General features: G+C 71.4%; 40 protein-coding genes and 1 tRNA gene. 33 read left to right on the plus strand and 8 right to left on the minus strand.

Annotation, left to right across the window (positions count from 1 at the left end):
- Window positions 1-87 precede the first annotated feature (87 nt).
- From QM641_RS06525 to QM641_RS06625, 21 genes are all read left to right on the plus strand, one after another.
- Window positions 88-288 (plus strand): hypothetical protein, encoded by a 201-nt coding sequence (locus tag QM641_RS06525; protein WP_415114670.1) that lies wholly within the window; start codon window positions 88-90, stop codon window positions 286-288.
- A gap of 1 nt (window position 289) precedes the next feature.
- Window positions 290-1,102 carry a TlyA family RNA methyltransferase gene (locus QM641_RS06530; protein WP_415114672.1) on the plus strand — a complete coding sequence of 271 codons (813 nt, stop codon included), beginning with the start codon at window positions 290-292 and terminating at the stop codon, window positions 1,100-1,102.
- Window positions 1,099-2,019: an NAD kinase gene (locus tag QM641_RS06535; protein WP_415114674.1), complete on the plus strand. Its 921-nt coding sequence runs from the start codon at window positions 1,099-1,101 to the stop codon at window positions 2,017-2,019. Before QM641_RS06530 ends, QM641_RS06535 begins: the two co-directional genes overlap by 4 nt.
- Window positions 2,016-3,725 (plus strand): DNA repair protein RecN, encoded by a 1,710-nt coding sequence (gene recN / locus QM641_RS06540; RefSeq protein ID WP_415114676.1) that lies wholly within the window; start codon window positions 2,016-2,018, stop codon window positions 3,723-3,725. Before QM641_RS06535 ends, recN begins: the two co-directional genes overlap by 4 nt.
- 164 nt (window positions 3,726-3,889) lie before the next feature.
- On the plus strand, window positions 3,890-4,780 hold the full coding sequence (gene ppk2, locus QM641_RS06545) for a polyphosphate kinase 2 (RefSeq protein ID WP_415114678.1): 891 nt from the start codon (window positions 3,890-3,892) through the stop codon (window positions 4,778-4,780).
- A gap of 52 nt (window positions 4,781-4,832) precedes the next feature.
- Window positions 4,833-6,524, plus strand: a complete 1,692-nt coding sequence (locus QM641_RS06550) for a CTP synthase (RefSeq protein ID WP_415114680.1) — start codon at window positions 4,833-4,835, stop codon at window positions 6,522-6,524.
- On the plus strand, window positions 6,508-7,173 hold the full coding sequence (locus tag QM641_RS06555) for an NUDIX domain-containing protein (RefSeq protein ID WP_415114682.1): 666 nt from the start codon (window positions 6,508-6,510) through the stop codon (window positions 7,171-7,173). Before QM641_RS06550 ends, QM641_RS06555 begins: the two co-directional genes overlap by 17 nt.
- Window positions 7,170-8,093, plus strand: a complete 924-nt coding sequence (xerD, locus tag QM641_RS06560) for a site-specific tyrosine recombinase XerD (RefSeq protein ID WP_415114745.1) — start codon at window positions 7,170-7,172, stop codon at window positions 8,091-8,093. Before QM641_RS06555 ends, xerD begins: the two co-directional genes overlap by 4 nt.
- 127 nt (window positions 8,094-8,220) lie before the next feature.
- The gene (locus tag QM641_RS06565) at window positions 8,221-9,249 is read left to right on the plus strand and encodes a hypothetical protein (RefSeq protein WP_415114684.1); all 1,029 of its coding nucleotides are present in this window, start codon (window positions 8,221-8,223) and stop codon (window positions 9,247-9,249) included.
- 1 nt (window position 9,250) lies between these two features.
- Complete coding sequence (locus tag QM641_RS06570) at window positions 9,251-10,831, plus strand: hypothetical protein (protein WP_415114686.1); 1,581 nt, start codon at window positions 9,251-9,253, stop codon at window positions 10,829-10,831.
- The gene (locus QM641_RS06575; RefSeq protein ID WP_415114688.1) at window positions 10,828-11,505 is read left to right on the plus strand and encodes an ABC transporter ATP-binding protein; all 678 of its coding nucleotides are present in this window, start codon (window positions 10,828-10,830) and stop codon (window positions 11,503-11,505) included. The genes QM641_RS06570 and QM641_RS06575 overlap by 4 nt, the downstream gene beginning before the upstream one ends.
- Window positions 11,505-12,839 carry an ABC transporter permease gene (locus QM641_RS06580; RefSeq protein WP_415114690.1) on the plus strand — a complete coding sequence of 445 codons (1,335 nt, stop codon included), beginning with the start codon at window positions 11,505-11,507 and terminating at the stop codon, window positions 12,837-12,839. The genes QM641_RS06575 and QM641_RS06580 overlap by 1 nt, the downstream gene beginning before the upstream one ends.
- Before the next feature lie 63 nt (window positions 12,840-12,902).
- Window positions 12,903-13,787 carry a ParA family protein gene (locus tag QM641_RS06585; protein WP_415114692.1) on the plus strand — a complete coding sequence of 295 codons (885 nt, stop codon included), beginning with the start codon at window positions 12,903-12,905 and terminating at the stop codon, window positions 13,785-13,787.
- Complete coding sequence (locus tag QM641_RS06590; RefSeq protein WP_415114694.1) at window positions 13,771-14,625, plus strand: segregation and condensation protein A; 855 nt, start codon at window positions 13,771-13,773, stop codon at window positions 14,623-14,625. Before QM641_RS06585 ends, QM641_RS06590 begins: the two co-directional genes overlap by 17 nt.
- Window positions 14,615-15,232, plus strand: a complete 618-nt coding sequence (gene scpB / locus QM641_RS06595; protein ID WP_415114696.1) for an SMC-Scp complex subunit ScpB — start codon at window positions 14,615-14,617, stop codon at window positions 15,230-15,232. Before QM641_RS06590 ends, scpB begins: the two co-directional genes overlap by 11 nt.
- Window positions 15,229-16,011 (plus strand): pseudouridine synthase, encoded by a 783-nt coding sequence (locus QM641_RS06600; protein WP_415114698.1) that lies wholly within the window; start codon window positions 15,229-15,231, stop codon window positions 16,009-16,011. Before scpB ends, QM641_RS06600 begins: the two co-directional genes overlap by 4 nt.
- Window positions 16,012-16,062: 51 nt before the next feature.
- Entirely contained in the window at window positions 16,063-17,142 is a 1,080-nt protein-coding gene (locus QM641_RS06605; RefSeq protein ID WP_415114747.1) for a prephenate dehydrogenase, read from the plus strand.
- Entirely contained in the window at window positions 17,135-17,833 is a 699-nt protein-coding gene (gene cmk / locus QM641_RS06610) for a (d)CMP kinase (protein ID WP_415114700.1), read from the plus strand. The genes QM641_RS06605 and cmk overlap by 8 nt, the downstream gene beginning before the upstream one ends.
- A complete protein-coding gene (der, locus tag QM641_RS06615) occupies window positions 17,823-19,349 on the plus strand; it encodes a ribosome biogenesis GTPase Der (protein WP_415114702.1) in 1,527 nt (508 codons plus the stop codon). Before cmk ends, der begins: the two co-directional genes overlap by 11 nt.
- Window positions 19,350-19,517: 168 nt before the next feature.
- The gene (locus tag QM641_RS06620) at window positions 19,518-20,414 is read left to right on the plus strand and encodes an NUDIX domain-containing protein (protein ID WP_415114704.1); all 897 of its coding nucleotides are present in this window, start codon (window positions 19,518-19,520) and stop codon (window positions 20,412-20,414) included.
- 166 nt (window positions 20,415-20,580) lie between these two features.
- On the plus strand, window positions 20,581-20,817 hold the full coding sequence (locus tag QM641_RS06625; protein WP_415114706.1) for a DUF2809 domain-containing protein: 237 nt from the start codon (window positions 20,581-20,583) through the stop codon (window positions 20,815-20,817).
- A gap of 20 nt (window positions 20,818-20,837) precedes the next feature.
- On the opposite strand, the gene QM641_RS06630 is transcribed toward QM641_RS06625, so the two are convergent.
- Both QM641_RS06630 and QM641_RS06635 read right to left on the minus strand, forming a co-directional pair.
- Window positions 20,838-21,203, minus strand: a complete 366-nt coding sequence (locus QM641_RS06630; RefSeq protein WP_415114708.1) for an RNA-binding S4 domain-containing protein — start codon at window positions 21,201-21,203, stop codon at window positions 20,838-20,840.
- Window positions 21,204-21,210: 7 nt separating this feature from the next.
- Window positions 21,211-21,789, minus strand: coding sequence for a GNAT family N-acetyltransferase (locus QM641_RS06635; RefSeq protein WP_415114710.1), 579 nt, complete (start codon window positions 21,787-21,789; stop codon window positions 21,211-21,213).
- Between the two features lie 180 nt (window positions 21,790-21,969).
- On the opposite strand from QM641_RS06635, the gene QM641_RS06640 reads away from it, so the two are divergent.
- Both QM641_RS06640 and QM641_RS06645 read left to right on the plus strand, forming a co-directional pair.
- Window positions 21,970-22,043: transfer RNA gene (locus QM641_RS06640), tRNA-Pro, on the plus strand.
- 267 nt (window positions 22,044-22,310) lie between these two features.
- Window positions 22,311-22,865, plus strand: a complete 555-nt coding sequence (locus QM641_RS06645) for a hypothetical protein (RefSeq protein ID WP_415114712.1) — start codon at window positions 22,311-22,313, stop codon at window positions 22,863-22,865.
- Window positions 22,866-22,996: 131 nt separating this feature from the next.
- Here QM641_RS06645 and QM641_RS06650 read toward each other — a convergent pair whose 3' ends face one another.
- Entirely contained in the window at window positions 22,997-24,589 is a 1,593-nt protein-coding gene (locus QM641_RS06650) for an APC family permease (protein ID WP_415114714.1), read from the minus strand.
- A gap of 20 nt (window positions 24,590-24,609) precedes the next feature.
- On the opposite strand from QM641_RS06650, the gene QM641_RS06655 reads away from it, so the two are divergent.
- The 4 genes from QM641_RS06655 to QM641_RS06670 are packed head-to-tail and all read left to right on the plus strand — an operon-like array spanning window position 24,610 to window position 30,730.
- Complete coding sequence (locus tag QM641_RS06655) at window positions 24,610-26,628, plus strand: primary-amine oxidase (protein ID WP_415114716.1); 2,019 nt, start codon at window positions 24,610-24,612, stop codon at window positions 26,626-26,628.
- 27 nt (window positions 26,629-26,655) lie between these two features.
- On the plus strand, window positions 26,656-28,014 hold the full coding sequence (locus QM641_RS06660) for an NAD-dependent succinate-semialdehyde dehydrogenase (protein WP_415114718.1): 1,359 nt from the start codon (window positions 26,656-26,658) through the stop codon (window positions 28,012-28,014).
- Between the two features lie 3 nt (window positions 28,015-28,017).
- Window positions 28,018-29,061: an agmatine deiminase family protein gene (locus QM641_RS06665; RefSeq protein WP_415114720.1), complete on the plus strand. Its 1,044-nt coding sequence runs from the start codon at window positions 28,018-28,020 to the stop codon at window positions 29,059-29,061.
- 7 nt (window positions 29,062-29,068) lie between these two features.
- Window positions 29,069-30,730 carry an amidase gene (locus QM641_RS06670; RefSeq protein WP_415114722.1) on the plus strand — a complete coding sequence of 554 codons (1,662 nt, stop codon included), beginning with the start codon at window positions 29,069-29,071 and terminating at the stop codon, window positions 30,728-30,730.
- Here the strand turns inward: QM641_RS06670 and QM641_RS06675 are convergent.
- The 4 genes from QM641_RS06675 to QM641_RS06690 all read right to left on the minus strand — a co-directional run bounded on the left by QM641_RS06675 (window position 30,720) and on the right by QM641_RS06690 (window position 34,080).
- The gene (locus tag QM641_RS06675; RefSeq protein ID WP_415114724.1) at window positions 30,720-31,394 is read right to left on the minus strand and encodes a response regulator; all 675 of its coding nucleotides are present in this window, start codon (window positions 31,392-31,394) and stop codon (window positions 30,720-30,722) included. The genes QM641_RS06670 and QM641_RS06675 overlap by 11 nt on opposite strands.
- Window positions 31,391-32,629, minus strand: coding sequence for a sensor histidine kinase (locus QM641_RS06680; protein WP_415114726.1), 1,239 nt, complete (start codon window positions 32,627-32,629; stop codon window positions 31,391-31,393). Before QM641_RS06680 ends, QM641_RS06675 begins: the two co-directional genes overlap by 4 nt.
- A gap of 24 nt (window positions 32,630-32,653) precedes the next feature.
- The gene (locus QM641_RS06685; protein ID WP_415114728.1) at window positions 32,654-33,205 is read right to left on the minus strand and encodes a hypothetical protein; all 552 of its coding nucleotides are present in this window, start codon (window positions 33,203-33,205) and stop codon (window positions 32,654-32,656) included.
- 113 nt (window positions 33,206-33,318) lie between these two features.
- Window positions 33,319-34,080: a GAP family protein gene (locus tag QM641_RS06690; RefSeq protein WP_415114730.1), complete on the minus strand. Its 762-nt coding sequence runs from the start codon at window positions 34,078-34,080 to the stop codon at window positions 33,319-33,321.
- Between the two features lie 109 nt (window positions 34,081-34,189).
- Between QM641_RS06690 and QM641_RS06695 the strand changes: the two genes are divergently transcribed.
- The 5 genes from QM641_RS06695 to QM641_RS06715 all read left to right on the plus strand — a co-directional run bounded on the left by QM641_RS06695 (window position 34,190) and on the right by QM641_RS06715 (window position 40,503).
- On the plus strand, window positions 34,190-35,437 hold the full coding sequence (locus QM641_RS06695; RefSeq protein WP_415114732.1) for a sensor histidine kinase: 1,248 nt from the start codon (window positions 34,190-34,192) through the stop codon (window positions 35,435-35,437).
- Window positions 35,434-36,093, plus strand: a complete 660-nt coding sequence (locus tag QM641_RS06700; RefSeq protein ID WP_415114733.1) for a response regulator — start codon at window positions 35,434-35,436, stop codon at window positions 36,091-36,093. The genes QM641_RS06695 and QM641_RS06700 overlap by 4 nt, the downstream gene beginning before the upstream one ends.
- Before the next feature lie 327 nt (window positions 36,094-36,420).
- The gene (locus QM641_RS06705; protein ID WP_415114735.1) at window positions 36,421-36,900 is read left to right on the plus strand and encodes a prepilin peptidase; all 480 of its coding nucleotides are present in this window, start codon (window positions 36,421-36,423) and stop codon (window positions 36,898-36,900) included.
- 25 nt (window positions 36,901-36,925) lie between these two features.
- On the plus strand, window positions 36,926-37,933 hold the full coding sequence (locus QM641_RS06710; protein ID WP_415114737.1) for a YhjD/YihY/BrkB family envelope integrity protein: 1,008 nt from the start codon (window positions 36,926-36,928) through the stop codon (window positions 37,931-37,933).
- A 47-nt stretch (window positions 37,934-37,980) separates the two neighbouring features.
- Window positions 37,981-40,503: a glycogen/starch/alpha-glucan phosphorylase gene (locus tag QM641_RS06715; protein WP_415114739.1), complete on the plus strand. Its 2,523-nt coding sequence runs from the start codon at window positions 37,981-37,983 to the stop codon at window positions 40,501-40,503.
- 21 nt (window positions 40,504-40,524) lie between these two features.
- On the opposite strand, the gene QM641_RS06720 is transcribed toward QM641_RS06715, so the two are convergent.
- Window positions 40,525-41,256, minus strand: a complete 732-nt coding sequence (locus QM641_RS06720) for a glutamine amidotransferase (RefSeq protein WP_415114741.1) — start codon at window positions 41,254-41,256, stop codon at window positions 40,525-40,527.
- Between the two features lie 55 nt (window positions 41,257-41,311).
- Here QM641_RS06720 and QM641_RS06725 point away from each other — a divergent pair.
- Window positions 41,312-41,493, plus strand: a 182-nt coding sequence (locus QM641_RS06725; RefSeq protein WP_415114743.1) for a hypothetical protein, incomplete at its 3' end; no start/stop codon positions are given.

The following is a 41,493-nucleotide window of genomic DNA, read 5'->3' on the forward strand; positions in this document are numbered from 1 at the left end:
GGCACCCTCGCGTGTGGAAGTGGCACCCTCGCGTGTGGAAGTGGCACCCTCGCGTGTGGAAGTGGCACCCTCGCGTATCGTGGGGGGATGTCTATGGATGCCGCGGAGAGTGCGGATGAGCCGGGCGGCTCGAAGACTGCGGATGCCGCCGATCCGGACGCGCACCTGCTGTCGGCGCTCGAGGTGATCGAGCAGCAGCCGCTTGCCGAGCGCGCCGCCGCCTACGCCGCACTGCACGACGAGCTGGCGCGACGGCTGGAGTCCGGGCCGACGACCAGCCGGGAGTGAGATGCGCCTGGATGCCGCCGTCGCCGCCCGCGGACTGGCCCGGTCACGCACGCATGCGGCGCGGCTGATCTCGGCGGGGCTGGTCGAGGTCGACGGCGTCGCAGTCGTCAAGCCCGCGGCCCCCGTCGCCGACGACGCCGCGGTCGTGGTCGCGGCCACGGATCACTACGTGAGCCGCGCGGCGCACAAGCTCATCGCCGGGCTCGACGCGTTCGGGGTCGACGTCGCCGGGCGAGGCGCCCTCGACATCGGCGCGTCCACCGGCGGCTTCACGCAGGTGCTGCGCGAGCGCGGCGCCGAGCCGGTCGTCGCCCTCGACGTCGGCCACGGGCAGTTCGCCGCTGAACTCGCCGCCGACCGCGGGATCGTCGTGGTCGAAGGGTTCAACGCCCGCGACCTGACGCCCGGCGCGCTGGCGGCGGCCAGCGGCACCCGCCAATCTCCCACGGTGATCACCGGCGATCTCTCGTTCATCTCGCTCACCCGGGTGCTCGATCCGATCGCCGCGGTCGCAGCTCCCGATGCTGACATCGTGCTGCTGATCAAGCCGCAGTTCGAGGTGGGGCGCACCGGCGTGCGTGAGGGGCTCGTGACCGATCCGCGCCGGCGCGCCGATGCCGTGGCCACCGTGCTGTGGGCGGCGTGGGATGCCGGGCTCGGCACGTTCGGGCTCATCCGCTCACCCGTCGTGGGCACGCACGGGAACGTCGAGTTCGTGGTCCACCTGCGCACGCAGGCTCGCGCAGGCGACCGGCCGGACGGCAATCCGACAGAATGGATGAGCACCGTGGACCGATGGGCGGGGGAACGATGACGACACGCAACATCCTCGTCGTCGCGCACGCCCATCGCACCGAGACCGTCGCAGCGGCCCGCCGCGTGCTCGACGCGCTCGCCGAGGCCGGTGCCCAGCCGGTGCTCGCCGCCGACGATCGGATCGAGCTCGGCGCGGTGCTCGGGAGTCTCGATGAGGTCGTGACCCTCGGCGTCGACGTCGCCGTGCGCGAGCTGGAGCTGGCGATCGTGCTCGGCGGCGACGGCACGATCCTTCGGGCCGCAGAGCTCGTCCGCGACGGCGGCGCCCCCATCCTCGGCATCAACATGGGCCACGTCGGCTTCCTGGCCGAGATCGAGCCCGACGACATGGACGACGCCGTCCGCCGGGTCATCGCGCGCGACTACACCGTCGAGGAACGCATGGCGCTGTCGGTGCAGGTGCAGGACGTGGACGAGAACGTCGTCTACGACACCTGGGCGCTCAACGAGGCCACCGTGGAGAAGGCCTCGCGCGAGCGGATGCTGGAGGTCGTCATCGAGGTCGACGAACGGCCGCTGTCGAGCTTCGGCTGCGACGGCGTCGTGGTGTCGACGCCGACCGGCTCCACCGCCTACAACTTCTCGGCCGGCGGTCCGGTGATCTGGCCCACCGTCGAGGCGATCGCGGTCGTGCCCCTCTCCGCGCACGCGCTGTTCGCCCGCGCCCTCGTGCTCGCACCCGAGTCGACGGTCGCGATCGAGGTGCTGACTCGGACCACGACCGCCGGCATCCTGTGGTGCGACGGGCGCCGCTCGCACGACCTGCCGCCGGGCGCTCGCGTGGTCGTGCGCCGCTCGCCCGAGCCGGTGCGGCTTGCGCGGCTGCATCTGGCCGCGTTCACCGACCGCCTGGTGCGCAAGTTCCGGCTGCCCGTCACAGGGTGGCGCGGTCCCGCCGCGGGGCACCCGGCGTGATCGAGCAGGTGCAGCTGCGCGGGCTCGGCGTCATCGCGGAGGCGACGCTGCCCATCGGCCCCGGGTTCACGGCGATCACCGGCGAGACCGGCGCAGGCAAGACCATGGTCGTCACCGGTCTCGGGCTGCTGCTCGGTCAGCGCGCGGACTCGGGCGCGGTGCGCTCCGGCGCGGCCCAAGCGGTCGTGGAGGGCGTGTGGATCGTGCCCGAGGACGGGGCGGTCGCCGATCGCGTGGCCGAGGCGGGAGGCCAGGTCGAGCCGATCGGAGACGGCCGCGCAGAACTGTACCTGTCCAGAACATTGTCGACCGAGGGACGCAGCCGCGCGACCGTCGGCGGGCGCACGGCGCCGGCCGGCGTGCTGGCCGAGCTCGCCGACCAGCTCGTCGTCGTGCACGGGCAGTCCGATCAGCTGCGGCTGCGCTCGGCGGCCGCCCAGCGCGACGCGCTCGACCGCTTCGGCGGCGAGCCGGTGGCAGGCGCCCTGGCCGTGTACCGGGAGGCGCATGCGGCCTGGGCAGAGCTGTCCCGAGAGCACGACTTCCTCGTCGCCGCGCGCGATGCCCGCGCACGGGAGGCGGGGGAGCTGCGTCGCGACCTCGCCGAGATCGCCGCCGTCGATCCGCAACCGGGCGAGGACGTCGAGCTTGCGCGCCGCGTCGAGCGCCTCGCGAACGCCGAGGAGCTGCGGGTCGCGGCATCCGTCGCGCACGCGGCGCTGTCCGGCGACGGCGACGAGCCCGACGTGGCGGGGCTGCTGGCAAGCGCCCGCCGCACGCTCGAGCGCGCCGCGACCAGCGACGCCGCGCTCGGCGCGTTCGCCGACGAGCTGGCCGAGATCGGCTACCGCGCGGCCGACGTCGCGGCGGGGCTGAGCGCCTACCTCGCCGACCTCGACGAGACCGGGCCGCTCGAGCTCGACGCCGCGCAGGCGCGGCGGGCCGAGCTCGGCGCCCTCGTGCGGCTGCACGGCTCGCTCGACGCTGCGCTCGCCCTGCGGGAGTCCGGTGCCGCGCGGCTGGCCGAGCTCGCGGACGACGGCGAGCGCATCGAGAGGCTGGCCGTGCAGCGGGAGCAGGCGGCATCCGCCCTCGACGACGCGGCGGCGGCGTTGACCGCGCAGCGCGAGCGCGCCGCCGTGCGACTGGGCGAGGCGGTGACCGCCGAGCTGCGCGAGCTCGCCCTGCCCGATGCCCGCGTGCTCGTGACGGTCGAGCCGGGGGCCGAGTCGGCTGCCGGTCGCGACGAGGTCACGATCCTGCTCGCGCCGCATCCGGGCGCCGAACCCAGGCCGGTCGCCCGCGGGGCCTCCGGCGGGGAGCTCAGCCGCGTGATGCTCGCGATCGAGGTCGTTATCGCGGCGACCGACCCGGTGCCGACCTTCGTGTTCGACGAGGTCGACGCCGGCATCGGCGGTGCCGCCGCGATCGAGGTCGGCCGGCGCCTGGCCCGTCTGGCCGAGACGAGCCAGGTCATCGCGGTCACCCACCTCGCCCAGGTCGCCGCGTTCGCGGGCAACCACCTCAGCGTGCGCAAATCGAGCGACGGCTCGGTGACCGCGTCCAGCGTGCACGCCCTGACCGGTGCCGAACGCGAGGCTGAGATGGCGCGCCTGCTGTCGGGCATGCCCGACTCCGAGGCCGCGCTCCGGCACGCCCGGGAGCTCCTCGCGCTGGCCGGCCGCTCCGCCGCCGGCGCGGGCTGAGGCCGCGGCCGTCCCGCTTACAGGGCCGATTGCACGTGACGGGCCGTTCCGGCGGTACAACGGCCATCTGGCCCTGTAAGCGGGACACGATCGCGCCGATACGAGCCCCGCAGCGCCCGGAAAGTCACCACCACGAGGCCACGGGACTCCGCTAGATTCGCAGCATGCCCGAGGACTTCCGCGAGTACATCGACCGCATCTACCAGGAGGGCTTCACCATCGGTGAAGACCACGACGACGACCCCCAGCTGATCGATCGGGCCGGGCGCGCGGTCGACACCTGGCGCGAGAACTACCCCTACGACGAGCGGCTGACGCGCGAGGAGTACGACCGGCAGAAGTACGAGCTGCAGGTCGAGCTGGTGAAGTTCCAGAACTGGCAGCAGCGCAGCGGCCAGCGGCACCTCCTGATCTTCGAGGGCCGGGACGCGGCGGGCAAGGGCAGCACCATCAAGCGGTTCATGGAGCACCTCAACCCCCGCTACGCGCGCGTCGTGGCCCTCGTCAAGCCCAGCGACCGCGAGCAGACGCAGTGGTACTTCCAGCGCTACGTGGCGCACCTGCCGGCTCAGGGCGAGACGGTGCTGTTCGACCGCAGCTGGTACAACCGCGCCGGCGTGGAGCGGGTGATGGGCTTCTGCGACGAGGACGAGTACCAGGGCTTCATGGAGGACGTGCCCCGATTCGAGCGGATGCTGGTGGACTCCGGCATCCGGCTCACGAAGTTCTGGTTCTCGGTCACCAGGTCCGAGCAACGCACGCGCTTCATCATCCGTCAGATCGACCCGGTGCGGCAGTGGAAGCTCTCACCCATCGACATCCAGTCGCTGGATCGCTGGGACGACTACACCGCGGCGAAGGAGGAGATGCTCCGTCGCACCGACAAGAAGGGCGCCCCCTGGATCACGGTGAAGAGCAACGACAAGAAGCGCGCCCGGCTCAACACGATGCGCGCCTTCCTGTCGTCGGTCGACTACGAGGGCAAGGATGCCGACATCGTCGGCGAGCCCGACCCGCTCATCGTGCAGCGCGGCCGGAGCGCCATCGGCGACTGACGTGCGAGCCGAAAGACTCGGCATCCGATCCGCGCTGATAGGATGAAAGCCCGTGACGGACACTTCGGACGCGGGCCTTGAGAACGACACCACCAAGCACATCTTCGTGACGGGCGGTGTCGTTTCCTCGTTGGGGAAGGGACTGACCGCCGCGAGCCTCGGAAACCTCCTCACCGCGCGGGGGCTGCGGGTCGTGATGCAGAAGCTCGACCCGTATCTGAACGTCGACCCCGGGACGATGAACCCCTTCCAGCACGGCGAGGTCTTCGTCACCGACGACGGCGCCGAGACCGACCTCGACATCGGGCACTACGAGCGCTTCCTCGACATCGAGCTGAGCCAGGCGGCCAACGTCACGACCGGTCAGATCTACTCGCAGGTCATCGCGCGTGAGCGCCGCGGCGAGTACCTCGGCGACACTGTGCAGGTCATTCCGCACATCACCGACGAGATCAAGCGCCGTATGCGGCTGCAGGCGGATGAGACGCCCAAGCCCGACGTCATCATCACCGAGATCGGCGGCACCGTCGGCGACATCGAGTCGCAGCCGTTCATCGAGTCCGCCCGCCAGATCCGCCACGAGCTGGGTCGCGGCAACGTGTTCTTCGTGCACGTCTCTCTCGTGCCCTTCATGGGGGCGTCCGGGGAGCAGAAGACCAAGCCCACGCAGCACTCGGTCGCCACGCTCCGCTCGATCGGCATCCAGCCCGACGCGCTGGTCCTGCGCAGCGACCGTCCCGTCACCGACGCCAACAAGCGCAAGATCGCGCTGATGTGCGACGTCGACGAGGATGCCGTCGTCAACGCGGTCGACGTCCCCTCGATCTACGACATCCCGACCATGCTGCACGAGCAGCACCTCGACGAGTACATCGTGCGCACGCTCGGGCTCGCCAAGGCGCAGGAGGTCGACTGGTCGCGGTGGAGCAAGGTGCTCCAGGCCGTGCACAATCCGCGCCACGAGGTCACGATCGGCCTGGTCGGCAAGTACATCGACCTGCCCGACGCCTACCTGTCGGTGACCGAGGCGCTCAAGGCGGGCGGCTTCGCGCAGGAGACCAAGGTGCACGTGAAGTGGATCCCGTCGGACGAGTGCGAGACGCCCGAGGGCGCCGCCCGGGTGCTCGGCAGCGTCGACGGGATCGTCGTGCCCGGCGGGTTCGGCATCCGCGGCATCGAGGGCAAGCTCGGCGCGCTCCGCTTCGCGCGCGAGCAGGGCATCCCGACGCTCGGCATCTGCCTCGGTCTGCAGTGCATGGTCATCGAGTACGCGCGCAACGTCGTGGGGCTCACCGACGCGTCCTCCAGCGAGTTCGACCCCGACACCGCGCATCCGGTGATCGCGACGATGGCCGAGCAGGTCGACATCATCGAAAGCGGCGACCTGGGCGGCACGATGCGACTCGGGCTCTACGAGGCGGAGCTGACGGACGGGTCGCTCGCCGCCGAGCTGTACGGTGCGGGACGCGCGTCGGAGCGCCACCGGCACCGCTACGAGGTCAACAACCGGTATCGCGACCAGCTCGCCCAGGCGGGGCTCGTCTTCTCCGGCCTGTCACCCGATCGCAACCTCGTCGAATACGTCGAGCTGCCCCGCGACGTGCACCCCTTCTCCATCGCCACGCAGGCCCATCCGGAGCTGCGGTCGCGACCGACCGAGGCCAACCCGCTGTTCCGCGGCCTCATCGCGGCGGCGCTGGACCGCCACCGCGCGAGCGAGCTGTTCGATGTCGTCAGCGACTGAGCCTGCGGCATCCGACGAGCTGCTCGCCGACGACCCGGTGCGGGTCGAGGTCACCCGCAGCGACACCGTCTACGAGGGCCGGGTCTGGAACCTCCGGCGCGACGAGTTCCGCTACAACGGCGACACGATCGTGCGGGAGTACGTCGACCATTCCGGCGCCGTCGCCGTGCTCGCCCTCGACGACGACGATCGGATGCTGGTGATCAAGCAGTACCGCCATCCGGTGCAGGTGCGCGACTGGGAGATCCCCGCGGGCCTGCTCGACGTCACCGGCGAGGACGCGCTCGCCGCCGCCCGGCGCGAGCTCGCCGAGGAGGCCGACCTCGTCGCCGAGCGCTGGGACACGCTCGCCGAGTTCTACAACAGCGCGGGCGGCAGCGACGAGGCGATGCGCATCTACCTCGCCCGGGGACTGCGTCCGGCGGCGGAAGCGTTCGCGCGCACCGAGGAGGAGGCCGACATCGAGGTGCGCTGGGTGCCCCTGGACGAGGTGGTCGCGGCGGTGCTCGCCCGCCGGGTGCAGAACGCGGCGCTGGCCATCGGCGCGCTGACCGCGCACGTGTCGCGCGCGGGTGGCTGGACGAGCCTCGCCGCGGCCGATGCCCCGTGGCCGAGGCGCTCGCAGCCGATCGGAGCGCCGCGGCGGTGAGCCTGGACCGCGCGATCGACGCCTATCTCCGGCACATCTCGATCGAGCGCGGCCTGTCCGAGCACACGGTCGCCGCCTACCGGCGCGACCTCGCCCGCTACGCGGGCTGGCTCGCCGCGCACGGCGTCGACGATCCGGCCGCGGTGACCGCGGAGCTCGTCGCCGCTTTCGTCGCGGAGCAGGCCGGGGCAGAGCAGCGCCCGGCGGCCACCTCGCTCGCGCGCCTCCAGTCGTCAGTGCGGGGGCTGCACCGCTTCCTCGCGCGCGAGGGGCTCGCCGCCGACGATCCCGCGCGGCGGCTGCGTCCGCCCAAGACCCCCCAGCGCCTGCCGAAGGCGCTCACGATCGCGCAGGTCGAGGCGCTGCTGGATGCGGCGGGACCCGCGCCGGGGGATGCCGTCGACACCGACATCGTGCGCCTGCGCGACCGTGCCCTGCTCGAGCTGCTGTACGCCACAGGCGGAAGGGTCTCCGAGATCGTGGCGCTCGATGTCGACGACCTCGCGCACGGCGAGGTCTTGCGCGTGCGCGGCAAGGGCGACAAGGAGCGGATCGTGCCGGTCGGCTCCTATGCGCGGGCCGCGGTGGAGGCCTACCTCACCCGCGCCCGCCCGGAGCTCTCGAGCCGCGGGCGCCCGACCCCGCGCCTGTTCCTCGGCGCGCGCGGGGCGCCGCTGTCGCGCCAGTCGGCCTGGCTCGTCATCCGTCAGGCGGCCGAGCGCGCGGGCCTTCACGCCCACGTGTCACCCCACACGCTGCGGCACTCGTTCGCGACGCACCTCCTGCAGGGCGGGGCGGACGTCCGCGTCGTGCAGGAGCTGCTCGGTCACGCCTCGGTCGCCACCACCCAGATCTACACCCACGTGAGCGTCGAGGCCCTCCGCGACGTGTACGTCACCTCGCATCCCCGCGCGCGCTGACCTGGAGTGGGCATGAACCCGGGGAAGAACCCCCGAGGCCCGGGTTTTCCGCAGAGGCCGTTAGGGTGTTAATCATATGTGCGCGAGCCAGTCGGCTCGGCGCCGATGATCCGACGTAGGAGTCCCCATGCAACGCGTCTCGCTGCTCGTGCCCGTCGCCGCTCTCATCGCGCTCGTCCTCTCCGGCTGTGCGGGGGACAAGACGGACACCTCCTCGGCGGACGCCTGGAAGTCGTCGCCGCTGAACGCCTATCTTTCGGCGGTGTGGGGTGGAGACCTCTCCGAAGAGGAGCAGGCGCGCACGCTCGCGGAGCAGCAGAAGAAGGTCGAGGAGCTCGTCGCGACGTGCATGGCGGAGGAGGGGTTCGACTACACGCCGGTGGACTACTCCGATCAGTTCTCCACCGGCAGCGCAGAGGAATGGGATCCCGACTCGCGCGAGTGGGTCGCCCAGTACGGGTACGGCGCGGTGAACTCGCCCGGCAAGGAGGAGGCCGAGCAGGCCGTCGAGGAGGTCACCGACCCCAACCAGGAGTATGTCGAGTCGCTCTCCGAGTCGGAGCAGGCCGCGTACAGCGAGGCGCTCTACGGGCCGCCGCCCAGCGAGGAGGAGCTCGGCGAGGACGGCGCCATCGAGTGGAACTGGGAGACGGCGGGCTGCCAGGGGGCGGCGCAGCACGAGGTGAACGCGGTGCAGGACATCTGGTCGGACGACGAGTTCGCCGATCTGCGACAGGCGATGGAGAAGCTCTGGGAGGACGTGGAGAACGACCCCGCGAGAGCGGAGCTCGACGCGGAGTGGGCCTCGTGCATGGCCGACGCCGGGTACGACGGCTTCACCAAGCAGCAGGATGCCGCGCAGTCCATCTACGACGCGTTGAACGAGCTGAACGCCGAGGCGCCGCAACCTGCGGAGGGAGCGAGCGTGGAGGAGATCGACGCCCAGTGGAAGGCGTACGAGGACGAGCTGGAGAAAAAGAGCGAGCCGATCGCCGAGCGCGAGGTGAAGCTCGCGCTGGCCGACCTCGACTGCCGGGAGAAGACCGACTACAGCGCCAAGCAGCTCGAGCTGCAGTTCGCGGCCGAGGAGCAGTTCATCGCCGACCACAAGGCAGAGCTCGAGGCGTTCAAAGCTGCGGCCGAACAGAACAGCTGACGTGCCGGTGCACGACGACGAGGCGGGCCCGTCGGCCGATACCGAGGTCCACGGCATCCTGGGTCTGGATCCGGAGCCCGACGAGGGCACGGGGGCGGGCTCCGATACGTCGCGGGTCGCGGGATGGGGTCGGGTCTTCCGCGGCAACCGCACGCTGTGGATCGTCGCGGGCGTGGCGGTCGTGGCGCTGGTGTCCGGTCTGCTCGTCGGCACCTTCGTCATCGCCCGATCCGACGCGGATGCCGCACCCGAGCCCGGGCTGGTGACCGTGCCGGTCGAGTACGGACAGCTCACCAACGATGTCACGATCCGCGCCGACGTCGGATACGCCGATGCCGTCGACGTCACGATCGACACCTCGTCGGTGTCGGGACCGGCGGTGGTGACCGGTCAGGTGCCCGCCGTCGGGGCGCAGCTGACGCCTCTGTCGGTCGCCCTGGAGATCGCGGGGCGTCCGGTGATCGTCCTGCCCGGGGAGCTGCCCGCCTACCGCACGCTGCGCTTCGGCGTCTCGGGACCCGATGTCGCCCAGCTCAAGCACGCGCTGGCCGCAGTGGGGATCGATCCGGGCGATCTCGGGTCCGCGCAGTTCGACCAGGCGACCGCGGATGCCGTCGCGCAGCTCTATGCGGCCGTCGGGTACCCCGCGCCGCCCAGTCCGGAGGGCGCCGACGAGAGCTACCGGGCGGCGCAGGAGGGCGTCCGCAGCGCGGAGGATGCGCTCGCCTCGGCGAACCAGCAGCTGGCCAAGGCCGGGTCGGGGCCCGATCCGGTGGAGGTGCTCGAGGTCGACAACCGCATCGCCAGCCTGCAGCGCCAGATCGCCAAGGCCCGCGCGGAGGCGCCGGACACGGTCCCCGATCTGGAGGGCGAGCTCGCCGTGGCGCGGCTGCAGCGCGAGCAGTTGTTCGCGGGGGTGGACACGAGCGCTGAGCGGTCGATGGTCGACTCCGCGCAGGGACAGGTGACCGCCGCCTACGAGGCGCTGGAGCGGGCGCGGCAGGAGGTGCAGCCGTATCTGCCCTCCAGCGAGGTGCTGTTCCTCACCCAGCTGCCGCGCCGTGTCGACGACGTCAAGGCGGTGCGCGGAAATGTGCTGGAGGGCGTGGCCATGACCGTCTCGGGCGCGGCGGTGCGCCTCACCGGCGCCGCCGCCGAGGCGGACGCGCGCCTGCTGACGGTCGGATCCCCGGCGCGGTTCGAGCTGCCCGACGGCGCCGAGGTCGGTGCGAAGATCACCGAGGTGACCGCGCAGGAGGAGGGCGAGCGATGGCTGATCGCCCTGGAGCCCGACCCGCTCACCCCCGAGCAGGTGAGCCAGGTGCAGGGGTCGAACGTGCGCGTGCGGATCGGGGTCGGCTCCACCGAGGGCGAGGTGCTGTCGGTGCCGCTGGCGGCGCTGTCGGCGGGGCCGGGCGGGGAGTCGCGCGTCGAGGTGGTCGAGGGCGATCCGCGCGAGGGCGCGGCGGCGAAGACCCGACTCGTCGTGGTCGAGCCGGGTCTGGCTGCGCACGGCGCCGTCGAGGTGGCCCCGGTCGAGGGTGAGCTGGCCGAGGGGGACCTCGTGGTGGTGGGGCGGTGACGACGCCGCTCGTGGAGCTGCGCGACGTGACGCGCTCCTTCCCCGGACCGCCCGAGGTGCAGGCGATGAAGGGGGTGACCCTCACCGTGAACGCGGGCGACTACCTGGGCGTGGTCGGACCCAGCGGCTCGGGCAAGTCGACGATGCTCAACATCCTGGGCCTCCTCGACCGTCCCAGCGTCGGCGAGTACCGGCTCTCGGGGGAGCTGACCTCGTCGCTCACCGACGACGAGCGCGCCGCGGTCCGGGCCCGGTTCGTCGGCTTCGTCTTCCAGTCCTTCCATCTGCTCGGCCGGCGCACCGTGCTCGACAACGTGCTTCTGCCGATGCTGTACAGCGGGGTGCCGCGTCACGAGCGCGAGGACCGGGCGCGGGACGCGCTCGAGCGCGTCGGCCTCGGTCACCGGGTCGACTTCCTCCCCGGGCTGCTGTCGGGCGGCGAGCGCCAGCGTGTGGCGGTGGCCCGCGCGGTCGTCTCACGGCCGCGGCTGCTGCTGGCCGACGAGCCGACCGGGAACCTCGACCAGCGTACCTCCGGCGAGGTCATGGACCTGTTCGAGGAGTTGAACGCCGACGGGCTGACCCTCGTGGTGATCACGCACGACGAGTCGGTGTCTCGGCGCGCGCACCGGCGGGTGCGCATCTCCGACGGCCGACTGAGCGAGCTGACCTGATGCGGTGGCCGCGTCTGCGTCGCGCGCGCGACACCGCCGTGCCGGCATCCGATGCCGGGTCGGAGACGACCCCCGATGCCGCTCCCGTGACGACCCTCGTGCAGCCGATCCCGCGCTCCGACCGGTTCACGTTCCAGGATCTGGTGGCCGAGGCGACCACCGACATCGGCTCCCGTCCCACGCGGCTGGTGATGACGATGCTCGGCACGGTGCTGGGCATCGGGTCTCTCGTGGCGACGGTCGGGCTCGCGCAGACCGCTGCCGCGCAGATCGCCGAGCAGTTCGATGCCGCCGCCGCGACGCAGGTCGTCGTCACCCCGGAGGAGACCTCCGGCCGCGACGGCACGACATCGCCGATCGGGCGGCTGCCGTGGGACGGTCCCGAACGGGTCCTGCGTCTGGCCGGTGTGGAGGATGCCGCGCTTCTGACCGACGTGGACCTCGGCGACGAGACGATCGCGGCAGTGTCGGTCAACGACCCGTCCGCTCCGGCGCAGGCCCAGCCGGCTCTCGTCGCGGGTTCGGCGGGGCTGCTGGACACGGTCTCGGGCACGGTCGTGACGGGTCGGTTCTTCGACGAGGGCCACGATCGGCGCGGCGACCGCGTGGCGGTGCTCGGCTCGCGGGCCGCCGAGCGGCTCGGAATCAACCGTGTCGACAGCCAGCCTTCGATCTTCATCGCGGGAATCGCCTACGCCGTTGTCGGGATCGTCGACGGGTTCGAGAGCCGCGGCGACCTGCGCGACGCCGTCATCATTCCGCTGGGGGCAGCGCGAGGCGACCTCGGCGTGAGCGCGGCCGCCGAACTGCGCGCGCGCATCGTCGTGGGGGCGGGGCCGCAGGTCGCGGAGCAGGCGGTGCTCGCCCTGGCGCCGGACGAACCCGACACGTTGCAGGCTCGCGCGCCGGCCGCCTCGAGCGACCTGAGCCAGAGCGTGCAGGCCGACGCCAACGTCGTCTTCCTGCTGCTCGGGGCCGTGGCCCTTCTGGCGGGCGGCCTCGGCATCGCGAACGTGACGCTGCTGTCGGTCATGGAGCGCATCCCGGAGATCGGGCTGCGTCGGGCGCTCGGCGCCACCCGGCGGCAGGTCGCCGCGCAGTTCATGGTCGAGTCGATCGTGATCGGCCTGATCGGCGGGCTCATCGGGGCGGCGCTGGGCGTGGGCGTCGTGGTCGTCGTGGCCGCCGTGCAGCAGTGGGCGGCGGTGCTGAACCCGGTGTTCGCGGTCGGCGGCGCCCTCCTCGGTGTGGTCGTGGGCCTCGCGGCGGGCTGGTATCCGGCGCGGCGCGCCGCGCGCGTCGAGCCGGTGGCCGCCCTGCGCGGCGCGGTGTAGCGGCCGCCGGGAGGCGACAGAACGGGCCACCTCGCTAGACTCGGGGGGACGAGAGGAGAGTCCGTGGCGGGCAGCAAGCGGGGTGCGGCGAAGACCCCCCCATCAGACACCCCGATCGGCCCCACCGGGCGGCCCTATCAGGGCTTTCCCACCCCTCCCAAGCTCGACGGCCATGGTCCTGCGCGCATCATCGCGCTGTGCAACCAGAAGGGCGGCGTCGGCAAGACCACGACGACGATCAACCTCGCCGCGGGCCTGGCATCGTACGGTCGCCGCGTGCTGACGGTCGACTTCGACCCGCAGGGCGCGCTGTCGGCAGGGCTGGGCGTGGCATCCCACGACGTCACCACGATCTACGACCTGCTGCTGGATCCCAAGCGCGACGCGCACGAGGCCATCATCCACACCCGCGTGGAGGGGCTCGACGTCATCCCCGCCAACATCGACCTGTCCGCCGCCGAGGTGCACCTGGTCAACGAGGTGGCCCGCGAGATGATCCTCGCCCGCGTGCTGCGGAAGGTCTCGCCCGACTACGACGTGATCCTCGTGGACTGCCAGCCGTCGCTGGGACTGCTGACCGTCAACGCCCTGACCGCCAGCCACGGCGTGCTCATCCCGCTGGAGTGCGAGTTCTTCGCCCTGCGCGGCGTGGCCCTGCTGATCGAGACGATCGACAAGGTGCGCGACCGGCTGAACCCCTCGATCACCCTCGACGGCGTCCTCGCGACGATGTACGACCCGCGCACGCTGCACTCGCGCGAGGTGCTCGAGCGCGTCGTGGAGGCGTTCGGCGACGATGTGCTGGAGACCGTGATCGGTCGTACGGTGAAGTTCCCGGATGCCTCGGTGTCGGGCATCCCGATCACCGAGTACGCCCCCGAGCACCCCGCCGCCCAGGCCTATCTGCGACTGGCGCGGGAGCTGGTCGCCCGTGGCGCCGTCGCCTGACCAGGCCGTGCCGGACCAGGCCGTACCGGACGAGGCGGCGCCCGGCACAGCCGACGACGAGGGGTTCCGCGTCTCGCTCGGGGTCTTCGACGGGCCCTTCGACCTGCTCCTGAGCCTGATCTCGTCGCACAAGCTCGACATCACCGAGATCGCGCTGAGCCGCGTGACCGACGAGTTCATCTCCTACCTGCGGAGCCTGTCCACCGACGAGGAGCTCGACGAGGCATCCGAGTTCCTCGTCGTGGCGGCGACTCTGCTCGACATGAAGGTGGCCGGCCTGCTTCCGCAGGGGGAGCTCGTGGATGCCGAGTCGGTGGCGCTCCTGGAGGCCCGCGATCTGCTGTTCGCCCGGCTGCTGCAGTACCGCGCGTTCAAGGAGGTGTCGGGCTGGTTCGCCGAGCGGTTGCAGGCCGAGGGGCGCCGGCACGTGCGGTCGGTGCGCCTGGAGGAGAAGTACCGCCGCGCCGTCCCGGAGCTGGTCTGGACGCTCTCGCTCGACGATTTCGCCGCGCTCGCGGTGCTCGCCTTCACGCCGAAGGAGATCCCGCACGTCGGACTCGGCCACCTGCACGCGCCGCTGGTCTCGATCCGCGAGCAGGCGGCGATCGTGGTGACGCTGCTGCGCGATGCCGGGCAGCTCACCTTCCGCGACCTCATCGCCGGGGCCGCCCAGCCCGGCGTGGTCGTGGCCCGGTTCCTCTCCGTCCTGGAGCTCTACCGGCACGCGGCCGTGTCGTTCGAGCAGCTCGAGCCGCTCGGCGAGCTGACGCTGCGCTGGACGGCCGAGCGCTGGTCCGACGAGAGCCTTGCCACCCTGGGAGCCGACTATGACCGATGACCCGACCCTGTTCGCCGACGCCGAAGCGGAGCCCCGGCCGCCGCTCGCACCCGTCGACGTCGCCCGCCGGCTCGAGGCGATCCTGCTCGTGGTCGACGAGCCGCAGAGCCTCGTCTCTCTGGCCGCGGCGGTGGCCGCTCCCGTCCCGGCCGTGCGGCAGGCGGTCGAGAACCTCGTCGCCGACTACGACGGCGAACTGGGCGGGCCGCGCCGCGGCTTCGAGCTGCGCGAGGTCGGCGGCGGCTGGCGGCTGTACGTCCGCGCCGAGCACGACGACGTGGTGTCGGAGTTCGTGAACTCGCAGGCGCCGTCGCGCCTGTCGCAGGCGGCCCTGGAGACCCTTGCCGTCATCGCCTACAAGCAGCCGGTCACGCGCGGTCAGGTGGCGTCCATCCGCGCCGTGAACGTCGACTCGGTCGTGCGCACTCTCCTGGCCCGGGGCCTGGTCGCCGAGGTGGGGACCGATGCCGAGACCGGCGCCATCCTGTACGGCACCACCGATGCACTGCTGGTGCACCTGGGCATCAACTCCCTCGACGAGCTGCCGCACATCTCCCCGCTCCTCGATGACGGCGCGGCCGGGTTCGACAGCGAGGAGCGTCGGTGAGCGACAGCCACGACGCCGCGCCGCGCACGGGTGAGCGCCTGCAGAAGGTGCTCGCGAACGCCGGGGTGGCCTCCCGCCGCGTGTGCGAGCAGTACATCGTCGAGGGCAGGGTGCGCGTCAACGGCGCGGTCGTCACCGAGCTCGGGTCGCGGGTCGACCCCGCCGTCGACCTCGTCGACGTCGACGGCACGGCGGTGCAGCTGGATGCCACGAAGCGCTACGTCATGCTCAACAAGCCCACCGGTGTCGTCAGCTCCATGAAGGACGAGCACGGCCGCCCCGATCTGCGCCGGTTCACGCGGGAGTGGCCGGAGCGCCTCTACAACGTCGGGAGGCTGGACGCGCAGACGAGCGGACTGCTCGTCCTCACCAACGACGGCGAGCTCGCCCACGTGCTCGCCCACCCGTCGTTCGGGGTCGCCAAGGTCTACATCGCGAAGGTCTCCGGGCGCGTGACGCCGCAGACGATCGCTCGCCTCACCCGCGGCGTCGACCTCGACGACGGCCCGATCGCCGCCGACCGCGCGCGCCTGCTCGACGCGCGCGGCGACGCCGGCCTCGTCGAGCTGACCCTCCACTCGGGTCGCAACCGGATCGTGCGTCGCATGATGGCCGAGGTGGGGCATCCGGTCGTCGAGCTGGTGCGGCGCAGCTTCGGGCCGCTGCACCTGGGAACCCTCCCGGCGGGCCGGGCGCGCGAGTTGACTACAGTGGAACGCGGCGCGCTCCTGACCCTCGCGCGCCGGGCGGCTCCGCCGGGGGACGAATCCGATCAGTAGGGCGGAGAAGCAGTGACCGACTCGACGGCCGTGGCTGCGCGCCAGGCGCGGATGCCGGGCACCGTGCGCATCGTGGGTGCAGGCCTGCTCGGCGCGAGCATCGGACACGCGCTGCGCGAGCTCGACGTCGACGTCGCGCTCGTCGACGCCTCGCCCGCACAGCTGCGCCTCGCCGTCGACTACGGCGCCGGCAGGCCCGCCCACCCCGACGACAGGCCGGTGCTGGTGGTCGTGGCGGTGCCGCCCGACGTCACCGCCGACATCGTCGAGCGCGAGCTCGTCGCCCACCCCGGCGTCGTGGTGACCGACGTCGCCAGCGTCAAGCTCGAGCCCCTCAATCAGCTGCGCGCGCGCGGAGTGGACCTCACCCACTACATCGGCTCGCATCCGCTCGCCGGCCGTGAGCGCGGCGGGGCCGTCTCGGCGCGCGCCGACATCTTCGTCGGGCGTCCCTGGGTGGTGTGCCGCGATGCGTCCACCCCGGCGAGCGACCTCGCGCTCGTGGAGGGGCTCGCCCTCGACCTCGGCGCCCTGCCGCTGGAGATGACCCCCGAGGAGCACGACGCCGCCGTCGCGCTCGTCTCGCACGTGCCGCAACTGGTGGCGAGCCTGCTCGCCGGCCGGTTCGTCGACGCGCCGGACGGCTCTCTGCGGCTCGCAGGTCAAGGGGTGCGTGACACGACGCGCATCGCGGCATCCGCCCCCGAGCTGTGGGTGCAGATCCTCGGCGCGAACGCGGCTCCGGTCGTCGGTGTGCTCGACGCGCTCGCCGACGACCTGCGGTCGGTCGCCGATGCGCTGCGCGCCCCCGACGTCCCGGGTGCACGTCGCACCGTGGCCGACACGATCCGCCGCGGCAACGACGGCGTCGAGCGGCTGCCCGGCAAGCACGGACAGAACAGGCGGTTCGAGAAGGTCGTCGTGATGATCGACGACCGGCCCGGGCAACTGGGGCGTCTGTTCGGCGAGCTGGGGGAGCTCGACGTCAACGTCGAGGACTTCCGCCTGGAGCATTCGCCCGGCGCCCCGTTCGGCCTCGCCGAGATCAGCGTGGTCCCCGACGCCGTCCATCGGACCGTGGCCGGGCTCGAGGCGCGCGGCTGGAGGATTGCGAGCATCCCGGATGACTGAGCCCCGCACCGCGACGCCGACGGTCGTCGCCATCGACGGCCCCGCCGGCAGCGGCAAGTCGAGCGTCTCCAAGGCCGTGGCCCGGCGGCTCGGGTTCGGCTATCTCGACACCGGCGCCGCCTACCGGGCGCTCGCCTGGCACGTGCTCGGCCGCGGAGCCGACACCGCCGACGCGGCGGCGGTCGTGGCATCCGTCGCCGACTTCGACTACGCGATCTCGCTCGACCCCGACGACCACTGGGTGCGTGTCGGCGCGCACGACGTGACCGACGCGATCCGCGAGCCGCGCGTCTCGGCGGCCGTCAGCGGGGTCGCGCGCGTGCCCGAGGTGCGCGCGTCGGTGAATGAGCTCTTCCGCGCGCTGGTGGCGCAGTCGGGGCGCCCGGGCGTCGTCGTGGAGGGCCGCGACATCACCACCGTGGTCGTCCCCGATGCGCCGGTGCGGATCCTGCTGACCGCGGCCCCCGAGGTGCGCGCCGCGCGGCGCAGCGCCGAGGTGACGACGCAGGATGCCGCGACCGTCGCCGCGGCTCTGCACCGCCGCGACGCGTCGGATGCGCAGGTCGTGGACTTCCTCACCGCCGCACCGGGGGTCACCGTGGTGGACTCCACAGAGCTCGATTTCGCACAGACCGTGGCGGCCGTCCTCGACGTGGTCCGCGCCGAGGAGGGAGCCCGCCATGGGAGCTGACGACCAGGACTACGAGGGCGGCCCCGACCACCTCGTCGAGAAGCTTGCAGAGCTCGACGAGGAGCTCGCCGACCAGCGGGCCGAGGCGTTGCGCGCCTCGCTCGCCGACTATGAGCTCGACGACGAGGACGCCGACCTCCTGGAGGGTATCGCCGAAGGCGATGACGGCATCCAGGTGCTGCCGGCGTTGCCGGTCGTCGCGATCGTGGGGCGCCCGAACGTCGGCAAGTCGGCCCTCGTGAACCGCATCCTCGGTCGCCGTGAGGCCGTCGTCGAGGACACCCCGGGTGTCACGCGAGACCGCGTCACCTACAAAGCGGAGTGGATGGACCGGAGGTTCACGCTCGTCGACACGGGCGGGTGGGAGCCGGATGCCAGGGGCATCGACCGCTCGGTCGCCGCCCAGGCCGAGGTCGCGATCGACCTCTCCGACGTCGTGCTGTTCGTCGTGGACGCGATGGTGGGGGCCACCTCCACAGACGAGCGCGTCGTGCGGCTGCTGCGCAAGAGCGGCAAGCCAGTGTTCCTCGTGGCCAACAAGGTCGACGACGCGCGGCAGGAGCCCGAGGCCGCGGCGCTGTGGGGCCTGGGTCTCGGTGAGCCGCACGCGGTCTCGGCGATCCACGGCCGCGGGGTGGCCGATCTGCTGGACGAGGTCATGAAAGTCCTCCCCGAGGTCTCGGCGGTCGCGAAGAACGAGATCGGCGGCCCGCGCCGCGTCGCGATCCTGGGACGGCCGAACGTCGGCAAGTCGTCGCTGCTGAACAAGGCGGCCGGCGAGGACCGCGTCGTCGTCGACGACCTCGCCGGCACCACGCGCGACCCGGTCGACGAGGTCGTGGAGCTGGGCGGCAGGCTCTGGCGACTGGTCGACACCGCCGGCATCCGTCGCCGAGTGCACCTGCAGCAGGGGGCGGACTTCTACGCGTCGCTGCGGACCTCGGCGGCGCTGGAGAAGGCGGAGGTCGCCGTCGTCGTGCTCGACGTGAGCGAGCCGATCAGCGAGCAGGACGTGCGGATCATCGACCTGGTCCTGGAGGCGGGCCGGGCGCTCGTGCTGGCGTTCAACAAGTGGGACCGCCTGGGCGACGTCGACCTGGAGGACATCGACCGACGCCGCTACCTGGAGCGCGAGATCGAGCAGGACCTCGCCCACGTGTCGTGGGCGCCGCGGGTGAACATCTCCGCGCGCACCGGGCGGCACCTCGACAAGCTCGTGCCGGCGCTGGAGACCGCGCTGGCCTCGTGGGACCAGCGCATCTCGACCGGGAAGTTCAACGCGTTCCTCGCCGAGCTCGTCGCCGAGCATCCGCATCCCGTGCGCGGCGGCAAGCAGCCCCGCATCCTCTTCGGCACGCAGGCATCCACCCGGCCGCCGACGTTCGTGCTGTTCACGACCGGGTTCCTCGACCCCGGGTATCGGAGGTTCATCCAGCGGCGCCTGCGCGAGCTGTTCGGGTTCGAGGGCACCCCGATCGTGACCAACATGCGCGTGCGGGAGCGCCGCCAGCGCTGACCCCTGGGCCTCCCCGGGTCACTGCTCTGTTTCGCGAGTCACTGCCTTGCGCGCGAGTCATTGTGCTGGAGAGCAGTGACTGGCCGCTAAGGCAGTGACTCGCGTGGATACGAGGGTGAACACCAGGCCGGCGCGCGGCGGGTGGTCCGCTGTGACAGGGTGGATGCCGTGACGATCGTGCCGCCGGAGCCGGGAGAGCCGCGCCGTCCGCACGGGCCGCGCGATCCCGGCGACGCGTGGGTCGTGGCGGGTACGGGGGAGCGGTACTGGGGGCGGTTCGGTGCCGCGGGGCTGCTCGCCCTCGACCCCGAGCGCGGCGTGCTGCTGCAGCACCGGGTCGCGTGGAGCCACTTCGGCGACACGTGGGGACTGCCCGGCGGTGCGCGACACCGGGGCGAATCGGCGCGCGACGGGGCGCTGCGCGAGTCGAGCGAGGAGGCCGGGGTCCCGCCCCGCGCTGTCCGTGCGCGCCTGATCAGCGTCTTCGACGCGGACGTCTGGACCTACAGCACGGTCGTGGCCGATGTGTCGGAGCCGTTCGAGCCCGTCATCAGCGACCCGGAGAGCCGCGAGCTCGCGTGGGTGCCGGTCGACGCGGTCGCGGACTACCCGCTGCATCCGGGCTTCGCGGCGTCGTGGGCGCGGCTGCGGGCGCTGCTGGCCGTGCGCCCGGCGATCGTGGTCGACGCGGCGAACGTGGTCGGGTCGGTGCCCGACGGGTGGTGGCGCGACCGCGCCGGTGCCGCCGCGCGGCTGCTGGGAGCGGTCGCGCGGCTCGCCGAGCGGGGGCTGGATGCCGCCGCCCTCGGACTGGACGCGGACACGTGGTTCCCGGAGGTCTCCGTCGTGGTGGAGGGGCAGGCGCGCGCGGTGGCGGAGGTCGACGGCATCCGACTCGTCCGGGCGGACGGTCACGGCGATGATGCGATCGTCGCCGAGGCGGAGCGGCTCGTCTCCGCCGCGCGCGCGGTGACCGTCGTCACGAGCGATCGCGGACTGGCCGGGCGAGCGGATGCCGCGGGCGCCGGCGTGCGGCCGGTCTCGTGGCTGCGCGACCGGCTGTGAGCGTCACGCGCACCCGCCGCGCGGTCGGCGCAGGCATCGTGGTCGCTGCGGTCGTCGCGGGACTGGCCGTGCACGTGCTGCTCCCCGATACCACAGTGACCGATGTCGCCGGCGATGTGCTCTACGCCGCGGCGGCGTGGGCGGTGGTCCTCGTCGTGCTGCCGCGATGCGCTCCGCTCTTGGCCGGCGCGATCGCGGCGGTGTGTGCGTCGCCGTGGAGCTGTTCCAGCTCACCGGGGTCCCTCAGACGGTCGGCGCAGCCTTCCCGCCGGCGATGCTCGTGCTCGGCACGGTGTTCGATGCGCGCGATCTCGCGGTGTATCCGAGCGCGATCGCCGTGCTCGTGGTGCTCGATGCGCTCGCGCGCCGGCGGTCGGCGTCCCGGCATCCGCGAACCGGCTGATCGGTCTCGCGCCGCGCCGGCTACCCGTCGCGGCCGCGGAGGCGATCGAGTTCGCGCCGCTCGCGCTTGGTCGGCCGCCCGGCGCCGCGGTCGCGCGCCGCGATGACCGGCAGCGCCTCCCGCGGCGGCGTGCGGTCCTCGGCGGCCTCCGCAGCCAGTGCGGCGCCGACGCGCTTGGCGATGGGCTTGCGCACGACGAGCAGCCGGTCGAACCCGGCGATGCGCACGCGCAGCTCGTCGCCGACCCGCACCGGCTGGGCGGCCTTCGCGCGCTCGCCGCCGACCCGCACGTGCCCGGCGCGGCAGGCGGCGGTCGCTGCTGACCGGGTCTTGTACACCCGCACGGCCCAGAGCCACGCGTCGACGCGGGCCGTGGCATCCGTCATGACGCGTTCACGCCAGCGTGAGGGCGACGATCGGTCGGCTCGCGCCGGGGCGGGCGACCTCGGTGAAGCCGGCAGCCTCAAAGGTCGACAACGCCCCGTGGAACAGGTCGTTCGAGGAGACCCTGGTGATCGACAGGTCGATCGGATACCCCTCCACGACGCGCGCGCCGTGATCGCGGGCGTGGTCGACCGCGGCCTGGATCAGCAGCTCGTTGAGCCCCTGACGGCGGTACTCGCGGCGCACGACGAAGCACGTGATCGCCCACGCCGACGGGTCGTCCTGCGGGGTGGGGGAGGCCTTCAGGGTGCGCGAGCGCCCGATGCGCGGCTGGCTGAGCCGCGGCCCCACGCGCACCCAGCCGGCGGCCACGCCGTCGACGTAGGCGATGAGCCCCGGCGGCGGGGCCGACTCGATCTCCTGGCGCAGCAGCTCGCGCCGTTCCTCGCGGCTCGTGGACTTCCAACGGCTGCTGGCGAGCGTCCACCATTGACACCAGCAGCCGGCCCCGTCGCCGCCGCCGGTCATGGCGTGCTCGACATCGGCGAAGCGCTCCGGGGTGGCCGGCAGGATCGTGACATCGCTCATCCTTCGACGTTAACCCCGGCCTCGGACATCGGGAAGGCACGTTCGCGAGGCGCGTGCGCAACGAGTAAGCTGAGGGGGTTGCCCGTGCGCGGGCGGCGCGATCGGATGCCGCGATGCCGTGGCGCGTGTGACCCCCAGTCACACGGTCGATGCGCCGCCGAGCGAACGACACGTGCACGACGGGATGTGGCGCAGCTTGGTAGCGCACCTGACTGGGGGTCAGGGGGTCGCAGGTTCAAATCCTGTCATCCCGACAGACACAGAATGGCGTCGGCCTCCTCGCTGGGGCGCGCTCATCCCACCGCGAACCACCGCGTAGCCCGCGAACCTGGGTGCGCACTATGATCCTCCCATCAGCCGATCTGGGAGGTGCCGTGAGACGCAGCGCTCGATGGCTTTCCCACCCGATGATGGCAGGGGTTGCGGCGGTCGGAGTCGTCGCAGCTGCCATCTCAATCGGGCTAGGAGTCGCGAATGCTCCGACGCCGGATTCTAGCCAGACGCCGTCCGGTCCACAGTCCGTGATCGGCGAGGCAGGTCTGGGAACGGAGAAGGTCGGCCCGAGCGATGCCGACGCCGAGCGTGACGCCCTCGAGGAGGCGCCGCTCACTGATGAGGAAGCTGTCTGGATGACCCAGCAACAGCCGCTGGGTGAGGTGGCCTACCTCGCGGAGACCTCCTATCCCGATGATTTCGCGTACGCATTCTTCGGTGCTCAGGGCAGCGCTTTCACGATCGGGTTCAAGTCTGATGTTCCTCCAGGGATTGTCGCTGAGCTTTCGAAGACGGGTCTGAGCTATTCCATCGACGAGCACGTGGGGTTCACGCAATCCGATTATGAGGATGCGACGTCGAGCATCATCCACGAGTTCGATGAACTCGCCGCTCCAGCGGTTCAGTTCGTCGTCCGGCCGACTCCAGAGATGTCGGTAGGCAGCATCACTGTGACGGTTCACGGTGGCAGCGAAGGCACGATTGCAGAGGCAAAGCGCATCTTCGATTCGCTGACAACACCTCGACCCTTCGAAACGATTTGGGGCGTACCATCGCCCGATCGGATCACGCTCTTGAGCTAGGAATCGTGTTGGCGGCGGTGGTGTCAGTGCCAAGCCGTGGAACCAACGCATAGTCGGTTGAAGGCTTCGCGTGGGGTGAGGAAGCCGAGGGTGGCGCGGGGTCGGTCGTTCATCTCGGCGGCGATGGCGCTTCAGCCGATGCCGTCGTCGAAGACCGGGATCGCCGAGGTGTCGGTGCTCGCATCGGCCTTCGAGAGCAGCCTGCCCTTGAAGAAGTCCGGCGCCTTCGCGGCATACGCGATCATCAGCACCACCCCGATCAGCAGCACTCCGACGCCCAGGATGCCGACGAGACCGATCCCGCCGATGTTGCTGCCCGACCCGGCCTCGGGGTCCATCGAGTCGATGGTCGTCTGCACGAAGATGACCAGCAGCAGGATGCCGCCGATCGCGGGCAGGATCACCTGCATGATCACCGCACCGATGCCCTCCTTGGGCGCCGTCTTGCGGAAGTACCACGGGCTCGCCAGCGCGGTCAGACCGTAGTAGAAGCACACCATCATGCCGAGCGCGGTGATGGTGTCCCACAGCACGTCCTCGCTGATGAAGCGCATGACCGCGTAGAACACCGAGGCGACGATCGACGAGAGCAGCAGCGCCACGTGCGGGGACTTGTACTTGGGGTGCACCCGCTTGATCGCGGGGGGCAGGGCACCGTAGTGCGACATCGCGAGCAGGGTCCGCGCGGGCGAGATGGCCGTCGAGTTGATCGACGCCATCGCGCTGACGAGGATCGCGAGCGAGAGCAGGATCGCAGCGGGTCCCATCACCGGGTGGGCGAGCGCGGCGAAGACGTTCTCGATGATGTCGGGGTTGCCGAGCCCGGTGGGTCCGTCGCCGAGGCCTGCGTAGGCGACGGTGGCGGTCGCGGTGGAGACGTAGAGCACGACGAGGATGGCGACGAGGATCATCGCGGCCTTGCTCTCGGTCGACAGCTTGCCCTTGGAGGGCTTGGTCTCCTCACCCATCGTCAGCACGGTGTCCCAGCCCCAGTAGACGAAGATCGAGACGGAGACGCCGGCGGCGAAGGTGCTGAAGTCCGACACCTCGAAGGGGTTGAACCACGAGAGCGTGGGGGCCACGGATGCGGCGTTGCCCGGGTCGGCGGAGCCGATGAACATCGCGATGATGAACCACACCATGATCAGCATCTGGAAGGCGACGGTGACGTACTGGTAGATCTTCGTCGAGGTCATGCCCCGGTACGAGATATAGGTCGCCATCGCCATGAATCCGAGGCATACGAGGATGTTCACGAACTTGTTGTCGGCGATGTCGGCGATGTCGGGGTTGTTCACGAGGATCGCGATCGACTGGAACAGGAACTCGACGGCGATGCCCGCCAGGTTCGACAGCACGAGCACGGTCGCGGCGACCAGGCCCCACCCGGCCATCCAGCCGATCCACGGGCCGAACGCTCGCGTGGCCCAGGTGAACGAGGTGCCGGAGTCGGGCATCGCCGTGTTCAGCGCGCGGTAGCCGAGGGCCACGAGCAGCATCGGGATGAAGCCCATGAGGAAGATCGCGGGGGTCTGGTAGCCGACCTCGTTCGCGGCGGGACCGACCGAGGCGGTGAGGGTGTACGCGGGGGCGCAGGTGGAGATGCCGATGACGAGGGCGCCGAGCACGCCGACCGTGCCCGACTCCAGTCCCTTTCGGCTGATTCCGGTGGCGGCGTCGAGGGTCCGAGTCTGCGGATCGGTGCTCTGGTCGTATCGTGACATCGGGGTCACCACTCTTTCTGGTGCCCCACAGCACCAATGGTCGGTATCGTAGTGCGCGTCGTGCGCCTTCCGATACGCGGTGTGGAGCCCCAAGTTCAGAGGAGAACTCGATGACAGCCCATCCGCTCGATTCGTTGACCGCAGCCGAGTTCACTGCGACATCCGCGCTGCTGGCGCAACAGAAGCAGATCGACGCCGGCTGGCGCTATGCGTCGATCATCCTGAAGGAGCCGCCCAAGAGCGAGGTCAAGGCCTGGCGGGAGGGGGACCCGATCGTGCGCCGGTCCCTCGCCGTGCTCTGGAACAAGCAGAGCAACCAGGTCTACGAGGCCGTCGTCAACCTGAGCGACGGCGTGCTCGACAGCTGGACGCACGTGCCCGGCGTGACCCCGAACTTCACGATCGACGAGTACCACGACTGCGACGAGACGCTGCGACAGAACCCCGAGGTGCGCGCGCGGCTTCAGCAGCGCGGGGTCGATCCAGACCTGGTGCTGTTCGACCTGTGGACCTACGGCCGCGAGGTCATGCCCGAGCAGTGGCGCGACCGGCGCCTGGGCTGGGTCGACCTCTGGGCGCGCGCCACGCCGGACGGCAACCCCTACGCGCACCCCGTGAGCGGCCTGAAGATCATCGTCGACGTGAACACGATGGAGGTGCTCGACTTCGACGAGGCGCACGATCACGGCATGCCCGCCGTCGACGCGGAGTACGTGCCCGAGGTGCGTGGACTGAAGCCCCGCACCGACCTCAAGCCCCTCGACGTCGTGCAGCCCGAAGGGGTCTCCTTCGACCTGGAGGGCTCGCGGCTGCGCTGGCAGAACTGGGAGTTCCGGCTCGGCTTCAACTACCGCGAGGGGCCGGTGCTCTACCAGGTCAGGTTCAAGGACGGCGACGAGTACCGCGACATCGCCTACCGCATGTCGCTCGCCGAGATGATCGTGCCCTACCGCGACTCGAGCTTCGACCACTACCGCCGTACCGCCTTCGACATCGGCGAGTGGGGCCTGGGCTACATGTGCACCTCGCTCGAGCTCGGCTGCGACTGCCTCGGCGAGATCACCTACCTCGACGGCGTGCTTCCCGACACCAAGGGCGAGCCGTACACGATCAAGAACGTGATCTGCCTGCACGAGGAGGACGACGCCGTGCTGTGGAAGCACGTCGACCCCGACGCGGGCGCGGAGGTGCGACGCATGCGTCGCTTCGTGGTGTCGGTGCACGCGACCGTCGCGAACTACGAGTACCTCGTCTACCTCCGCTTCTACCCCGACGGCAACATCGAGTGCGAGATCCGCGCGACCGGCATCATGGTGACCACGCCCATGTCCGAACAGGGCACGACGTTCCCCACCGGCACGGTCGTGGACGAGCGCACCTACGCGCCCTACCACCAGCACTTCCTCGTGGCGCGCATCGACATGGACGTCGACGGGGAGGATAACACCGTGGTCGAGACCGAGTCGTTCGCGCCGCCCATCAGCGAGTCGAACCCGTTGGGACTCGATCTGCACACGCGGGCGACCGTGATCGAGTCCGAGAAGGATGCCGGGCGCACCTACCGGTGGGAGACCCAGCGCGGTTGGAAGGTCCAGAACCCGAACCGGCTCAATGCCTGGGGCAACCCGACGGCCTACAAGCTGGCGCCGTCGGGGCAGTTCCCGGCCATGTTCGACGCGACCTCGCCCGTGCTCAAGCGCAACCCGGTGATCGGCAACACGCTCTGGGTGACGCGCCACCACGACGACCAGCTGTGGCCGGCCGGCGACTATCCGACCCAGTCGGCCGATGACCTCGGCAACGGCATGACGGCCTGGATCTCCGACGACGAGAGCCTCGTGAACACCGACGTCGTGCTGTGGTACGTGTTCGGCATCCACCACATCACCCGCACCGAGGACTGGCCGATCATGCCCGTCGACAAGGTCTCCTTCGAGCTGAAGCCGTTCGGCTTCTTCGATCGGAACCCCTCGCTCGACGCGCCGCGCTCCGAGCCCAAGGGCGCCTGCTGCGGCCCCTCGCACACCTGCGACAACTGAACGACACAACGAGAAAGCGAACCCTCGATGAGCATTTTCGCCGTCATCGACCCGGCCACCGGGCACACCCTCGCGGAGTACCCGGGCGCCAGCGACGCACAGATCGAACAGGCCCTCGCCGCCGCGGACAGCGCGTACCGGGGCTGGGCGCGAGGCAGCACCGTCGCCGAACGCGCCGCGCTCGCCCACCGCGCCGCCGAGCTCATGCTCGAGCGCAAGGACGAGCTCGCCGCGATCATCACCCGCGAGATGGGCAAGCCGCCCGCCGCGGCGGAGGGCGAGGTGGAGTTCGCCGCGGCGATCACCGACGCGTTCGCGACGCACGGCGAGGAGTGGCTCGCCGACGAGTCGCTGGCCGTCGAGGACGGCCTGCGCACGTTCTTCCGCTACCAGGGCATCGGCGTGATCCTCGGCATCATGCCGTGGAACTTCCCGTACTACCAGGTCGCTCGATTCGCGGCGCCGAACCTCGTGCTCGGCAACACCATCGTGCTCAAGCACTCGGAGCAGTGCCCCGAGTCGGCGCTGGCGCTGGAGAGCATCTTCCGCGACGCGGGCTTCCCCGAGGGCGCCTACGTCAACGTCTTCGCGTCGCACGCGCAGATCTCCACGATCATCGCCGACGATCGCCTCCAGGGCGTCTCGCTCACCGGCTCGGAGCGCGCCGGCGCGATCATCGGCGAACAGGCGGGCAGGGCGCTCAAAAAGTGCGTGCTCGAGCTCGGCGGCTCCGATCCGTTCATCGTGCTCGACACCGACGATCTCGACCATGCGGTCCAGCACGCGGTGATCGGTCGCATGGAGAACTCCGGCCAGGCCTGCAACGGCTCCAAGCGCATCATCGTGCTCGACGCCTATTTCGACGCGTTCGCCGAGAAGTTCGCGGCGGCCATCGGCGCCCAGTCGTACGACGCGGGCGACTACGGTCCGCTCTCTTCGGCGCAGGCGACGAAGACCCTCACCGCCCAGGTGCAGGGCGCGCTCGACCAGGGCGCGGAGCTGCTCGTCGGCGACAACGCCCCCGAGGGCAACAGGTACACGCCCTCCGTGCTCACGCGCATCACGCCGGAGATGGACGTCTACAGCCAGGAGCTGTTCGGTCCGGTCGCCCAGCTGTACCGCGTCGCCAGCGACGACGAGGCCATCGCGCTCGCGAACTCGTCGCCCTACGGCCTCGGCTCGGTGATCATCTGCGACGACGTCGAGCGGGCGGAGCGCGTGGGCGACCGACTCGAGGTCGGGATGGTCTTCATCAACGGTGCCGGCATCGAGGGACCGGACGTGCCCTTCGGCGGCGTGAAGAAGTCCGGCTTCGGCCGCGAGCTCGGACGCGTCGGCATGCTCGAGTTCGCGAACAAGAAGCTCTTCCGTTTCGCGGAGAAGTGACCCATGGCGTGGCGCATGCCGTCCGAGACGGCACCACACGACCGCACCTGGATGACTTTTCCCCGAGAGGGACAGACCCTCGGCGAGACCGCTGAGCTGCGCGAGGAGGGCTACGCCGCCTGGACCGCGGTCGCCCATGTCGTCGCCGAGTTCGAGCCCGTCTCGATGCTCGTCGACCCCAGTGAGCTCTCGCGAGCCCGGCGCATGCTCGGCGGGCACATCGAGATCGTCGAGACACCGGTCGGCGAGTTCTGGGCGCGCGACACCGGCCCCACCTTCGTGGTCGACGACGAACGCCCGGGAGTGCTGGGTGCCGTCGACTGGATCTTCAACGGCTGGGGCGATAACGACTGGGCCGACTGGCGGCCGTCGTCCGACCACGCGCGCTTCATCGCAGCGCAGGTCGGGGCGGAGCTGGTGAGCTCGACCCTCGTCAACGAGGGCGGCGGCATCCACGTCGACGGCGAGGGGACGGTGCTCCTGACCGAGACGGTCCAGCTCGACCCCCGCCGCAATCCCTTCGCGGATCGGGCGCGCGTCGAGGCCGAGATGCTGCGCACGCTGGGGGCTTCGACCTCGGTCTGGCTGCCCCGTGGCCTGACGCGCGACTACGACGAGTTCGGCACGAACGGGCACGTCGACATCGTCGCCACGCTCACCGCTCCCGGCCACCTGCTGCTGCACGAGCAGCCCGACCCCGCGCATCCCGATCACGCCGTCATCCGCGAGCTGCGCGAGTTCCTCGGGTCGCAGACCGATGCCGCCGGCAGGCGGTTCGAGATCACCGGCATCCCCGCACCATCCACGCTGCGTGACGAAGCGGGCTTCGTCGACTGGAGCTACGTGAACCACCTGGTCACCAACGACGGGGTCGTCGCGTGCGGCTTCGGCGACGACGCCGCCGATGCCCGCGCTCGCGAGATCCTCGCGCAGGCGTACCCCGGTCGGCGGGTGGTGAGCGTCGACGCTCGGCCTCTGTTCGATCGTGGCGGCGGCATCCACTGCATCACGCAGCACCAGCCCTCTCTGGTCGGGGCGGAAGGCTGACTCGGGCATGACCGAGCCGTTCCAGCCCCTCGAGGCGAGCATCGAGCAGACGCTCGCCGCCCTCGCTGAGGGGCGCACCACGGCGGTGGAGCTCGTGACCTGGTGCCTGGCGCGCATCGAGGCCTACGATCGGGGTCCCGAGGGCCTCAACTCCGTGGTCGTGGCAAACCCGCGCGCGCTCGACGAGGCGGCCGAGTCGGATCGCCGCCGGGCGGCCGGTGACGTCGGTCCCCTGGAGGGCGTACCGTTCACGGTCAAGGACTCCTACATGGTCGAGGGTCTCACCGTCGCCTCCGGCTCGCCGGCGTTCGAGCACCTCGTCGCCCAGTGGGACGCGTTCTCGGTGGCGAGGCTCCGCGAGGCCGGTGCTGTCCTGATCGGGAAGACCAACATGCCGCCCATGGCCGACGGGGGCATGCAGCGCGGCCTCTACGGACGGGCCGAGAGCCCGTACAACCGCGACTACCTCGCCGCGGCCTACGCGTCGGGGTCGTCCAACGGCTCGGGCGTGGCGACGGCGTCGAGCTTCGCCGTGTTCGGCATGGGGGAGGAGACGGTCTCGTCCGGTCGCAGCCCCGCGTCGAACAACGGGCTCTGCGCGTACACGCCGTCGTGGGGGATCCTGTCGATCCGGGGCAACTGGCCGCTGTTCCCGGCGCGCGACGTGGTCGTGCCGCACACGCGCTCCATGCCCGACATGCTGCGCCTGCTCGACGTGCTCGTGCAGGACGATCCGATCACCCGCGGCGACTTCTGGCGCAACCAGTCGGCGGTCGTGCTGCCGACCCCGAGCGCGCACCGGCCGGCCTCCTATCTCGCCCTGCAGGATCGAGAGGCACTGCGCGGCAGGCGCTTCGCGGTGCCTCGCATGTACCTCGGCGAGGACCCCGCCTTCCCGATCGCGGTGCGACCGTCGGTGCTCGCCCTCTGGGAAGGCGCGAAGGAACGCCTCCGGTCGCTCGGCGCCGAGGTCGTCGAGACCGACTTCCCGCTCATCGAGCGGTACGAGGGCGACCGCCCCGGCCAGGAGAACGTGGCGCAGCTCGGCGTGCTGCCCGAGGGGTGGATGGACACCGAGTTCACCGAGTTCCTCGCGTACGGATGGGATGATTTCCTCAAGGCGAACGGCGACCCGGCGATCCCCGAGCTGGCGGTGGTGGACCCGGATCGGATCTTCCCCCGCGTGCCCGGCGCGCTGCCTGACCGCTACGAGGAGGTCGACGACTACGCGAACCGCTACCGCGCGACCGTCGCGTACGCGAGGCGAGGGATCACGGACCCTCGCGAGCGCCCTGACTTCGCCGACGGGCTGCGCGCGCTCGTGCGGCTGCGCGAGGACCTGCTGGAGGCCTGGCTCGACGAGCACGGCTTCGACGGCGTCGTGTTCCCGGCGAACGCCGATGTCGGGCGCGAGGACGCGGAGTTCGATCGGGAGTCGGCCGATCACGCGTGGTCGAACGGCGTGTTCTTCTCCAACGGCAACTACGCGCTGCGCCACCTCGGCATCCCGTCGGTGACCGTCGCGATGGGCCTGATGGACGACATCGGGATGCCGGTCGGGCTCACCTTCGCCGGCCGCGGCTACGACGACCCGGCGCTCCTGGCCTACGCCGCAGCCTTCGAGGCAGGAGGTCCGCGGCTGCGGCCGGTTCCGGCGCTCAGCGCATAGGTCCGCGCGCCAGCGCGATCGCCTGCGCCCGGTCGCGCACGCCGAGCTTCGCGAACAGCACGTTGATGTGGGACTTCACCGTCGCGACGCCGATGAACAGGTCGCCTGCGATCTCGGCGTTGTTGCGGCCCGTGGCGACGAGGGCCAGCACCTCGGCCTCGCGGGCGGTGAGTGAAGTGAAGCGCGCTCGCAGGGCGACCGGCTCCAGCGATCGCACCGGGTCGTCGGCGGATCGGCCCACGAGCCCCTCGACGAGGCGCGCTCCGACCTCGGCGGCCAGCGTGGTCTGACCCCGCGCGACCGCGCGGATCGCGGCGGCGACCTCGGCCCGCGAGGCGTCCTTCGTGAGGTAGCCGCGCGCACCGGCGCGCAGCGCCCCGGCGACGGAGGCGTCGTCGGCGTAGGTGGTGAGCACCAGGACCGCTGTCTCCGGATGCGCGGCGAGGATCCGGGCGGTGGCGGCCGTGCCGTCGAGCACCGGCATGCGCAGGTCCATCAGCACGACGTCGGGACTGGTTCGTTCCACGGCGAGGCACGCCTGCTCGCCGTCGGCCGCCTGGGCGACGACCTCGACGTCGGGCAGCAGGTCGAGGACCGTCGCCAGCCCCTCGCGCACGATCGCCTGATCGTCGGCCACCACGACTCTGATCGTCGGCTCGCTCATCGCGCCCCCTCCGTACGCGCGGCGACGCGGACTTCGAAGGTGCCGTCGCGCTCGCCCCACGTCGCCTCGCCTCCCGGCAGGGCCGCGAAGCGCGCCCTCATCCCGGCCAGCCCCCGCCCGGTCCCGGATGCCGCGATCACGACGTCGCTGGTCGTCAGAGGGTTGCGCACCGTGAGCTCCACGCGGTCGGCGCTCCAGTCCTCGCGTACCGACACCGGGGCTCCGGGCGCGTGTGCGCGCGCATTGCTCAGCGACTCCTGCGCCGCCCGCCGGAGCGCCACCGCCGTGTCGCGACGCAGGACGCGGGCCTCCCCGCGCTGGACGAGCTCGACGGTGCCGCCGAGCCTGCGGTGCGCCTCGACCAGCTCGCCGACCGCGGTCGTGAGCTCGGCACCCGGAACGCGTGCGGCGCCGTCGTGCGACCCGTCGTCGTGCAGCGCCTCGACCGCGCGCCGCGCCTCGGCCAGCCCCGACGCCGCCAGCTGCCTGGCATCCTGCAGCCGCTCCGGCGCGGACGGGACCCGTCCGGCCTCCAGCTGGGCCGCCGCCGCGTCGAGCTGGATGACGAGGCCGCCGAGGCTGTGGGCGAGCACGTCGTGCAGGTCGCGGGCGAGCGTCTGCCGCTGCGCGAGTGCGGCCGCGCGCGCCTGCTCGACGCGTGCGGCCGCGGACTGCGCGGCGGCCTCGAGCGCGGCGGCATCCCTCGCACGCGCCTGGCGGCGGTTGCTGCCGCCGAGGACCGCGACGAGTACGCCGGCCTCGAGCGCGAGCACACCGGGCACCGTGACGCGACCGTCCGCCGCGGCGGCGATCGCGCCCACGGCGATCAGCCCGCCGGCCAGGAGAGCCGCGAGCCCGCCGGTCCAGGCGTGCTCGTCCCACGAGGCGAGGCGGAGCACGCAGGCGATCACGGGCACGATCGTGAGGCCGTCCGTGCTCCATACCGCGCCGGCTCCCGCGACGACCGCGACCAGCAGCAGCACGCGCAGCGCGTGCCGCCACGTGAGGGGGACGAGCACCGCGGACGCCCAGGCCGCCACCGACACGGATGCCAGCGGGATGCCGACCGCGGGCGCGGCCACGTCGCCGCGGGTCACCGCCGCGACGAGGTAGCCGAGCACCACCACGGCGCCGAACAGGTTGATCGCGCGGCTGAACGCGCTGCGACCGGCGCTGCCGGGCGTCGCCGCGGGCGCGGCCGGGCCGCGCGCGGGGGTCGCATCGGCGCTGGGCATGGCGTGCTCCCGGATCGGTGCAGCTCAGTACGTGCCCGATGCTACTTGCTGCACGGGCTGCCGGCTCGAGCGGGCGAGGATGACGGCGACCCGTGCCACCCGGTTCACCGCCACCATGAGCAGGATGACGCCGGTCGAGGCGGCGAGCCCTGACCCCATCCGCACCGCGACGACGTCGAGCCCCACGCGCACGGCGATGAGCACGATCCACAGCGCTAGTCCGGTCCAGCCGGTGCGCGTCTGGAGGGTCACGGTGGTCGCCTCGCCGTACCGCGTGCGGTGGGCGGCCAGCGACGCTGCGCTCATCGGACGGAACCGCGAGATGGCGCCCATCAGCGCTCCGACGGCGAAGGCGAGCAGCAGTTCGGCGACGAGCATCGCGACGTCGAGGCCGGAGACGCGGCTGAGACTCCCGGTGCTGCTGAGGGTCGCGAGACCGACGACGGCGAGGATGACGGGCAGACGCCACATGCGGGTGGGGTCCACGGCCCGCCAGGTGGTCTGGCGGTATCCGACCCACACGAGCAGCAGCAGGATGAGGAGGGCATTGACGATGAGCTGGAGCGGCGTGTCCATGGGAGACCTTCCGAGGTGTCGAACGGGCCGATCGACCCGACCTCCCCACTGTCGCTCCCTGGTCGTCCGCCGCCCACCGCCCGAGGGTGGAGATCGGGTGGACATCGCCCCGATCAGCCGACGACGGGCAGCACGATCCCCAGCTGCGTGAAAGCGGAGCGGGCGAGGAGCAAGCCGACGATCCCGAAGACCCACGACGTGTTCTCGGCGCCGGTGCGCTGCATCCAGCCGGTGAAGCGCCGCAGCGGACGCTCGACGGATCCGGCGGCTGCCACGCGCAGTCCGAGCAGCAGCAGCGCGGGCAGGATCATCACCATGCAGTAGCCGGCGAGCATCGCGAAGCGGCCGGGCATGCCGATCGGCGCATCGGCGAGCATCGTCATGCCGATGAGATAGGGCAGCATCCCGGCCACCTCGGCAAGGCCGGCCGCGAGCGGGACGCCCATCACCGCCGCGCGTCCCGTGCCGGGCGCCAGCAGCCGCTCCCGCCAGCGCAGCAGCCGTCCGCGGCCCTCGAGCGCCGTCGGATCGCCCGCCGCGGCACGCTTGCGCCGGCGGGCGTCGAGCACGCCGATCCAGATGCCGAGCGCCAGCATGACCAGACCTCCGGCGAGCATCGCGAACCGACCGGCGGTGGATGCCAGGAACTCGCGCCCGAGATCGATGACGTTCACGATGCCGAGGGTGAACAGCACGCCGACCGCGAAGTAGAACACGGTGATCGTCACGAGGTAGAGCATGATCCGCGGCACGCGCGGCCGACCCGGTGCGATGAGGAGGAACAGCGGAATCAGCAGCGTGCCCACGCTCAGGCCGTCCACGAGGGCGAGGAGGGCCAGCGCTGCGGGGAGCGGAAGGGTGTGCAGAATGTCCATGGCACGAGCCTCGCCCCCGGCGGCCGACAGCGGATCGGCAGAAGGGGGCAGCACGGACTCATCCTTTGGTCGGAGGCGCCCTGGCATGACCGGCTGCTTGGATGGGGCCATGATCACGCAGCACGAGCCGGTACGCGCCGGGACGGCGCCGTCCTCGTCGGAGCCCGCCCACTGGGGTGCGCTGCGGGAGCGTGCGACCAGACCGCTCGCGACCGCGATGCAGTACCTGGTGCTCGCGGTCGTGCTCGCGGCCCTGGGCCTGTCCGGGCTGTGGGACGTCTTCTCGCTCCTGCCCGAGCGCGTCTCGCCGTGGTTCACGCTGGTCACGGCGGTGCCGGCGTGCGCGCTGGTGCTGCTGAAGCGCCGGTCGCCTGCGGTCGGTCTGGCCCTGGTGGTGCTGGTCTTCGTCGCCGACCTGCTGACGTTCGGCGGTCTCGTGCCGCTCCTGGTGATGCTCGAGCTGATGCACGCCCACCTCGTGACGTTGGATGCGCAGCGCCGCCGCCACGTGCTGAGCCTCGTCCTCGTCGGCACCGCGCTCATGACGATCGGGGCGTTCGCGTTCTCCGGCGAGCTGCGCATCGCGGCGATGATCGGCCTGCAGATCGGGGCCCTGCTGGGCGTCTCCTACTGGTACGGCAACTCGACCGCGCAGTCGCGGGAGCTGGTGTCGCTGTACCGGCAGCGGGCCGAGAACGCGGAACGCCTCGCCGAGCTCGATCGGGCCGCCGCCGTGCAGGGCGAGCGCGACCGCATGGCGCGGGAGCTGCACGACATCGTCGCGGGGCACATCTCGGCGGTCGCCATCCGCAGCGAGGCGGCGCTGGGCCGCCCGGATGCGCCGGCGGGCGACTCGCCGGAGCGCCAGGCGCTGCGCGCGGTGCGCGACTCGAGCCTCGAGGCGCACGGCGCCCTGCGCTCGATGATCCAGGTGCTGCGCTCCGGCGATCGCGAGGTCGCGGTGCCGCCGGGGCGGGCACGCCTGCCCGAGCTGGTCGAGGCGGCGAACGGCTCGGGCGTGCGCGCACGCCTGGTCGACGACGTCTCGGGCGGACTGCCGGCACCGGTCGACCAGACCGTCGGCCGCATCGTCCAGGAGGCACTGGCCAACAGCGTGCGGCACGCGTCAGGATCCGACGTCGAGGTGCGACTGGCCGAGGACGGGACGACGGTGCGCGTGGACGTGGTCAGCCGCGGCGGTCGCCGGCTCGCCGCCCCCGCGCTCCCCGGCAGCGGGATGGGCCTGCAGCTGCTCGCCGAACGCGCCCGCGCGCTCGGTGGCGTGCTGACGGCAGGATCGGAGGGGCCGGCGGTATGGGCCGTCCGCGCCGCCCTGCCGAAGGAGACGGCCTCGTGAACGACGGATCGCCCGAGCGCGCGCCGCGCGTGCTCCTCGCCGACGACCACGGCATGATCCGCGAGGGGCTCCGGCTGATGCTGGAGACGCACGGCGTCGAGGTGATCGGGGAGGCGGCCGATGGCGCGGCCGCGATCCGCAACGCGGCGGCGCTGCGACCCGACGTCGTGCTGATGGACCTGCGGATGCCGGGCGTCGACGGCGTCGCGGCGACGCAGCGGATCGTGGCGGATGGCCTGGCGGATGTGCTCGTGCTCACGAGCTTCGACGAGGACGAGCTGGTGTTCTCGGCGATCCGTGCCGGCGCCGCGGGGTTTCTCCTGAAGACCACCGAGGCCGCCGCGCTGGCCGACGCCGTGCGACGGGTGGCCGCGGGCGAGGGGGTGCTCGACCCGAGGGTGACCCGCACCGCGTTCGCGGCGCTTGCCGAGGCCGGGGGCGCGGACAGCCAACCGGCTCCGGAGGGGCTGGAGTACCTGACCGCGCGCGAGCGCGAGGTGCTCGACGCGCTGGGGGAGGGGCTCTCGAACGCGGCCATCGCGAACCGCCTGCACATCTCGATCGCGACCGTGAAGACGCACGTCTCCAGCGTCCTGGTGAAGCTCGGTGCCGAGAGCCGTACGCACGCCGCCGCACTGGCCCGCCGCGGCCTCTGAGCGCGGACCGACGAGGGAGGAAAGAAGCCCCCTCGAGGATCCAGCCCCAGCTAGATCCCCGAGAGGGCTCGCCTATCGATTCCCGGATGGGCACGGGTAGGCGACATGACTGCCGCCACTGTGAACGGGCCGATAAACCCCAGTCTTCGGCCCGTATCCCCAGGTTCTGTACCGACTGTAGCGCGGTCCTCCTTGTCCACCAAATGGGGGACAAGAAAAAAACCTGGGTGTTTGCTGTGAGTGCGCTCTGCGGGCGTCCCCGCGCGCCGGGCGACCACCTGTGGATGACCGCCGACGCACGCCGGTCCGCCTCGCTACGCTGGCACGATGATCGGCATGAGCGGGCTCGTCACGGTCGTCGCCTTCGGCGTGTTCGCCGTCGTCGGCGTGCTGCTGGTGATCATCGATGTGCGTGAGCACCGGCTGCCCAACCGGCTCGTGCTGCCGCTGTACGGCGTCGGCCTGGCTCCGCCTCTCGTCGCGCTATTCGCGGGCGAGTCGGATGCCGCGATCCGGGCGCTCGTGGCCGCCGCCTCGCTGTTCGCCTTCTACTTCGTGCTGCACCGCGCCGGCGGGGGCATGGGGGCGGGCGACGTCAAGCTCGCCGGCGCGATCGGCCTGTTCCTGGGTTTCCTCGGGTGGACGCAGGCGCTCCTGGGTGCCATCGCCGGCTTCGTCCTCGGCGGTCTCTGGGCACTCGCGCTGCTGGTGACCCGCCGCGCGCATCGCGGCACGCGCATCGCCTTCGGCCCGTTCATGCTCGCGGGTGCCTGGGCGGCGATCGCAGCGACCATCCTCGGAGGGTGACGACGGCCCGGGGTAGGGTGACGCCATGCCACCGCGCACTCCGATCAGCCGTGTCATCGCCTGGGTGCTGACCCTCAGACCCGTCCGCGCGTTCCTGAGATACTCCGAGCTTCGCGGCCCGATGCTCGCCGACAGCGTCACCTACCGCGCCCTGTTCGGCGTGTTCGCCGGGGTACTGCTCGGCTTCTCGGTCGCGGCGCTATGGCTCTCCGGCAACGCGGAGGCATGGCGGGCCCTGGTGGCCGCGGTGGATGCCGCGATCCCCGGACTCGTCGGCGAGGACGGCATCATCAGCCCGTCGTCCATCCGGGCGCCCGCAGGCCTCTCGGTCGCGACGGTCGTCTCGCTCGTCTCGCTGGCGGGGGCCGCGATCGGGGCGATCGGGTCGCTGCGCATCGCGCTGCGCACGATCGCGGGGGCCGTCGCCGACGATGTCCCGTGGCTGCGCGTGCTCGTGCGGAATCTGGCGCTGGGCGTGGGGATCGGCATGGCCTTCCTCGTCGCCGCGACGGCGACGCTGGCCGGCACGGCCGGTGTCGGGTGGGTCGTCGATGCTCTGGGGCTGGAGGGCGAGCGGGCTCTTGCCACCTGGTCCTCGCGCGCGGTGGCGGTGCTGGTGACCTTCCTTCTCGACGCCGGGGCGATCGCGCTGCTCTTCCGCGTGCTCTCCGGCGTGCGCGCGTCGGGGTGGGTGCTGTGGGGCGGCGCGCTGCTGGGAGGAGCCGGGCTCACCGTGCTGCAGCAGCTGTCCGGCCTGTTCGTCGGCGGGGCGAGTGCGAACCCGCTGCTGGCCGCGTTCGCCTCGCTCATCGCGCTGCTGCTGTGGGTCAACCTCTCCACCCAGGTGATCCTGATCGCGAGCGCATACATCGTCACCAGCGTGGAGGAGCAGAACGATCGCGTCCGCGCCCGGCACGGGGCGCAGACATTCGCGCAGCGACGGGTCCGGCGCGCCGAGGATGCCGTGGCCGCGGCATCGGAGGAACTGCGTCGCGCCCGCGAGGCCCGCGCGAAGGAGCGCGAACGAGAGTGAGCGGGGCTCGTTTCGCGCATCCGGCGGACGATCTGTACGGTCTTACTGTGCCTGAGAACGTAACCGCGCCCGCCACCCCTGCCGATGCCCATCCCACCGGTGCCACACACCCCTTCGCGCTTGCCCCGGTGACCGCTCCGCCGAACTCGGTGGACGGCTTCGTCCGCCAGTTCCTGGCGAACCTCAACTTCGACCGCGGCGTACCGCTGTCGGCATCCAGTGTCAACGACCGCTACCTCGCGCTGGCCTGCACGGTGCGCGACTACCTCATGGCGCGCTGGCTGGAGGACCTCCGCCGTCAGCGCGAGGTGCAGGCCAAGGGCGTGTGCTATCTGTCCGCGGAGTACCTGCTCGGCCGGCAGCTCGACAACAACCTTATGGCGGCGGGCCTGACCGACGTCGCGCGCGAGGCGCTGGCCTCGTGCGGCATCGACCTCGACGATCTGCGCGCGCAGGAGGTGGAGCCGGGCCTGGGCAACGGAGGTCTCGGTCGGCTCGCGGCCTGCTTCATCGATTCGCTGGCGACCATGAGCGTGCCGAGCGTCGGCTACGGCATCCGTTACGAGTACGGCATCTTCCGCCAGACGTTCGTCGACGGCGTGCAGGTCGAGCAGCCGGACGCCTGGCTCAAGCTCGGCTCGCCGTGGGAGTTCCCGCACCCCGAGGCGGCCCAGACGATCTCGTTCGGCGGACACACCGAGACCTACGACGACGAAGGCACCACGCGCACGCGCTGGGTGCCGGCCTGGAACGTCCGCGCGGTGCCCTACAACTACATGGTGCCGGGCTACCAGAACGGTCGCGTGAACACGCTGCGGCTGTGGCGCGCCGCGGCGACCGACGAATTCGATCTGCGCATCTTCAACTCCGGCGACTACGAGGAGGCGGTGCGCTCGCGCACCTACGCCGAGAACATCTCCAAGGTTCTCTACCCCGAGGACTCCACGCCGCAGGGCAAGGAGCTGCGCCTGCAGCAGCAGTACTTCTTCGTGGCGGCCTCGATCGGCGACTTCGTGGGGCGCACGCTGCCGGCCGACTTCGACCTCGAGCGCCTGCCCGATCGCGTCATCTTCCAGCTCAACGACACCCACCCGGTCATCGCCGTGCCCGAGCTCATGCGCGTGCTGGTCGACGAGAAGGGCATGGAGTGGGCCACCGCGTGGGAGATCACGCAGAAGTGCTTCGCCTACACGTGCCACACGCTGCTGCCCGAGGCGCTCGAGGTCTGGTCGGTGGATCTGCTCGGACGGCTCCTGCCGCGTCACCTCGAGATCATCTACCGCATCAACGACGAGTTCCTCGACGCCGTGCGGGAGCGCTACGGCGACGACGAGATGCGCCTGCGCAACATGTCGATCATCGCGGAGTACCCGGAGCGCAGCGTCCGCATGGCCTACCTGGCCACGGTCGCCGGCGCGAAGGTCAACGGCGTCGCCGAGTTGCACTCACAGCTCCTGCGCGACAAGGTGCTGCCCGACTTCAACGAGTTCTTCCCCGGCAAGTTCACCAACGTCACCAACGGCGTCACGCCCCGCCGCTTCCTGCGGCTGGCGAACCCCGGCCTGTCCGAGCTCATCACCGACGCGATCGGCACCGGCTGGGTCACCCAGCTGGAGCGGCTGCGGGAGCTGGAGGTCTACGCCGAGGACGCCGAGTTCCGTGCCCGGTTCGCCGAGGTCAAGGCTGCCAACAAGCGCCGCCTCAACGAGGTGCTGCTCGCGCGCGACGGCTTCCAGGTGAGCGAGGGCCACCTGGTCGACGTGATGGTCAAGCGCCTGCACGAGTACAAGCGGCAGATGCTCAAGCTCCTGCACGTGGTCACGCAGTACGAGAAGGTCGTCTCCGGCCGGCTGGAGGTCGCCGACCTCCAGCCGCGCACCGTGATCTTCGGCGCGAAGGCGGCGCCCGGTTACGCGATGGCCAAACGCATCATCCACCTCATCAACGCGGTGGGCTCGGTCGTCAACGACGATGCGCGCGTGCAGGGGCGTCTGAAGGTGCTGTTCCCGCCGAACTACAACGTCACGCTCGCCGAGCGCGTCATCCCGGCCGCCGACCTGTCCGAGCAGATCTCGCTCGCGGGCAAGGAGGCCTCCGGCACCGGCAACATGAAGTTCGCACTGAACGGCGCGCTCACCATCGGCACCGACGACGGCGCGAACGTCGAGATCCGCGAGCTCGTGGGCGACGAGAACTTCTTCCTCTTCGGCATGACCGAGCCCGAGGTCGAGGCGCTGTGGGAGCAGGGCTACCGCCCGAGCGAGTTCTACCAGGCCGGCGAGGACCTGCGTCGTGCGATCGATCTCATCGCCTCCGGCGCGTTCTCGAACGGAGACCGCTCGGTCTTCGAGCCCATCGTGTCGAACCTGCTCTACGAGGACCGCTTCATGGTGCTCGCCGACTACGAGTCGTATCTGCGCGAGCAGGAGAAGGTGGATGCCGCCTACGCCGACCAGGACGCGTGGACGCACGCCGCGATCCTCAACGTCGCCCGCTGCGGCTTCTTCTCCTCCGACCGGTCGATGCGCGACTACATCGACCGCATCTGGCACACCCCGCCGAGCTACTGAGCGGATGCCGTTCGTGGAGCGCTACCGCGCGTAGCACTCCACGAACGCGCGGAGGATGCGGCCGGTGTGCGCGACGCGCAGGCGGCGCACGGCATCCAGGGTGAGCTCCAGCTCGTGCCGCGCGAAGTAGCCGTAGTCCGCGTAGGCGTGAATGCGCGTGGTGATGCCGTCGACGTCGAGCTCGGGATGGAACTGCGTCGCGTAGACGTTGCGGCCCACCCGGAACATCTGCACCGGGCAGGCCTCGCCGGTCGCCAGCAGCGTCGCCGACTCCGGCAGGCGCGAGACGGCCTCCTTGTGCCCGACGAACGCGGCGAAGGTGTCGGGGAGCGCCGCCAGCAGCGGGTCGGCGCGACCGGCCTCGGTGCGGGTGACCTCCACGACGCTGATGGGCTCGCGGTAGGTGTCGTCGATCACCGCGCCCTGGTGGATGCCGAGCGTGCCGATGCCGTAGCACGCGCCCAGGAACGGGAAGTCGCGCGCGACCACCTCGTCGAGCAGGCGCTGGAACTCGGCCTCGACGCGGTGCTGGACGGCGGATTTCTTCTCCGGCGGGTCGGAGGCGTTGAACGGGCCGCCGCCGACGAAGATCCCGGACAGCTCGTCGAGGTCGAACTCCGGCATCGGCCCCGACTCCAGCCGCACCCGGACGAGCTGCTCCGCGCGCAGGCCGGAGTAGGTGAGGAAGAGCTGGTACTCCTCGTCGGCGGGGATGTCCTCGGCGCGCGTGGCCAGCAGCAGGAAGGGCTTCACCAGAGGATTCTATGGGGGTCGCGAGGATGCCTGCTGCTCAGCTGCCGATCCAGACATGGGCGCGTCGTGGTCAGAAGGGTGGGGGTTCCCCTCCGCGATCGTCACGGTTGCTGCTGCTGCTGAGGAGGGCGTGTTCGACGAGTTTTCGCCGTCGCGGGAGGAGTTCGTTCTGGGGGATGAAGCGGATGACGGGTTCGGGTCGGTCGGTGTGGCGTCGTCCGGTGGGGCTGGTCCAGA

The organism is Microbacterium sp., assembly GCF_047605725.1.
Classification (GTDB): domain Bacteria; phylum Actinomycetota; class Actinomycetes; order Actinomycetales; family Microbacteriaceae; genus Microbacterium.

What these genes read in the sequence shown, in the direction of transcription:
- QM641_RS06555 (WP_415114682.1), top strand. Translation starts at nt 6,508, where the DNA reads ATGTCGTCAGCGACTGAGCCTGCGGCATCCGACGAGCTGCTCGCCGAC.
- QM641_RS06530 (WP_415114672.1), top strand. Translation starts at nt 290, where the DNA reads ATGCGCCTGGATGCCGCCGTCGCCGCCCGCGGACTGGCCCGGTCACGC.
- QM641_RS06650 (WP_415114714.1), bottom strand. Translation starts at nt 24,589, where the DNA reads ATGTCACGATACGACCAGAGCACCGATCCGCAGACTCGGACCCTCGAC.
- ppk2 (WP_415114678.1), top strand. Translation starts at nt 3,890, where the DNA reads ATGCCCGAGGACTTCCGCGAGTACATCGACCGCATCTACCAGGAGGGC.
- scpB (WP_415114696.1), top strand. Translation starts at nt 14,615, where the DNA reads ATGACCGATGACCCGACCCTGTTCGCCGACGCCGAAGCGGAGCCCCGG.
- QM641_RS06710 (WP_415114737.1), top strand. Translation starts at nt 36,926, where the DNA reads ATGCCACCGCGCACTCCGATCAGCCGTGTCATCGCCTGGGTGCTGACC.
- QM641_RS06635 (WP_415114710.1), bottom strand. Translation starts at nt 21,789, where the DNA reads ATGAGCGATGTCACGATCCTGCCGGCCACCCCGGAGCGCTTCGCCGAT.
- QM641_RS06695 (WP_415114732.1), top strand. Translation starts at nt 34,190, where the DNA reads ATGATCACGCAGCACGAGCCGGTACGCGCCGGGACGGCGCCGTCCTCG.
- der (WP_415114702.1), top strand. Translation starts at nt 17,823, where the DNA reads ATGGGAGCTGACGACCAGGACTACGAGGGCGGCCCCGACCACCTCGTC.
- QM641_RS06625 (WP_415114706.1), top strand. Translation starts at nt 20,581, where the DNA reads ATGCGCTCCGCTCTTGGCCGGCGCGATCGCGGCGGTGTGTGCGTCGCC.
- QM641_RS06630 (WP_415114708.1), bottom strand. Translation starts at nt 21,203, where the DNA reads ATGACGGATGCCACGGCCCGCGTCGACGCGTGGCTCTGGGCCGTGCGG.
- QM641_RS06525 (WP_415114670.1), top strand. Translation starts at nt 88, where the DNA reads ATGTCTATGGATGCCGCGGAGAGTGCGGATGAGCCGGGCGGCTCGAAG.
- QM641_RS06565 (WP_415114684.1), top strand. Translation starts at nt 8,221, where the DNA reads ATGCAACGCGTCTCGCTGCTCGTGCCCGTCGCCGCTCTCATCGCGCTC.
- cmk (WP_415114700.1), top strand. Translation starts at nt 17,135, where the DNA reads ATGACTGAGCCCCGCACCGCGACGCCGACGGTCGTCGCCATCGACGGC.
- QM641_RS06680 (WP_415114726.1), bottom strand. Translation starts at nt 32,629, where the DNA reads ATGCCCAGCGCCGATGCGACCCCCGCGCGCGGCCCGGCCGCGCCCGCG.
- QM641_RS06605 (WP_415114747.1), top strand. Translation starts at nt 16,063, where the DNA reads ATGCCGGGCACCGTGCGCATCGTGGGTGCAGGCCTGCTCGGCGCGAGC.
- QM641_RS06670 (WP_415114722.1), top strand. Translation starts at nt 29,069, where the DNA reads ATGACCGAGCCGTTCCAGCCCCTCGAGGCGAGCATCGAGCAGACGCTC.
- QM641_RS06665 (WP_415114720.1), top strand. Translation starts at nt 28,018, where the DNA reads ATGGCGTGGCGCATGCCGTCCGAGACGGCACCACACGACCGCACCTGG.
- QM641_RS06660 (WP_415114718.1), top strand. Translation starts at nt 26,656, where the DNA reads ATGAGCATTTTCGCCGTCATCGACCCGGCCACCGGGCACACCCTCGCG.
- QM641_RS06705 (WP_415114735.1), top strand. Translation starts at nt 36,421, where the DNA reads ATGATCGGCATGAGCGGGCTCGTCACGGTCGTCGCCTTCGGCGTGTTC.
- QM641_RS06580 (WP_415114690.1), top strand. Translation starts at nt 11,505, where the DNA reads ATGCGGTGGCCGCGTCTGCGTCGCGCGCGCGACACCGCCGTGCCGGCA.
- QM641_RS06675 (WP_415114724.1), bottom strand. Translation starts at nt 31,394, where the DNA reads ATGAGCGAGCCGACGATCAGAGTCGTGGTGGCCGACGATCAGGCGATC.
- QM641_RS06690 (WP_415114730.1), bottom strand. Translation starts at nt 34,080, where the DNA reads ATGGACATTCTGCACACCCTTCCGCTCCCCGCAGCGCTGGCCCTCCTC.
- QM641_RS06685 (WP_415114728.1), bottom strand. Translation starts at nt 33,205, where the DNA reads ATGGACACGCCGCTCCAGCTCATCGTCAATGCCCTCCTCATCCTGCTG.
- QM641_RS06535 (WP_415114674.1), top strand. Translation starts at nt 1,099, where the DNA reads ATGACGACACGCAACATCCTCGTCGTCGCGCACGCCCATCGCACCGAG.